Consider the following 57671-nt stretch of genomic DNA (forward strand, 5'->3'; position numbering starts at 1 on the left):
GACAATTGCAGCATCGGTTGGTATTCGTAATTTACAGGATGCAGTAGGTCGGTCTGATTTATTAGAACAAATGAAGGGTCAAGGTCAGCTTAGCCTCTCCTATTTGTTAAAGCCATTAGAAATTAGCCAATTTGCAATCACAAATGCCTCGAAATCAATTGAAGAAGTTCAAATGCAGGTTGCCGTGGGCGCAGAGTATCTTGATGGCAGTGTCGATCAATTACACTCTTCCCGTGAATTCGCAAGTGTCACATCGGAACAGCGTGTATTAGGCAGCCGTGTTTCCTGTCACCGTGTTCGCGGAAGACTTGATGGTTCTTACAAGCAGCTTCCAGCAGTGCAACTAAAATATAAGGGCGGTTCCATTCCCGGAAATGGTTTGGGTGCTTATAATAGTGAAGGAATTGACATCACTGTAAATGGCGGCGGTCAAGACGGAGTAGGTAAAACATCTTTTGGTGGAAATATCTATATCCTAAAATCAAAAGGTAAAGATGGTCAATTTTATAATGGTTCCGTCGGAAAAGGGTTCGGTTACGGTGCTCAAAAAGGGCTTCTTGTTGCACAAGGAAATGCAGATGCACGTGCAGGGATTAGACTTTCAGGTGCTGACTTAATCATCGGCGGAGCTGTGAAAAAGCCACTTCCAGAAAAAGAAGCAGGTAATATTGGTTCAAATGCTAATATTAAAGGCTTTGCCTTTGAATATATGACAAATGGCCGCGGCCTTGTACTGGGCGACCCGGGTCCATGGATTTGTGCAGGAATGACGGGCGGGGTTGTCTATATTCGCCAGCAACCTGATATGGGACTAACAAAAGATGCAATTCAAAGAAGAATTGCCAAAGGGGCAAAGGTTTCAGTTGTTGATTTAAACGAAAAAGGCAAACAAGATATTAACGAGCTATTAACCAAGTATACTGACTTGCTTGAACAGAATGGTCAGGCTGACGAAGCTAATCAACTTCGTGCCCTGCTAACAGATTTAGAAAAGCAATTTGTGCAGGTCCTGCCTGTCAAAGAACAAGCAGATCCGTCTGTATCAACGGAATGATTTAAAAATATTACTAGAAACGCCCGCTGCTCCCAGCGGGCGTTTTTTCACATTACATTATCCTTTCACAAATGAAATATAAATTCATATAATATCTCTTGATTCTCTTAGTTAATCCATGTATAGTAAAAATTTGCTTACAAGAAAACATTTTGAAAGGAAACCATTCTGAATGAAGTTAGGTGCCCGCATCTTAAAAACGGGAATTGCTATTGTATTATCCCTTTACTTAGGTCAATTATTACACTCGCCCTCACCTGTATTCGCTGGCATTGCTGCCATATTTGCCATTCAACCAACCATATATCGTTCCTATTTAACTATTATTGAACAGATACAAGGTAATATCATTGGTGCTTTACTTGCTGTTATTTTTGTTCTTCTGTTAGGAAATCATATTATCGTCATTGGCTTGGCAGCAATTATTGTGATAGGCATTAATTTAAAGCTTAAACTCGAGAACACGATTGGATTATCGCTTGTTACATTAATATCCATCATGGAAACACCAGGTGGCGATTTCATACCATTTGCCGGAATCCGTTTCTCCACTATTATGATCGGGGTATTTTCAGCATTTCTAGTCAATCTTGTCTTTATGCCACCCAAGTATGAAAATAAACTTTATTTTAGTGTAACAAACACAACGGAAGAAATTATTAGATGGATCCGTTTAAGCACCAGGCATGATTTCGATCATAATCTCCTTAAAACAGATATAGATAAATTAAAAGAGAATATTATCCAAATGAGTCAGTTTTATTCTATGTACAAAGAAGAACGCAGTTATTTTAAGAAAAATAGTTTGGAAAAATCACGTAAGCTTGTTATTTATCGACAAATGCATTCTGCGGCAAAAAAGGCGCTTGAAACGTTAAAAAAGCTCCATCGTTTTGAGAATGAGCTATTGCACCTGCCGGATAACTTCCAACTATCGATTCAGGAACAATTGGATTGTCTCATTTATCATCATGAACAACTCATGCTTAGATTTATTGGAAAAATTCCAAATCCTCCTGGCGATACAGAAAATTCAAATTGCCTGAACAATAAGGAATTATTCGATTTATTTCTACTTCACCAACAAGCATTTACCGATCATGATAATCCGCATCTTTATCATACTATGCAAATCGTCGCCTCAATTATTGATTACGGTGAACAGGTTGAACATCTCGATACATTGATTACAAGCTTTTATTCATATCATCATAATGAAGTATCAATCGAAAAAGAAAGTATATAAAAAGAAACCGAAGCAAATTAACTTGCCTCGGTTTCTTTATGTTCTAACTGCTGGACCTGAAAAAGTTTATAATAATTTCCTTGCTTCGCCATTAACTCCTCATGTGTCCCCACTTCTACGATTTGCCCATGTTCAATCAAGACAATTCGATTCGCATGTGTAATCGTCGATAAGCGGTGAGCAACAATAAACGTAGTTCTGTCCTTTGCTAGTTCCTCAAGTGACTCTTGTATCGCATGCTCACTCTCTAAATCTAGTGCAGATGTTGCCTCATCAAGAATTAAGATCGGTGGATTTTTCAAAAAGACACGGGCAATTGCCACACGTTGTTTCTGACCTCCTGAAAGCTTCACCCCACGCTCGCCGACCTTGGTGTTGTATCCTTCAGACAGATTCAAGATAAACTCGTCCGCATTTGCCGCTTTCGCTGCCAAGTATACCTCTTCTTTCGTGGCACCCGGCTTCCCTAACAAAATATTATCCATCACTGATTCACTAAATAAAATATTATCTTGAAAAACGACACCAATTTTGTCTCTTAAGGATTGAACCTTAAATTGGCGGATATCTACTCCATCTAAGGTAATATTTCCTTCGGTCACATCATAAAATCGGGGAATCAGACTGACAAGTGTAGATTTCCCACCACCGCTCATACCTACAAGAGCAATGGTTTCCCCCTTTTTTACATGTAAGGTAATCCCTTTCAAAACCATTTCCTCTTTTGATTCGTAAGAAAAAGATACATTATTAAACGAAATATCACCATGGACCTTGCTGCACACTTGTGCATTAGGCTCGTCAACGATATCATATTTTTCATCCAAAAATTCGAATACACGGTCCATGGATGCAAACGATTGAGTAATGGTTGTCGAGGAGTTCACCAATCTTCGCAGCGGACTGTATAGCTTGTCAATATAGGCAAAAAACGCAACCATCGTTCCAAGCGATAGTTGATGCAAAATGACAAGGTAAGCTGAATAGCCAATCACGATTAATGGAGCAATATCGGTAATGGTATTAACCGCGGAAAAGGCTTTTGCATTCCAGCTAGTATGCTGCAAAGCCTTTTCTAAAAAGTTTTTATTTTGTTTATCAAATTGACCTTGTTCATATTCTTCAATCGCAAAGCTTTTAATTACCGGCATCCCTTGGACACGCTCATGTAAATAGCTTTGAACCTCTGCTAGGGCTTGGGAACGCATGCGCGTCAGCCTCCGTAAATTTCCAAAGAAGTACCGGATCGAAAAGGCATAGAGCGGAAATAGTAAAATCGATACAAATGTCAGTTTAGCGCTCATAGAAAACATTAGAATAATTGCAATAATGATTGTGGCAATATCCAGCCAGAGATTCATTAATCCTGAAATGACAAATGTTTTTGTCTGTTCCACATCATTAATTACGCGTGAGATAATTTCTCCTGCACGTGTATTAGAAAAATACTTAAAGCTTAGCTTTTGAATGTGGGTATACATAGCATCACGAATATCATAAAGAATTTTACTTGATGTCCATTGGGCAAAGTATTGGCGGTAATATTCGATCGGCGGCCTCAAGACGACAAAAATAACAATCATTACACCCAGAACGAACATTAATTTATTAATTTTCTCATCACGGGCTAGACTGTGACTTCCAACAATGTCATCCACAACATACTTTATCAACATTGGGATCATAAGAGGAATAGAAAATTTTATGACTCCGATTATAATTGTCCCTATCACCTGCAGTCGATAGGGTTTTACAAATTGCAAGTACCTGCGAATACTGTTCAAGTTGTCCCTCCTTTCAGAATCTTCATTAATAAGCAAATAAAAACCTGTTGATTACATCAACAGGCGCTTATTCTTAGCTGCCATCCTAACGTCTGTAGGTTAAATAACGTTCATACCAGATATCGATAAAATCTGGAGCAAAAGGGCCATTCCGCTGCCGAATCCATTGAATCAGCTTTTCAACATTTCTTTTAAGAATTTGATCAATCGGAGCTGGGTAGTTCATTTCCCGACGATGGCGTTCATACTCGTCTTCGTCTAATAAATTAAAGGTCATATCAGGAAATACCTTGATATCGAGATCATAATCAATATACTTAAGTGCTTCGCCATCAAAAATAAATGGTGAACTGATATTACAGTAATAATAGATACCATCCTCACGAATCATTCCAATCACATTGAACCAATATTGTGAATGAAAATAACAAATAGCTGGTTCTCTTGTGATCCAGGTCCTCCCATCTGATTCTGTCACAAGCGTTCGGTCATTGCCTCCAATTACCAAATTCTGTGTCCCTTTTAAAACGGTTGTTTCTTCCCAGACGCGATGGATGTGCCCATTGTGCTTATAACTATGTATTTGCATTGGTTCACCTTCGATGGGTACGCCCATGTTTCTCCCCTACCTTCATTCCTGAACGCTTTGTAACCTATTCTTAACCAATATATAAATAAATAATGACAAAAGGTAACAAAGTACAATTCCTATTTCTTATTATTATAACGGTTGAGAGCACATTTTAAAACAAAAGAGCCATATTTCGATGGCTCTTTGTAAAAATTTGCGAATTTTTTTTGATATTTTTGCATTATTACCTAAAAAGATGATGATAAATTCATTTCCCGATAGGAATTAATTACCTCTTCTGTCTGCTTTTCAAAAATGGTCTGGATCTCTTTCAACTCTTTTTTCATCAGTTGAATATCAGATTGAACACTTTCAAGATCCGTAGCTTTTTGCAATGTCTGTAGTTCTTCTTCGATTTGTTGACAACGTTCAAGTTCTCCTTGAAGATATAGCAATTTGTCCATCGTCACCAATTGATCGGAAACTAATCGGTTAAAATGATCCATTTCCCTCACCGCCTTATTATTAGTACCTAATATGTATTCTCGAATAAGTTTTATTCTCCTTTGACAACATATGTAGACTTTAGAGAAGTTTTGTCGAATAAGAACTTGAACCAACAGAAGAAGACACTCTAAACGATTCTAGAGTGCCTTCTGGGTAACTTATTATTAGCTTTGACCAAATTGGCCATTGCCTTGGTTTTTACGTGCTTGTGACTGTTGGTTTTGTTGTCTTACTTCTTGAGCATCAGTTTGGCTCGCAAATTCAGTTCCAAACTGGCCTGAAGATCCTTGGGAACCTTGAGCTGAGGCTGCATTTTGTTTTCTTACTTCAGCAGCATTTGTCTCACTCGCAAATTCAGTTCCAAATGAGCCTTGCGATCCGGATTGAGATTGAGCGTTTTGTTGTCTAACTTCCTGGATGTTAGTTCCAGCTGAAGTTTTGTTTGGCTGTTGATTGAATTTTGCCATTGATATCACCTCCACGAATATAATGTAACCATGCTTCGAGGAGATTATCCGCAAAAAGTATTATTTAGAAATAATTAAACAAGTAATGAAATTCCACCATCAATAATAATGGTTTGTCCCCTGATCATGCTTGATTCTTCTGATAAAAGGAACATCACACAGTTAACCATGTCATCTATCTCGACCATTCTTCCAGCAGGAGTTTTATCCTTTGCTTCTTGAAGAAGTTCTTCCCGATTGGGAAAATGTTTTAATGCTTCCGTATCAATAGCGCCGCCTGAGACGGCATTAACCACGATATTCTTCGATGCCAGTTCAACTGCCAAATATCTTGTTAGTGCCTCTAAAGCTGCTTTAGAAACCCCTACAACGGTATAATTTTCTAAATAACGGATGGAACCAAGTGAACTGATGCTGACAATTTTTCCGCCGCCATTTCTTTCCATCAATTTTGCTGCTTCCTGTGCACAGAATAACAAGGCTTTGCTATTTATGTTCATAGTCCAATCCCAGTGGGATTCTTCTAACTCCATTACTGGACGCTGAACTCCTGATGCGGCATTATTGACAAATACATCCAAGCGGCCAAATTCCGCTTCGATTTGTGTGAACATATCTTTTATTTTTTCAACATCACCCACATTGGCTTTTACCACTAGCACTTTTCTTCCTAATGCTTCTATTTGTTCAGCTGTTTCAAGAGCACCTTTTTTACTTCTTGCATAATTTATAACGATATCATATCCAGCTGCAGCTAAGCGTAGTGCAGTCGCCTTGCCGATTCCCCTGCTGCTTCCTGTAATAAGTGCTACTTTTTGAGTCATCTAACTATTCCCTTCTATATTCAAGTATTGTTATCATTTTAACTTTTCCGGGAATAGAAGACAATTATTATAAAACACTAAAGAGTATATAACCCTTGAAAGGAAGATGCAGAGATGTATGTTGGACGAGATATGACTGAACTTTCAATGATGGCGAAATCCGACTGGAAGACGAGTGAACTTGCTTTTTTCCATCACTCCTTACAGCAAATTACTCCCTATTTAAATAGTGAGGGACAAACGATCCATCGCGAAATTATTAAAGAAATTGAAAATCGCGGCGGAATCAACCGTCACGAAGCAGATTATACCCATGGAACGAAAACAGTATATGATTGAAAAAACGCCGCTCATGCGGCGTTCATTCTATTTGATATTCGTGATAAAGCTTGAGCATTTTTTGTGAAGATACTGGGAAAGCGAACTCTTCCATTTCTTCGAATGAAACAAGCTTCCATTCTTCACTTTCCTGAAAGGCAGAAATTACCGTCCCTGAATACACTTTAATATTCCAGACTAAGTGCAAAAGGTATGTTGAATTTGTCCAATAATTCTCTCGAGTTTTACATTTACATCAAGCGAACTCTGGAACAATTCAACAATTTGCTCCCGCTCCTTTTGTAAGGGATGATGGATTTCTACATTAGGGAATTCCCATAAGTTCGCAAGTAGACCTGTTGATGGACGCTTGTGAATTAACACCTTTTTATTTTCATCCATTAATATCGCTGCAGCAAGTTGAACGTCTCGTGTCTTGGCTTTTTTTGTCTTTATCGGCAGTTCATTTTGAACTCCCTCATCAAAAGCTTGGCAATGGTCTCGTACTGGACATAATAAGCATGAAGGAGAGGTTGGCGTACAAATTAACGCCCCCAACTCCATTAATGCCTGGTTGAATGAAGATGGGTCTTCATGTGAAATTAACTGTCGCACTGCTTTTTCAAAAATCTTGCGCGAAGATGATTTGGCAATATCATCCCAGATGGAAAGGACTCTTGAAATTACCCTCATTACGTTTCCATCGACAGCAGGCTCAGGAATTCCGTAGGCAATACTTAATATGGCACCTGCCGTATACGGTCCAACCCCTTTTAGTCTGGCAATCTCTTCCGGGGTGTTTGGCACTTCACCGTTATATTTCTCGCTTACTTCCTGCACAGCCGATTGTAAATTGCGAACCCTTGAATAATATCCCAGTCCTTCCCAGGCCTTTAGCACCTTATCTTCCTCTGCCTTGGCAAGGTCTTCAATCGTGGGAAACCATTCGATAAAGCGATTAAAATAAGGAATGACCGTATCGACTCTTGTTTGTTGGAGCATAATTTCTGAGACCCATATTTTGTATGGGTCTTGGTCCTTTCGCCAGGGCAAGTCCCGTTGTTCCTGTTTAAACCAGGAAATCAAATCATTTTGAAAAGCATATATATTGATTTTTTCTAAATTTTTTAGTTCAATAATCATAACTTTTATTCCTCTCAGGTGTAGTTAAACTATATGAAAAAAGGCAATATAATAAATAATGTATTTCGTTTTACGATAATTCAAATTGTTTCGTTTGACAAGAACTATATTAAAGGAGGATTTCCTTTTGGATACAGGAACTCATGTTGTCATGGGTATTGCTCTTGGTGGTCTCGCTACACTCGATCCCGTAGTATTTAGCAGTCATGCAACCACGACGAGTGTCTTAATTGCAACCATTGCCGGGTCGCAAATACCTGATATTGATACGGTTTTGAAGCTAAGGAATAATGCCATATACATTCGCAATCATCGAGGGATTACCCACTCCATCCCTGCTGTAATCTTGTGGCCACTCGTCCTGTTAGCCGTTATCTATCCATTTTTCCCTGATGCCAATCTTTTTCATTTATGGGCTTGGACCTTTGCAGCAGTTTTTATCCATGTATTTGTTGATATATTTAACGCATACGGTACGCAGGCTCTAAGACCATTTTCTACAAAATGGGTGGCCCTGGGTGTAATAAATACGTTTGACCCGATTATCTTTGGGATTCATATCCTTGGAATAGCTATTTGGTTGTTAGGAGCCGATCCGGGTTATACTTTTTTGATCATGTATGCAGTTATTGTAGCTTACTATCTCGCTCGTTTTAGAGCAAAAAATAGGGTTTTGGGTGAGGTAAGAAGAATTATTCCCAATGCAACAGAAATAATTATTGCACCCACGATGAGGTTTCATCAATGGAGAATTGCTGCCATGAACAAGGAACAATTTTTTGTTGGAAAAGCAATTAATAACCAAGTGGAAATTTTAGATCATTTTAACCGCATTCCTGTACCAAAAACACCCGTAATCGAGGCGGCCAAAAAGGATAAAAACCTTTCTGCATTTTTATCCTTTTCACCAGTCTACCGGTGGGAAGTCGATGAATACATTGATTTTTACGAAGTGCGATTTATTGACTTACGCTATCGGAGCAATGGACACTATCCGTTTGTGGCCGTCGTTCAATTAGATTGTAACTTGAAGCCAATTAGCTCTTATACGGGGTGGGTGTTTAGTGAGAAAAAATTACGAAAAAAATTAAGCATCATTCCAAGTTAAAAAGCGGTGACTTTGTCACTCGCTTTTTTAGTTGAAGCTATTTTTATCTTGTTTTAAATAATCCTTATATTTAGGGTTTGTTGCTGCAAATTCATGCAGTTTATCCCCGTAGTTTTCAATCCATTGCCTTACAATTCTTTCAGCCATTTCACTGCCCATATATTCCCTGCCTGCCTTTGCATGGGTCGTTTCAAAATCTTCCCAAAGAAGCTCGACCCAGGTTCGTGCTTGGTTATAAGAGAGTTGCTTGTTTTTATCTAATAGCATTTTTGTTAATCGTTCATGATAATCATTCATGTCTTCACCTCATTGCCAATTTCTTTTAACATAACCTATTTTAAAAAAGCAGATACTATCTTTACGTGGTAAGCATTGAGAATGCTTTGCTTTTCACGTGTTCTCATTCCCTTGATGGAGGTACAGCATGAGAAATAAAGCAACGAATTTCCCAAATCAAAATAATAACAAGCTCGAGGGAGAGCCAAGAGCAAAAGCAGAATATGCTTCAAAAAGAGCAGACGGCACGATAAATACCCATCCACAAGAGCGGATGCGTGCATCAGGTGAACGCGATGATGAGTCACCACAAGTTTATAAATAATCGATTTTAGGTAAACACAAGACAAGCCAGAGGGGTTTACTCTCTGGTTTGTCCTATGATTACTTTTGCTTATTCAACAGTGAAATGGGTAAAGCCTCTTCTTTTCCATTCCCTGAAAGTCGGTACCCCCAAGCGAATACACCATTCATATAATCAATTTTAAAATATTGTCCCGGGTCCCCTTCAATTTCATAAATTTCCCCAGCTTTAAACAAGTTAGGGTCAATAAGGTACGCTCTCGCCATTTGAACTTTTCTTTCAAGCACGGCAAACTCATTCACCATACCCATTTGTTCGGCCTTTCTTGCTTGCTCTTGAAGCGTGCCAATTTCCTGTCTTAACTCATGTTCCGTCATCGTACTATATCGTTTCTCTTGTTGCATATTATCTCACTCCCCTTATACCTCTATTTTAGTATATTATAATAGTATTAATAAAGGCAGAACTTTTGTACAAAGGAGATTACTTATGAAGACGATCATTATTACAGGCGCAGGCTCAGGCTTAGGAAAAGAAATAGCGCATCTCTTATCGCAACAAGATTATCACCTACTGTTAACAGGTCGGGCACTTGAAAAATTAATCACAACAAAAGAAGAAATTATCGCGTTGGGAGGAAGAGCTGATATTCTCCAACTAGATATAGGAAAAGCTGAAGATATTTCGCAAAAAGTGGAAGAAATAAGCCACACATATACTAATATATACGGTTTAGTTAATAATGCAGGTGTGGGTCATTTTGGTTCATTTGTGGAAATGGATGAACATCATATAACTGAAATGATTAATACAAATATTTTAGGGACATTGTTAATGACTAGAGCAATTTTACCTCTGTTACTTAAGGGATCTGAGGGACGAATCATGAATATCATTTCCACAGCCGGTTTGCGTGGAAAAGTGAATGAGGCAGTATATGCTGCCAGTAAATTTGCAGTACGAGGCTTTACAGAGAGTCTACAGAAAGAGTACGAAGGTAGTGGGATTAAATTTAATGCGGTCTATATGGGTGGAATGGACACACCATTTTGGGATAATAATGACCACGTTAAGGATACCTCCCGTTTCCGTTCACCAAGGGAAGTTGCTGAAATTATTATCGAGCAAATGGACCAAGACGAAATTCTAATCGAAAGTAAAAAATCATGACGCTTTTGTCATGATTTTTTACTTTCAGATAAGTAGGTTTCAATGAGCTCAATCGGGAAGCCTTTTCGATATAAAGCCTGCTTCATCTTTTGTTCGTATTCAAAGCCATTGTATTTATTAAACTTTCGATGGGCCTTCTCAGCCTGAAATCGGATCGCTTCTATTTCCTCATCCGCTTCGTTATTTATCCAAGTTTCATTAACTGCAATATTTATGATTTCAAAAGAATACCCTTTTCTAAGGAGCAAATTCTCAAGCTTTTGTTTTTGAATCTTTAGTGAGTCCTTTGCTTCCTTATCAAAAAACTTAACACTTATTTTTGTTGCCTTCTCGATTTGCTGCTCCAAAGGAAATTCTTTTAATGACTGATTGAGAATACCTTCAGCAATTCCTTTTTCCTTCAGCTCCATTTTGATTACACTTGGACCTTTATCCGTGGTATTGGCTTGAGTTCGTACATAAGCTAAGGCGAACTCTTCGTCATTTATGTATTTCAGTGAAATTAATTTATGAAGAATTTCAGTGATGACAGGTTCATCTATTTCTTTTGTCAAAAGATAATCCTTTATTTCCTTTTCCGATCTCATTCTTCTAGCCAAATAATGAATAGCCTTGTTGTATGCTTTGCGAATGTCGTCTTGATATTGAATTTCCACAAAAGAAAAATCATCAAGCTCCATTCCCTTTTTTAATTGAAATTTTATTAGCACATCACTGTCAACACTAAAGGCAAATTCCTCACCCTTACCCTTGCCGTAATCCATAAAGATATTGAAGCGGTCCGTATTTTTCTGCTGTGTGGTGATCTTTGTAATAATAGCCACGTTATTCACCTCAATAATACTTTACCATATTCCACTTTATATATTGTAAGATTAACGTGATAAGGAGGCGAAAAAATGAAAATTACGATAGCTGGCGGAACAGGCTTTGTAGGCAAAGCTCTAACAGACCAATTGTTGAAAGACAATCATGAAGTAATGATTCTATCAAGACAAACCAAAGACACAAGTCCTGCCGATGGAATTCGATACGTTCCATGGCTTAATGATAGTTCAAGCTCTATTCAAGAACTCGAAGGTACTGATATTTTTATCAACCTGGCAGGCGAATCGATTAATAGTGGACGTTGGACAACACAAAGAAAAGAAGAGATCTTAAACAGCCGTTTAGCCTCTGTTCAAGCACTGTTAGGTATCATGAATAAATTAGACAGAAAACCACAAGCCCTCATTAATGCAAGCGCCATTGGGGTTTATGGAACATCTGAAGAAAAAACTTTCATTGAAAAAGATAACCATGGATTCGGCAATGATTTCTTATCTCAAACTGTAAGCCAATGGGAAAACGAGGCAAACAAGGCTGCCCAATTAGGGATACGTACGGTCTTATGCAGGTTTGGAATTATCCTGGATAAACAGCAAGGAGCCTTGCCAAAAATAGCTTTCCCTTATCAATCATTTATTGGTGGTCCGATTGGTAATGGACATCAGTGGATGTCTTGGATTCATATCGAGGATGTGATTCACGCGATATCTTTTATAATTGAAAATGAACAAATACAGGGACCCATCAATTTCACGGCACCGAACCCCGTAACAATGAGTGAATTTGGAAAAACATTGGCACAGGTATTACACCGGCCCTATTGGCTCCCCGTCCCAAGGTTTGCATTAAAACTACTCTTAGGTGAAATGAGCACATTAGTTGTGGAGGGTCAGAAAGTTTTACCAGAGATGCTTTTAGAAAATGGTTATCAATTTATGTATCCAGATTTAAAAATGGCTTTGAAAAATATATTTTCTTAAAAAAAGTATCATTCCTTTCTCCAAAGGTAAAAATGGAAATAAGTACATAATGTGCTTTTATTTTTTACCACATAGCTTGATGACGATTAACGAAAAAAATGTTGAAAGGAATGAGCAAAATGGCGGAAAAAAGAAAAAAGATAAGGATCGCGGCAAATACTCCCTAACGAGTATGCAGGAGGTCTCTTATCAAAGAGAATTTAAAATGGCAGACCGCGCAGGCGGATATCACGACAAGAAAACAAGACTTTAGAAAGAAAAGCGCAAGCGCCTTGCTGAAGTTTTTTCCATTCATGGTTAGCTTCCTAATTGTAAATGATAGTAAAGGGAGCAATCCAGCTCCTCTAAGTTAACCATGGAAGGGGTTTTTAGAAATGGGACGTATGCATAATAGTGGAACTGGTAATAGTAACAAAAGTTCACTTCCACAAACACCTAAGAACCTAAAAACGGATGGAAAAGACGTAGAATACTCGGCAGAATTTGCGGATCATGCTGACTTAGAGGCACTTGCTCGTGCCAACGCTGCAAATCAACGTGTAAAAACAAGAAAATAATTTAAGCAAAAAAGAAGAAGCAGGATCTCCTGCTTCTTTTAATATAATAAAGGGGGAAAACTAAAATTAGCGAGTTCAAAGAGAGGCATTATAATTGTTGAACTCGTTTAAAAACAAACCTGTTAAGCGAAAATATGTGAATTGCTTCACTATATTCTCTACTTTTTTAATATACTCTACTCATTATAAATTGCCAATGACTTTCACAGTTTTTTAACATATTAATGTTAGAAATTTGAATAGAATGTGAACTAAACAAGTTGATCGTATTAGTAATGCAATAATCCTACCAAGAACAAATAGTTGATAAAACATGTGAGGTATTGTGGGTAATGTGTATAAGTCTGTGGAAGGCTTATATTATAGGAATTTAGATGTGGATAAAAAGGTGGATAACTAAGTGAACAGTACTTCTAATCAATTGGGGCTATTTTTTGAAACTAGAGGTTTGTAATCATCTGTATAGGTGATTGTTTCTCCCCATTCCATAAGATCATTATCGGCAATCTTCCAGGTATGGTTTTCGGCATCATTCCTAATAACCGCGAAATGATAGCGATCCGTTGAATAGACAGAAAACCCCTTTTCTTTACATTCTTTAATGAAAAAATAATCCTCTGCCCGATTGACTTTTTCAAATTGAACCTGTTGAAATACCTCTTTTCTAAACATTAATGTTGCTCCAGCAACGGTGTCAGTGACTGCATTCTCATTACCTGAAACATGGATCAAGGCCTTCTTATTTTTAAAATAAATATAAACTGAGCTTTTTCCGATAATAGAAATATCTTTATTATTAAAGGCACCCATCGAACTTTTAATGTAGTCAGAGCCGTAATAGTCGTCATCATCAAATTTTGCAATAATATCATAATTTGATTTCATTATCCCAAAATTTAAGCAGTCGCCTAAGGCTGCTCTTTCATGTAGTTGATAAATCTGGACATTACGATATTTTTTTGCCTTTTTAATCCATCGATCAATATCCATGGAATCCTTATTTAGGATGATGATAAGCTCCTTATCCTTCCAGGATTGCCGTTTATAATTTCTGAAAACATTATTGATATTTTCCTCTCTTATGGTACAAGTAATAATGGAAACCACACGCTCACTCCTTCAACTAGCTAGGGGATTTTTTGATTAAGAGTTCATGACCTTTTCCAAAAGGTAAGTTAAATTTGTAAAGTTTTTCATTCCCTTGATAGAATTAATATCCACTTGAAGCTCCTTTCTATCGACTGAGCTAAAGCCAGCAGCCCCCAAGATATTTATGTGGCGGATGTCGACTTGTAGTATAAGGATGATTGTTTCAAGAATATGAATGAATTTTTCTTGGAATTTTTGAAACCGCTCAGGATCGGATTGAAGGAGCAGTTTATACTCCCCTAATACCTTATTCATCGTTAATAAATCTGCAAGTCCGCAAATTTCTAATCCAAGAATAAGAATATCGATCTCATGATGCTTTTTAATAAAAAGTCCTAAGTTGTTAATCGCCTCTTCCCATTTACTTTCACCTACAGGATGTTCTTGATGGTACGTTTTCAAATCTTCTCTAATAATAAAGTTAGCACCCATTTTATATAAACGATATCCTAATTCCCAATCTTCATATCCGTACTGGACAAAATCTTCATCCAATAACCCTGCCTGAATAATCAGCTCTTTACGAATGGAAACATTCCCTGTAAGAAATGCCATCCAAGGAAATTCAAAACCTTCTAAGTCAGCAGCAAAGTTGCGTGTTATTGATTGGAACCAAGGGTAGGCTTTAACACCTAAATCCTTGAAAACCTGCTTTTCAATATCACTTTTTTTTAACAACGGGTACGGCTCTTTACATGGGTACTTTAAGTTTTTTAACCTTGAATAAATCTCTTTATTTCTTTTGGTTAATGACGTAATTTGGTTGATATTCTCTTTGGTGAATTCAGGAAAGATACTAGAGTAAATAACTTTTGAATGCATTGCTCCTGATAAAATTAGATTAGTTTTTGACTGGTGGAGCCTATAATGGTTTTCAACAAACTCAGGTTCTGTTATCATTTCAGCATCAAGAAAGATCAAAAGGCTCCCTCTTGCTGAACGAATACCTAAATTTCGAACCTTCGCTCTTCCTAGATTCTTTTTACTACGAATATACTTAAAATGGTATGGAGGAGTGTATCCACGTAGTTTTTCTTCCGTTTGGTCTGTTGAAGCATCATCAATAAAGATTACTTCCATTTTTGAAAGATTGAAGGTCTGCTGTTCTAGTGAAAAGAGAGTAAAAAGATTTAGTGGATATTTATTTAGAGAAGGAATAATAATACTGACTTCAATACCGTGGTTATTCTTTTCTTGGATGTTTTTATTTTGACTCTCCTTCGGGCTTGGGTCCGTTTTATTTTGGGAGTTTTTGTTTGGTGTATTTGTCCTTTGTGTATCAAGTTCATTAACAGGTGGGACCGGACAAATACCGTATAGTCCTGCTTCGCTTCCAGTAAGCTTTTTATTCAAATAGTCATTAAGATTATGTTCTGTTCTGCAATGATCCCAAAGTACAATCTCTTTGATATCTCCATTAAAGAATAGACCAGGCTGCCCACCTATCAGCCCAGCAGGGTAGACAAGAGTTTGAGGACTTTGTTCACCTTTTTTAACAAACTTACCATTGACGTATAGCTGCGGCTCTCGATTATCATAGACCACAGCAATATGAACGAGGTCATTAATTCTTCCTTCATAAACTAACACTGCGTAGATATCTTCCGAAGTATGTTCATAGACCGTTATGCCATTTAGTCCAACAGAAACACTAATCCCCGCATCATTTTCAGATAGCCCTTGTCCTGGCCCAATGATATAGTTTTTACCATTTACCCCTGCTGGCTTCTCGCGTGTTTGCTTATCGATGCGATGAACACTCTCAGGTAATACCCAAAATTCATAGGTGAATGTGTTTTTTAGATTTGTTAATAAACGTCCATTTAAGTTATTCCCTAACATGACGCACCTCTTCAATTTACTTTTTATGAATAACTAGTCCATTTGGTCGAGCTTTTACACAATATGAATACCATTTGATTTTGACTAGACTTCTCCCCAGATTTAAAATGATTTGTTCACTTTTTTTGAAGAAATGACATGCAAACAAAAAAAAGAGCGCCTTTCGGCTTCTCCTTTTCCAGGAATAACTGCTATTATGGTGATATTAAACTAGAGGGCTGCTAGTGTTATTTCTTCATATTTCCTTTCTATTTTATAGCCATCTATTATTTGAAAGTAGTACGCTTCCTCCTGCTGATTCATTACCTTTTCAACTTCTTCCCTAGCTGCCTTAATAATCGCGATCTCGTCGGTAGCTTGAGCCACCCATGTGATTAAAGGGTTTTTATTATTCTTAGGTAGACCTTTAATTAACCATAATTCTTTTACCTGTCCTATTTCCTCTCCATAATTTCCTGCTGTTGTTTTTGTAAAATTCTTATTTGACGGTTGATGTTGACAGACATAGACTAAATCCTCGATAACTGCACTTGCCGTTGGAAACATTCCCGCTCCAGGTCCTTGTAACGTAATGCTGCCTACAATATCGGATTGAACATTCACAGCATTTTCTACCCCTTCAATATGATAAAAAGGATGTGTTTTCCCAACTAGGACTGGTTTAACCGTTGCACGTATTTGATTACCTGCTTTAGTAATACTCGCGACATGTTTAAACCTTAAACCAAATTTTTCAGCGGCATCAATTAAATTACTTGTAATCGTTGTAATCCCTTCACGTTCAACATCCTGCCAATTTGGCTCTTCTCCAAAAGCAATTCTGCTGAGAATCATTGTTTTAAAAAAGGCATCAAAGCCCTCCACATCATTGGTTGGGTCTGCTTCAGCATACCCTTTCTTTTGCGCTAAACTTAGGGCATCAGCAAATGACTGCTTTCTCTTGCGCATTTCTGTTAGGATAAAATTCGATGTCCCATTTAGTATTCCTTGTATGAGAGAAACGCGGTTAACATTTAATAACTGCCTTAAGGTTTGAATAACAGGGATTCCACCCGCAACAGTCGCTTCATAACCTACTGAAACGTTATGACTGTCTGCTAACTCAAGTAGCTCTTTACCATGGTGAGCAAACATCTCTTTATTTGCTGTGATAATGTGGCAGCCTCTTTGAATCGCTTGTTTTAAAAATGTATAGGGTGGTTCCTTGTCGACGATTGCCTCGATCACAACATCCAACTGGGGGAGGTGTAAAATTTCATTGAAATCTGAAGTAATTAGAACCTCTTCATCAATATTTCTCTTTTTCTGCTTATTTCTAATTAGAACAGCAGCAACTTCAACCTTACTCCCTAACACTCTCTCGAGCTCTTCCCCATGTGATTGAATCGTTTGATAAACCCCTTCCCCGACTGTTCCAAAACCTAGAATTGCCACTTTAATTACAGACATGTTGATATCCACCCTTCAATTAAATTAGACACGACCAATAGTTATTTATTTTAATATCATATAAATAGGAAAAACCCTCTTCATAAGAAGAGGGTAGATTTCCTCCTCTTATCTATCAGGTTAAAAATAACCTGCAGGAATTAGCACCTTTTCAAGAAATATCTTGATGGTTGCCGGGCTTCATAGGGCCTAGTCCCTCCGCCGCTCTGGATAAGAGTTTTATTTAATTTTTCATTAAATTTCCAAGTTATAAAGAGTATTTTAGTTGAAACTAAAGTCATTGTCAATATTATTTGAAATTTCTTTTTATTATTACGGATTTATCAAACTCAAAAAATAAACCCACCAAATGGCGGGCTTGGTAAATTCATAATTATCGCTGTAGTTTTCCCTCAGCTAGCTTAATTTGCTTTTCGACTTGCGCTGGCGCTGTTCCCCCAAAGCTATTTCGAACACCCACAACATGTTCTGGAGCCAATACTACATATATATCTTCCTCAAATAGTGGACTAAAGCCTTGATATTCTTCAAAACTTAAATCTAGTAAAAATTTATTCGACTGGATCGCATATAAAACTATTTTCCCAATAACTTCATGAGCATCACGGAATGGCAAACCTTTTCTCACCAAGTAATCAGCAATATCTGTGGCATTAGAAAAGTCATTATTAATCGCCTTACGCATTACGTCTTTATTCACTGTCATTGTCTCAATCATTGGAGCTAGTAGCATTAATGATCCTTCAAGTGTTTCAACCGTATCAAACATGCCTTCCTTGTCCTCTTGTAGGTCCTTGTTATAAGCGAGCGGCAATCCCTTCATGACTGTTAGCAAACCAATTAAATTACCATAGGTCCGTCCTGTTTTTCCACGCAGCAACTCTGGTACATCGGGATTTTTCTTTTGCGGCATTATACTTGAACCCGTACAAAACGAATCGTCCAACTCTATGAACTGAAACTCCTGGCTAGACCAAATGACCAGCTCTTCAGATAATCTGGAAATATGGGTCATGATAATTGAACCGATTGATAAAAATTCAAGAATAAAGTCACGATCACTAACTGCATCCATACTATTAGGATAAACCGTTTCAAAGCCCAAAAGTTCAGCGACACGTTCACGATTGATTGGAAAAGTAGTTCCTGCCAATGCACCAGAACCAAGCGGAAGCCAATTGATACGCTTCAAACTATCCATCAATCTTTCCTTATCACGCTCAAACATCCAAAAGTAAGCCATTAAATGATGAGCAAAGGATACAGGCTGAGCGCGCTGCAAATGCGTATACCCTGGAATTAACGTTTGGATATTCTCCTTCGCTTGCTCTATTAATGCCTGCTGGACATCTTCTACTAATTTAATAAGCTCTGTCGTTTTTGTTCTTAAATACAGATGCATATCGGTGGCTACCTGATCATTACGGCTTCGCCCGGTATGGAGCTTACCACCCACGGGACCAATCTTTTCAATTAATAACTTTTCAATATTCATATGAATATCTTCATCTTCAACTAGGAACTCAGCCGTGTGGTCGTCAACCATTTTCTTAATAGAAAGTAGTCCGTCCTTAATTTTATTAGCATCCTCCATTGGAATAATACCGCACTCACCAAGCATTTGCACATGGGCAAGACTTCCGGCGATGTCTTCCTTAGCCAATTTTTGGTCAAAAGAAATTGATGCTGTAAATTTCTCAACTAGTTTATTGGTTTCTTTTGTAAAACGGCCGCCCCATAACTTCGACATGTAATTTCCTCCTTAGCCTTAGCCTAACAAGACAGCCCTCGAAAAGGATTCGAGGGCAATCCGACTTATTTTAAAATGGATTCCTTTTTATTCACTTCTGCATTGACCTTTGTTGGCAGACCCCAAATCTTGATAAATCCAACCGCTGCATTATGATCAAACGCATCACCTTTTGAATAGGTTGCAAGTTCCTCATTATATAGGCTATACGGCGACTTTCTTCCAACAACCGTATGATTACCTTTATGAAGCTTGACACGAATCGTTCCGGTCACTGTCTTTTGCGTTTCATTAATAAATGCATCCAGTGCAGGTTTAATTGGAGAATACCAAAGACCTTCGTAAATAATCTTAGACATCTGCTGTTCAACCTGTGTCTTAAATTGGCTGACTTCACGAGTTAATGTTAAAAATTCTAGTTCTTTATGGGCATTGATTAAAATAAGTGCAGCAGGATTTTCGTATACTTCACGAGATTTAATTCCTACTAATCTATTTTCAATATGATCGATACGGCCCACACCGTGCTTGCCGCCAAGAGCATTTAGAGTTTCGATTAATTGGACAAGTGGAAGTTTTTCGCCGTTAAGGGCAACTGGTACACCCTGTTCAAATTCGATTTCCACATATTCAGCGGAATCAGGAGTTAGCTCAATCGGATTCGTCCAATCGAAGGCAGCTTCAGGTGCTTCAGCCCATGGATCTTCCAGAACTCCGGCCTCGCAAGCACGGCCCCAGATATTTGCATCAATGGAAAATGGATTATCTAAATCGACTGGAATTGGAATTCCGTTCTCTTCGGCATATTTGATTTCTTCGTCACGAGTCATTCCCCATTCACGAACAGGAGCAACCACTTTTAAACTTGGGTTCAAAGCTTGGATGGAAACTTCAAAACGGACCTGATCGTTTCCTTTTCCTGTACAGCCATGAGCAACAGCAGTGGCACCTTCTTTTTCAGCTACTTCCACCAATAATTTTGAAATAAGCGGTCTTGATAATGCTGAGGATAATGGATATTTCCCTTCATACAAGCAATTCGCTTTTAACGCTGGTAAAATATATTCTTTTGCTAGTAATTCTTTTGCATCGATCATATAGGCTTTAATAGCTCCGACATTCAAAGCTTTATTTTTGATTGCTTCTAAGTCTTTTCCTTCGCCGACGTCAAGACCTAAGGCAATCACATCGTAGCCATATTTTTCTTGAATCCACTTTACTGATACTGATGTATCTAAACCGCCTGAGTAGGCTAGAATAATTTTTTCTTTTGTCATGATTATAATTCTCCTCTTACCGTTTGTGTATTTTTATTCAACTGATAGAATTATTATACAACAAGTCTCATAGAAAAGGAAACTATTTTGCTAGTAAAAGTTTTAAAATTGCTTTCTGGGCATGAAGGCGATTCTCAGCTTCATCAAAAACGACTGAATGAGATCCATCGATGACTTCTGCTGTTACTTCTTCGCCACGATGGGCTGGCAAACAATGCAAAAAGATAAAATCCTCCTTCGCCAATTTGCACAGTTCATCATTTACTTGGAATCCTTGAAATGCCTTCAATCTTTTTTCCGTTTCTTCTTCCTGTCCCATACTGGTCCAAACATCTGTCACGATGACATCTGCGCCTTTAACAGCTTCTAGCGGATCATTTGTAATCAGGAGTGAACATCCCGTTTGTTTTCCAACTTTAATAGCTTTTTCAGTAATATTACCATTTGGCAAATATCCCGGTGGACTCGCAATGCTGATATCCATTCCCACTTTCATTGCGCCCTCCATTAATGAATGGGTCATATTGTTATTGCCATCGCCAATATAACACATCTTTAAGCCAGACAGTTTTCCTTTATGCTCGAGTATCGTTAAAAGGTCTGCTAACACTTGGGTTGGATGCTGCAGATCTGTTAAACCGTTAATGACTGGTACTGTTGCATGTTCAGCTAATTCTTCCACTGAATCATGCGAAAAAGTTCTAATCATCAAACCATCCACATAACGGGACAGCACTTTTGCGGTATCGGAAATACTTTCTCCTCTTCCAAGCTGAATATCCTTTGAACTTAAGAAGATTGCGTGTCCTCCAAGCTGGAGCATCCCTACCTCAAAGGATACTCTTGTACGGGTGGAGGATTTTTCAAAAATCATCCCTAAAACTTTTCCGCTTAAATACGGATGCGGTTTGCCTTGTTTTTGGAGTTTCTTCATCTCTATCGCTTCGTTTAGAAGATAGAGAATTTCATCTGCACTGAAATCAGACAGCTGTATAAAATCTTTTCCTTTAAACTTCGGCTTGTGAATATTACTTATCTCATTTATTTTAATCGCCTCACCCATGTACAGCACCTCTTTCTTCCAACTTATAATATTCATTCACAGATCGAACCTCAAAATCAGATGGAGACCCTTTTTCCAGACCGATTATCGCTTCAATTGTATCTAAGTGTGTAAATACCGGTATCTTGTAGCGAACGGCATGTTCGCGAATTTGGTAACCAAATTTAATTTTATTACGCCCCTGATTCGGTATATTAATAACTGCCTTCATGAGCTGATTTCGGAAAAGTTCAATGACCTCATCTTCATTCTTGATCACTTTTTCAACCTGAATTCCAGCACTTTGAAAATATGCAGCGGTCCCTGCTGTGGCCGCAATCTTGTATCGTTTTTTTACAAGGTCCTGGATAATTGAGAGAGATGCTTGCTTATCTCGATCAGAGATGGAACAGAAAAGATAATTTTCCTCGGTTTGCCCGCCGAGTGATGGAATAGATTTTTCAAGTGCCTCTTGATAGGTTGCTCCCATGCCAAGCGCTTCACCTGTTGATTTCATTTCAGGTCCGAGCACATGGTCGACACCTTTAAGCTTACTTGATGAAAATACTGGTGTTTTCACTGAATAATAATCAGGTTCATCCAATAGTCCCTTTGTTGAACATAGGTCAGTGAGCATTTCTCCTAATTGAACACGCGTCGCCCATTCAATCATCGGGATTCCTGTGACCTTGCTCATGATTGGTACCGTTCTGGAAGACCTAGGATTAACTTCAAGTACATTAACCAGATCTTCGTAGATAACAAATTGAATGTTCATGATTCCAATCACCGGTGCAGAGTTAGCGATTTTCCCAGCGTAGTCAATTAATGTTTCTTTCATATTTTCGGACAGTGAAACGGGCGGGAACACCGAAATACTGTCTCCAGAGTGGACCCCGGCTTTTTCGATATGTTCAAAGATTCCCGGTACGACGATATCTTTCCCATCACAAATGACATCAATCTCGCACTCTAGTCCAGGTAAATATTTATCTACTAATAATGGCCACATCGTTGTCTGCGAATTTTTTTCAAGCTGTATTATATACTGGCTCAATTCCTCTTCTGAAAAAATAGTAAACATGGATTGTCCGCCAATGACATAGGATGGACGCACCAGGACTGGATAACCCAGTTTTGTAGCTGCTTCTATGAGTTCATCTGGATGAGTAACGGTTTGACCCACTATATGCGGTATGTCAAGGTCTTCAAGCAACTGATAAAATTCTTTTCGATCTTCTAAGCGATCGACATTTTTTACAGAGGTGCCTAATATTTTGATCCCTTCTTCTTCTAAATCATGTGCTAAATTAATGGCCGTTTGCCCGCCAAACTGAATCAACACACCTTCAACCTGTTCTTTTTCGATGACATGAAGTACATCCTCAGCTGCTAGGGGCTCAAAATACAGACGATCCGCAACAGAATAATCGGTACTAACTGTCTCAGGGTTATTATTTATCACCACTGCCTCGTAGCCCTTTTTCTTGATTGCTTTTGCCGCATGTACCGAACAGTAATCAAATTCAATCCCTTGCCCAATTCGAATCGGGCCTGAGCCAATGACAAGAATCTTTTTCTTACCTGTAACCTCAACCTCGTCAAACCCGTGCCAGGTTGAATAATAGTAAGGTGTAACCGCATCAAATTCAGCTGAACAAGTATCAACCATTTTATAGCCTGGTTTCCAGTCCAGTTCCTTCCACTTGTCTCTTACTTGTTTTTCTGGAATTGCATATATTTGCGATAGTAGCTTATCAGCAATATTATTTTGCTTCGCCTGCTTGAGTAAGGAAACGGGAACCTCGCTCCAATTATAGGAGGTTAATAAAGTTTCTAGCGTTACGATTGAGCTAATTTTGTGTAAAAACCATGGATCAATCTCGGTCAACTGTTGCACTTTTTCAAGTGTGATACCTCTTCTAAGCGATTCAGCAATGATGAATAAACGCTGGTCATTTGCCTGTTTAAGTAGTTCATTCAATTCCAGTTCAGCAATCAATTTATTTTTCTCGAGGCAAAGTCCATAAACATTCATTTCCATTGAGCGAATGGCTTTATTTAAGGCACCTTCAAAGGTCCGATCAATCGCCATAACTTCCCCGGTTGCCTTCATTTGCGTTCCTAAGGTCCGGTCCGCCTCAGGGAATTTATCAAAAGGGAAGCGAGGCAGTTTTACCACAATATAATCAATCGCTGGCTCAAAGGATGCAAAAGTATTCCCTGTTATTGGATTCACAATCTCATCCAAATGATACCCAACCGCACACTTCGCTGCCATCCGGGCGATTGGATAACCAGTTGCTTTCGATGCAAGCGCCGATGAACGACTCACCCGTGGATTTACTTCGATAATATAATACTGATTTGACTCCGGATGTAGAGCAAACTGGATGTTACAACCACCGATAATCTTAAGTTCTTTAATTACTTTAATAGAAGAATCACGAAGCATTTGATATTGAACATCTGTAAGGGTTTGCGACGGGGCTACGACAATCGAATCTCCCGTATGAACACCCACCGGGTCCATATTTTCCATATTGCAAACAATGATGCATGTATCATTTGCGTCTCTCATGACTTCATACTCAATTTCTTTCCAGCCTTTGATACTTCTTTCAACTAATACCTGCTGAATGGGACTCGCTGCTAAACCTTTCTTAAGAACCGTTTCTAGTTCCTCATCAGTATAAGCAAAGCCGCCCCCATCCCCTCCAAGTGTATACGCAGGGCGAATAATAACTGGGAATCCAATTTCTTTTACGAAGGCTATGCCCTCCTCAAAGCTGTGAATGATAGCCGATTCAGGAATTGGTTCGCCAATTTGAAGCATCAAATTACGGAACTTTTCTCTGTCCTCCCCATTTTGGATAGACTCAACAGATGTTCCTAATAATTCAACATTGTATTTTTCTAAAATATTTTGTTCATAAAGTTGCACGGTTAAATTTAATCCAGTTTGGCCGCCTAGTGTACCAATAATTCCATCAGGTTTTTCTTTCTTGATGATCTTTTCAATGGTTTCAACGTTAAGCGGTTCTATATAGACCTTGTCAGCTACGGCTTCATCGGTCATGATGGTCGCTGGGTTATTATTAATTAAAACAACTTCGATTCCTTCTTCTTTCAAGGCTATACATGCCTGCGTGCCTGCATAATCAAATTCTGCCGCTTGCCCAATGACAATTGGACCTGAACCAATCACTAGTACTTTTTTTAAGCTTTTATTTAATGGCATAAACAGTCTCTCCCATAGAAGCTATCTGAGTTACAAAATCTTTTAAGATATATTCGGTATCGCTTGGCCCTGGATGGGCTTCTGGATGAAATTGTACCGTTTGAATTGGGTAATTCTTATGCATTAACCCCTCAATCGAACGATCATTTACATTTCGATAGCTAATATCAAATACTTTGGTGTCAATACTATCATCAACAACAACATAGCCATGGTTCTGAGCGGTGATTTTCACTTTTCCTGTCATTATTTCCTTAACTGGATGATTGCCACCGCGATGTCCATAGGCTAATTTGGTTGTTTTAGCCCCGTATGCAAGAGCAATTAATTGATGCCCTAGACAAATTCCAAGTGTAGGATAATTTTGGGTGATCTTTTTTATTTCCGGAAACCATTTTTTTAATTCCATTGGGTCCCCTGGGCCGTTACTGAACAGAACTCCATCTGGATTCAGTACTTTTATTTTTTCATAAGATGTGTTGTAAGGAACAATTGTGACCGCACAATTTTCATCTAGCAGAGCGTTAAGAATCGACTTTTTAAAACCATAATCCATGAGCACCACATGCGGTCCATTGTTCTTGAAATATTGAATCTTCTTCGTTGATACTTTATCCACCCAAAATGATCGATTATCTGATTCTACATTTTCATTATTCTTTTTCTTGCTTAAATAGCCTTTTACCGTCCCACGGCTGCGAATAGTTTTTACTAAGAGACGCGTATCAATTCCTGCAATCCCTGGTACTCCTGCGTCTTTAAGTTTCTCAGAAAATTTATTAACAGATTGATAATGGCTCGGTGTTTCACATAAATCCCCGATTACTACTCCTGATAATGCAGGGGTGATACTTTCATTATCGAGCGTATTAATTCCATAACTTCCGATTATTGGGTAACAAAAGGTAATGATTTGTCCAGCGTAAGATGGATCGGTGATGATCTCTTGATACCCAGTCATGCTAGTATTAAAAACTACTTCTCCGAGAGAATCTTTATCGGCTCCAATTAATACTCCTTCAAAGACCTCTCCCGTTTCCAAAGTAAGGTATCCATTCTGCAAAATATTCACTCGCCTTTCTCTATACTCTGGAAAGTTTTTTCCAATGCTTTAATAAATTCATGAATTTCTTCTTTTGTTACTGTTAATGGAGGTAAAATCCTCACTACATTCGGGCCGGCTGTTAAAATAAGAAGCTGGTTTGCAATGGCTTTTTGAACAATTTCTAAAGCACTCGTTTCAACTACTATTCCCTTGAGAAGGCCGAGCCCACGGATATCTTTGATAAAAGAGTACTTTTCCTTCAGGCCTTGCAATTTTTTATCTAAGTACGATGAAATTTCGTTTGATTGATTTAAAATATTAGTGGCAACCATATGCTGAATCGTTGCGAGTCCGGCAGCGGTTGCTAATGGATTTCCTCCAAAGGTACTGCCGTGGCTACCTGGATCAAAACCTTTAGCCGCTTCTTCCTTAGCGATAATTGCTCCAATCGGGAATCCTGAGCCAAGGCCCTTTGCAATGCTAATGACATCAGGCTCTATACCGTATTGTTCATAGGCAAACAGTGTTCCCGTTCGGCCAATCCCTGTTTGAATTTCGTCAACCATGAGAAGAATTTCTCTATCCTGACAAATTTTTGCGAGTTTACTAACCCACTCTTGTTTCGCAGGTATGACTCCACCTTCACCCTGAACGAGTTCGAGAAGGACGGCAGCAGGCTCAATGGTATATAGTAGTTCAAGTGCTTCTTCATCATTAAATGGCAGATAACTAAACCCGGATACTAACGGGGCAAATCCTTGCTGAATCTTTTCTTGGCCAGTTGCCGATAAAGTGGCTAGTGTTCTCCCATGAAAGGATTGCTGAAAGGTGACAATTTCAGGTGATTCGTTACCCTTCACTTTGTTTGCATATCTCCGTGCCAGCTTAATCGCAGCCTCATTTGCCTCCGCTCCACTGTTGCAAAAGAAAACTTGGTCCGCGCAACTATTGGCTGTAAGAAGGGCTGCCAGCTGCTGCTGATTCGGGATGTTATAGAGGTTTGAACAGTGCCAAAGATTCTGTAATTGCTCCTCAAGTGCTTCTTTTACGACATCTGGAACATGCCCTAGGTTACAGGTCGCTATTCCGGAAGTGAAATCTAGATATTGAGTACCCTGATCATCCCAAACATAGCTGCCTTTCCCTTTAATGACTGTGACAGGGAAGCGAGTATATGTTGCCATGACTGGTGATGTTAGGGAGATGGAATTATTTGTTGCCATTACGCGATCCCCTCTTCTAGGACAATTTTTGTGCCGACTTTTTTGCCATCCATATAATCTATCAAGCTATTTTTCTCAAATCCATTGATAATACCAACCTCTGGGATGTTATGAACAAGTCCGTCTATCGCGGCTTTTACCTTCGGAAGCATACCACCATATATTGTTTTATTTTCGATTAACGTTTCAATTATCGATTTGGAAGCTTTATCAAGCTTCGTCTTAATTCCGTTTTTTTCGATTAAAATCCCTGGAATATCACTGATAAAACAAAGGTTTGCTTTCAATGATTTGGCAATCGCACTTGCTGCTATATCTCCATTAATGTTGTACCTCTGCCCGCTATTATCTATTCCGATGGGGGATATGACTGGAATGTATCCTTGTTCAATGATTGTATTTATTACATTGTGGTTTACTTCAATAACGTCTCCTACAAAACCTAAATTCTTTGAATCAGAAGTTGGCTCCGCTTTTAACAAACTCCCATCAACACCGCTTATACCTAGGGCTTCCCCGCCAACTTCTACAATGTTTCTAACAACTTGTTTGTTAACTGAACCGCTTAATACCATTTCCACTATATCTAATACTTCATGATTGGTTACTCTAAGACCATTCACAAAAGTGGTTTCAACATTTAGATTTTTTAATAACGACGTGATTAGTGGACCGCCGCCATGAACGATGATGGGTATACACTCGCCCGCTTTATGCATTTTTACGACATCTTCATAAAAGGATCTTGGAAGATTATCTAACACACTTCCTCCGCACTTAATGACTATATATTTCATATTTAGGTCCTCTCTTACGTGCGGTAGGATGCGTTTATTTTCACATAATCATAAGTTAGGTCGCATCCCCAGGCTGTTGCGCTATATTCACCTTGGTTTAATTCAACACTTAATTTTACATTTTCTGATTCTAAATATCCCTTTACTTCTTCCTCTACAAAGTTACTTGGAAGACCATTTTCAAATACCGTAAAAGGCCCGATCGACACCTTAATTGCATTAGGTTCAACTGGTACACCGCTGTATCCAATTGCAGTAACAATTCTTCCCCAGTTAGGGTCTGTTCCATAAATCGCTGTTTTTACAAGATTAGAAGAAATAATCGCTTTTCCGACTGCACTTGCCGCGTTTTGGCTGTAACCGCCATTTACTTGAACTTCTACTAGTTTTGTAGCACCCTCACCGTCTCTTGCAATTTTTTTAGCTAGGGATTCGCAAACGATTTTCAACCCCTGTTTAAAAGTATTCCATTCAGGGTGTTCTTTTGTTAGTTGATTATTCTCAGCTAATCCATTGGCCATGACTAAAACCATGTCGTTCGTACTTGTATCCCCATCAACTGTTATCATGTTGAAGGTTTGATTCGTTACCTCACGAAGTGCTTCAAGTAGGTCTTCTTGTTCAATATTTGCATCTGTTGTTACAAATCCAAGCATAGTGGCCATGTTCGGATGGACCATCCCAGACCCTTTTGAGGCACCGCCAATGGAAACTGTTACTCCATCGATTTTCATTTGCACTGCTGTATGTTTGATACAAGTGTCAGTTGTTAGGATAGCATCCATAAAGTTATTTTCATTTTCATACTCTTTATTTAGTATTTGCTTGATTCCATTTATCACTTTATCCATCTGAAGTAATTCCCCAATAACTCCAGTTGAAGTAACCGCAACAAGATGTTTTTGTATTCCTAATTCGTTCGCAAAGCCCTGTTGCATAGCGAATGCATCCTGTAGCCCTTGCTCCCCAGTACAAGCATTAGCGTTGCCTGAATTCACGATAATTGCTTGAATCTTTTTTTCCTGTGCGATACTTTCTTGGGTAACTAATAATGGAGCTGCCTGAAAGAGGTTGGTTGTATACACTCCTGCAGCAGTTGCCGGAACCTCTGAAATAACGTATCCGAGATCAAGTCGTTTTCTTTTCAGTCCACAGTGCATACCGCCAGCTTTGTACCCCTTCGGTAAAGTTACACTACCTTCTTCTATAATAATGATTTCATTAGATGATATAGCCTGCATCAATTTAATTTCCCCCTTCAAATCCCATTTTGATCTACACCTAAAAGGTAGTTATACTCATGGATACATTGGAATGTCTGTTAGCCCCGTTCGCTCTTCCCAGCCATTCATCAAATTCACATTTTGGATAGCCTGCCCTGCAGCACCTTTGACTAAATTATCGATCACTGAAACGATTGTCAGCCGATTGGTTCGCTCGTCAACATGTAGCCCAATATCACAATAATTTGAACCTAGAACCTCTTTTGTTGAAGGTATATTCCCCTCAGGCCGTACTCTTATAAAATGAGATTCTTGATAAAATTGTTTATATAAATCTATAACTCTTTTTGTAGAAATTTCATCTTTAAGGTTCACATAGATCGTGCACATAATTCCCTTTGTCATCGGAACAAGATGGGTTGTAAATGTAATCGTTATTGGATTTCCGCTCTCGTCAGAAAGTACCTGCTCAATTTCTGGAATATGCTGATGTGCTCCTAGTTTATAAGCTTTTAAGTTTTCATTGATTTCTGCGTAATGGGCTGTTAATGAAAGTCCTCTTCCAGCACCAGAGACACCCGATTTTGCATCAATGATAATCGACTTTTCATCAGCTAAATTTGTTTTTACTATCGGAATAAGACCGAGTGTAGTCGCAGTCGGATAACAACCTGGATTGGCTATTAAATTGGATGACTTTATTGAGTCGGGATATATTTCGCTTAAACCATAGGTTGCTTGTTTTAAATAATCCTCATCAGCTGGTTTATGTTTATACCAAGATTCATATTCTTCCATAGACCTTAGCCTGAAGTCCCCTGATAAATCTATACATTTAATCCCGCTCTTCAAAAGTGGTGGAACTAGCTTACTGCTAACACCTGACGGGGTTGCCAAAAATACGATATCGTTTTTTTCACTTAATGTATCTGCATCAAATTTCTCTAGTGGTTGATCAACTATTTCAGAAAGATGTGGATAAATCCCACTAAAGCTGGACCCTGATTGTGAGTTAGAAACAACTGAACCAATCTCCAAAAAAGGGTGTTTATTGATTAACCTGACTAACTCAATTGATCCATAACCAGTACCACCGATAATTGCAGCCCTCAATTTCTCCAACTCCTAAATTGCTTTAATAATGAATTATTATACACAACAATATATATTTATTCAATCAGAAAGTGGCTTAATTTTCTGTTTTTATTAAAAATAATCACCATTATTTTTGAAAACGCTTACATTATTGAATGTAAGATTATACAATTTTTATGCATATTTAAATATATAAAAAGACAGTGAATACAGTTACATTCACCATCTTAGAAACTTAATATAGAAATTTGCATTTACAAAGCTTGCGATTTCAAGTCCAAATCCCCAATCAGATTCAATGCTTGGATTGTTAATAAGAGTTGGTAACCTGTAATCGGGTCCCGAATATCTTTTTGGAGCAACTCTTCTATTTTAGAAATCCTATAACGTAGACCGCCGACTGAAAGTGATAAATCATTAGCTGTTCTTTCTAAACTCCCACCGGTTAATAGAAAGGCATAAAGTGTTTTAATTAACTCAATACTTCTAGGATTAGTTCCTTTTAAATTCCCCAGCACATTTACTGCCCATTTTCTAACTTCCTCTATATTATTTTCATTTACTAAAATCCCGATAAGCCCTAAGCTTTCAAATCCGATGATTGGATTACTTTTTGAAACCATTTTGCTTGCTGTAATTGCCTCTTGATATGCAATTGAAGCTTCCTTAATTGATTCTGACCTTTTACTCAGACCCATATAAAAATCACCATTTGGATACTTAGTCCGGAGAAACTGATATAAATCCCCAAAAATGAAGTTTTTTTCTTTTTTCTTTTTCTGTTTATCTGTTACTAGTAAAATAAACTGTTTTGCACTTTGACTAATTAAAAAATCACGCCTTTGGTTGGTGCAATAATCAGATATACAGTCCATTAGTTCTTTATGAATTTCTAATTGATTCATAAAGTCAGTATGTGGGATAGAATAGTCGATCACACCTACCCAATAAGGCATGGATAAATCCAGCTGGATTAAACTCGCCTTCGCAATGATTTCTTCATTCGAAGTGAAATGACCCCCAAGTATTTCATCAAAGAAGAAGCCTTTCATCCGTTCAAAAGAATCTATTTTAGTCTTTTCAAAAAATAAACAAAGCGAGATCACTGAAGTAACCTTTTCGATGAGCATATTAGATAAATGCGGTTGGTAATCTTCAAACTTATTAAAAATAAATACACAAACCGTTCCTAAAAATATTGACATTTGTGGATATTACTATCTATATGTTCTATATGAAATATATCTATTCCATTTAGCACGCAAAACGAACAGAGCTTTTTGCGAATGACGTTAGGGAATCACACCCTAATTCTAGAATGGAAACATCCGTCTTTAAAAGTTTTTCAACCCAACCAAACTTCAACGCTTCCGTCACAATGCCATGTCTTCCATCCATCAAATGAAATCCACGCCATAGGATACCCTTCGATACTCTAGACTGGCTGTTAGCCACGCTCTTTCTTACTAAAATAATCTTAAATTGGAGTACGTGGTCCTATTCTTCCTTCCAGGTAAATAAGAAGCGTTGCTCCAATCTCTCAATGAATTTTGTTAAATATCTGCTTTTAATAGTTCAATCTTATCTTGAAAGGTATATTCCTTCTTTAAATGTTTGGTGATTGTTCTCCAATTACTAGTATTGGATTTTTCCTTATCAAATTTCTTAGGAAGCGAAAGCACGGTATCATATTTTGGTGTTTCCATCCTAAAATAATATCCTCTTCTCGCAATCATACAGGCTGCCGAACCATGGGAACTTAGTCCGTATCTCGCCATAAATTTCATCTGCCCAATTTGACTCGTAAAAGCTGGGTTGATCTTTCGGATTCTGACTCCCTCTTTTTTTCCTTTGGATTCCATTAATTGATTAAAAGAAGAATAAGCAAATCCCGAAAGCATTCGTGCATATTTTCGACCCGATTCTCTTAATTGGATTTTCTTCTTGGAGAAGTCTAACTTTTCGATGACCACATCTTTTTGTACGAAAACGGCATAACCAAGAATCCGTTTAATCGCATCACTTAAAGAAGCTTTTACCTGTTCTGCTCGCCGATTGTACATGGGAACATTGATACGCCAACTTTTAATCGGGTTGCCGAATCGGTCAATTTCACACATCGATAAAAAACCGGCATTCACATCGATTCCAATTAGTCCATTTAAGTTAGATTTTCCTACTTTTGGAATGTTTCTCTCTACGGTTGCGTTTAGATACCATCCTTTTTTCTGTTTTAAGAAACGATAGGTGATGGCGGTGTAATATTTTTGGGGTTTGCCTGCTCGGGTAACCCCCATATAAGACACTTTTGCCTGATCCATCATTTCCTGCCCGTAGGGGAATTTCACTTCTGGAAAGGTGATATATTTCCCGTATTTTGGTATAAAATGATCCGCAACACGCAGTCGTAAGCTGTTTTGTAAATTGTAAGTGGCTGTTTGGTTCCCAAACGTTTCATCCATTGAACCAATGACTAAAAACTGGGAGCTTCGTGCAGCAATCCAATCCTCCCGCCATTGTCTGTGGTCGGTATATTTATTCTCTTCTAAATGAAATTGTTTATGGAATAGCTGTTTCGAACCAAAACAGAGAGGAATTCTTTTATTCGCTTCATTAAATTTCAGCTTATCTAATTTTTGTAGTAAGTTTCTTAGACGCCGCTTTTTCTGATGAAGATATAATTTGAGATTCTGATAGTTCTTCCTTTGTTTGAGAAAAATGGTGCTCGTTTGAGAGATCTGTAGGAGTTTTTTGTGCAGAAGTTCTTTCTGAGAGGTTTTCTTTCCGATGATATTTTGTAAGTAAGTCGTTTTAGCTTTAAGTTCTTGAATTTCAAGTTTTCTTTTCTCGAATATAGAAGAGACCTTTCCGTCCAATTGCATCCTTATGGAATTAAATTGCCGTGCCGTTATGCCATACCTCTTAGAAAAAGTCTTTTTTAGACTAGATGAAGGAATTCCTTGGATATGAGTTTGAACAAATAATTTCCTCTCTAACGTACCAAAAAACTTCCCATACTCTTCAAGATACATATCCGTAGTCCATTCTGTATTAAGAAAAATATTGCTTAGTTTCGTTTGGTAAGTTTGTAACATCTCCTTACCCCTTTCAATTTTTATAAAAATAGGAAATAAGCAAATCCATCCAAATAAGATGGAATCCCTTTTGCCCATCTTGAAAACCATCCCCTGTCTTAGTAACGAATTCGTACCCTAGCTTTATTAGAACTTTTCATGAAGAAAACGCGATAATTACAAACATACGTTCCCTTACTGAATATATTACTACAAAATTACCAGTTTGTCCATGAATAGACAATTATTTGGAAACTAATAGAAACCCCTAAATTGTATCCGTTTTCATTTCCTTTTTCCCAATGAAAACAATTACCTTTTTCTCTGGTATTTTTGAAAATAAGCATCACTTCCCTTATCTAAAAATACACATCTAATTAAATAGTAGTGGCTGAGATATCATTAAACAACGACACCAACTGTATGAAAATGTTCTCAAATTCAGCATGAGATGCTAGTTTTATAAACTCATGGTGAATAATATTATCGAAAAAAAATATTCACGGTTTCTTCTTTGAATCCATATCATCAATCGACTTCTCCAATGGAAAAAAGCTCCTGCCTTTGGCAAGAACTTAGATTTCTTCATATTTAATTGAGATATTAAATCCTCTTTGATATTTATCGGACCGATCGTCTATATTTATATTGTTTCCATTGGAAATGGATGAAACAACCAATACAAAAACCTAAAATGGCTACAAAAGCTGCGACAGCAACAAGAGCAGTGAAAATATACCCAACTGTGTTCCAACCAAGAATAAAGCTAAGGATGCCTATTCCAAGACATGAAACTGCAAGCTTCTGATTAAATTGCTGCTGCTCCCAATCTTCAGGAATATAGGACTTTGGGTCTTTTCTTAAAAATTGTTTTCGAATCTCCATAATTGGATTATAACCAAAGATAATCCCCATAAGCCCCGCAATAAACGGAATGAATAAAAACCACTCTTGCCCTGACATCCATGTCAACACCACACTAAGAACTATAATGGATTGATTTGTTCTAACTAGAGGCCGTGGAATCGAAAGAATCTTATCTGCCAACAGAATCCCCACCTTTCTTATTGGAATTGTATGCTTAAAGTCATTTTAACTTGAATGATTTAGATTGTATAGTTATTTGTTTTTTGGTAAATCTGCTGATTTTACTTAGAAGCCACTAGTAACCGTTGGGAGCTTATTCATGCCCGCCTCCCTACAAAAGAACTGCAGACGGGAACGATTGGCAATTATTCGTGCCCGCCACCCTATAAAATAGCAAAAGCACTCATTTTGAGTGCTTTTGCTATTTTTATAGACTTTCATGTAACAGATTTAAAACACTTCGCAATTCCTTCACATTTACCTGTCCGGGGGCTGAGGCTTTTTTTGCTGCCCCAAACGTAACTGCAGACCCGAATACTTCGCCTGCCAATCGACTTATGACCCCTCTACCTGCCATAGACATGGTAATAAACGGCCGGTCCGCATACTGTTCCTTCATTGTATTAGTTGCATCTAAGAGGGTTAGCACATCGGCTGCACTAGTTGGCATTACTGCAATTTTTGGAATATCTCCACCTAACGCTTGTGCTTTCCTTAACCGCGAGATAATTTCCTCTTTTGTAGGCGTCTTCTCAAAATCATGGTTTGAAATAATGACAAAGACATTTTTTGCATGCGCCTTTTCTATTATTGCTAGGACTTCCTGTTCATCATTGAATAGCTCGACATCAATAATATCCACCATGCCAGTTTCAGCGGCCGTCTTATTTAATTGAAAATAAAAGGAAGTGGATATTTCCTTATTGCCGCCTTCTTTATGACTTCGAAAAGTAAAGATGAGTGGTGTATTAGGCAGGAGCGTGCGAATTTCAACAAGAGCCTTTTTCACCTGCTCAATCTCTTCTACCTTGTCAAAAAAGTCGACCCGCCACTCTACCAAATCTAAGTCAATTGTTTTTAGAAATTCGGCTTCTTCCTTTATTTGTGCAAGTGTTTCTCCCACCAAGGGGACACAGATTTTTGGCGTGTCTTCCCCAATGACGATATCTCTAACCGTTACAGTTTTAGTCATTTGTTCCCACTCCTTGTCCCATCCTCCATAAGCTTTGCTGCCGATTTTCACCTAAATTGAATGTAATTCGACAATAATTTGGTCAGCAATTTCATTTGCATCCTTGCTATCCGTTGAAATCTTCAAATGATGGTTAATATAAATATCCTGTCTTTTGTAAAATAGCTCTTCCATTTCCTCAACTGACTTTCCTTTTAAAACGGGGCGGCTGTCGATAATCAATCCTAATCGATCCTTCCAGGCTTCCAAAGACAGTTCGATAAAAATAACAATACAAGATTCTAAACATATCTCTCTAATCTCTTCTTGAAGGAAGGCTCCGCCGCCGACAGAAATAACCTTTTGTGGCTGCTTTGCTAGATTTGCAATTAAACTTTTTTCTCTATCTCTAAATTCAGTCTCACCAAATTCAGTAAATATTTTGGACACTGGCATGTGGTATTCTTTTTCAATTACTTCATCAATATCTATAAAATCGCGATTTAGTTTACTCGCAACTAGCTTACCAATCGTAGTTTTTCCAACACCCATAAAACCGATAAAAACAATGCTCTTATCCCTGTTCTCCAAAATACTCCAAACCCCCATTAAAATAAAACAAATTATTAGTCATAATTATAATGCTATTTTCAGATATTAGACAATTATTAATTATTAAAGTTATCGGTGCCTGACACCAAAAGAAAAAGAAAGAGACCCACATAGGAGTCTCAATATCTATTGCTTCATTTTCGGATCAAGGATGTCCCTCAGTCCATCTCCCATTAAGTTGAATCCAAGTACGGTCAGCATAATGGCAACCCCGGGAAAGAAAAGCGTCCAGGGTGCTTGGGTGATATAATTTTTGGAATCGGCTAGCATTTTCCCCCACTCAGGTGTCGGTGCTTGTGCCCCCATTCCAAGGAAACCTAGAGCCGCTGCCTCAATAATGGCTGTCGCAATTGCTAATGTCGCTTGGACGATGACCGGTGATATACTATTAGGTAAAATATGGCGAAGTAGAATTCGTGTGTCTTTCATTCCGACGGCACGTGCCGCCATAATATATTCTTCTTGTTTCACACTTAATACTTTTGAGCGAACAAGTCGACCGAAGTTCGGGATATTAATCACCGCAATTGCAATCAATGCGTTTTGGAGTGATGGTCCTAAAATAGATACAACAGCAATCGCTAATAAAATACTTGGAAAGGCAAGCATAATATCAAAAATACGTGAGATAATTGCATCAACCCAGCGGCCGTAATATCCAGCGACAATTCCAAGTAATGTCCCTGCTACAACTGAACCTAAGACTGAGAAAAAGCCAACCCACAAGGATATTCTTGCACCATAGACAATACGAGAAAAAATATCGCGGCCAAAATCGTCTGTCCCAAACCAATGCTTACTTGAGGGCGGGAGCATTCGGTCAGCCAGCACTTGGTCTTTAAAACTATATGGAGCAATAATAGGAGCGATAATAGCAATTATGATAAAAAAGACAACAATTCCTAGACCTGCTAGTGCTAATCTATTTTTATAAAATGAAATCCATGCTTCCTTCCAGGGAGGTGTCAGCTTTTCTTCAACAATTATCGTTGCAATATTTGCCGGTCTTTTTGCAAGTTCCGCCACTTTCAAATCCCCCTCCTCTACTTGGTATATTTAATTCGTGGATCAACAAACACATATAATAGATCCACAACTAAATTAATGAGTACAAAAATTGCCGCAATGATTAATATCCCTGACTGGATCACTGGATAATCACGATAGCCGATTGCATCATATAGATATCTCCCGATTCCCGGCCAGCCAAAGATGGTTTCCGTTAATATGGCTCCTCCGAGTAAAAGACCAGTTTGCAATCCGATGATCGTAAGCACTGGGATAACAGCATTTTTTAAGGAATGCTTATACACTACCCAGAACATACTCAGTCCCTTTGCTCTTGCTGTACGGACATAATCTGACTTCATTACTTCCAGCATGGTTGCGCGGGTCATTCTGGCAATAATCGCCATTGGAATGGTCGCTAGTGCAATGCTAGGTAGGACTAAATGTTTTAATACCGTTATAAACTGATCAGGTCTTCCTTGTATAAGCGTATCAATTAAATAAAAATGAGTAATTGCTGCAACGGGGTCTCGAACATTCTCTCTCCCTGTCGTTGGAAGCCAGCCTAATTCAATGGAAAATACCCATTGCTCCATTAAACCAAGCCAAAAAATAGGCAGTGATACCCCAATAAGGGCAAGGACCATGGCAATATAATCAAACCATGATTTAGAGAACCATGCACTGACAATGCCAGCATTTACCCCAACAATAATGGCAATTAACATGGCTACTACTGTTAATTCTGCAGTGGCAGCTAAGTAGGACCAAATTTCTTCGTTAATTGGACCCCTTGTCCGTAATGAAACTCCTAAATCCCCATGAAGTAAAGAATTAATATAATCTGCGTATTGTATGTACCAAGGCCTGTTCAACCCTAATTCTTTTGTTAACGTGGCAATAGATTCTGCGGTTGCTCTTTGCCCCAGAATTACCTGCGCAGGATTCCCTGGTATAGCATGGATGATTGCAAATACCACCAGAGTCATCCCGATTAAAACGGGTATTAAAGAAAACACACGGCGGACTGTATAAGTAAACAAATTTTTCACCTCACTGAAAAGCGTTAGCACCTGAAAAGATGCTTCGGCTAAACAATTTTTTTACGAAAAAGACTGGATGGTCTAGTTAACAAAAGGGGAGGCTAAGCTCCCTCCCCTTTCAGCCATTATTATTTAAATTCAACTTTTGTCAGTGCTTCTGATCCAGTTGGGTGTGGTAAGTAATTTGTCACGTCTTTCCCTGCTGCTAACAGCGGAGTTGAGTGAACAAGTGGAACCCAAGGAGCATCGTCATGGATGATTACTTGTGCTTCTTCATATAGTGCATTACGCTTTGCTTGATCGATTTCTGTTTGTGCCTTAATTAGGACGTCATGTAATTTGTCATTGCTGTACTGGGAGTAGTTATTACTTCCAATGCTGTCCTTATCAAGCAATGTGTATAAGAAGTTATCAGGGTCACCATTATCCCCTGTCCAACCAAGCATGAACATGTCAAATTCGCCTTTTGCTGCTTTGTCTAAGTAAGTAGCCCAGTCCACAGATTGGATTTTGGCTTTAACATTGATTTTGCTTAAGCTCTCTTGAATAACTTCGGCAACTTTTTGTGCTTCAGGCATATAAGGACGAGCTACAGGCATTGCCCATAGGTCAATTGCAAATCCTTTTTCATACCCAGCTTCTTTTAACAATGCTTTAGCTTTTTCTAAATCATATGGATACGGCTCAACTGCCTTATTATAGCCTTCGATGGAAGGCGGCATTGGATTGACAGCAGGAAGTGCTTTTCCACCATAAAATGCATCAATGATTGATTTTTTATCGACAGCATAGTTAATCGCTTGACGAACGAGTTTATTATCAAATGGTTTACGAGTGGTTGTTAAACCGATGTAGCCAACGTTCATTGATGGACGTTCAATCACTTGGAGGTTAGCATTTGATTTAACAGTCGCCTCATCTGAATTATTTAATCCATCCATGACGTCAATCTCGCCGTTAGCAAGAGCGTTTAAACGTGCAGTATTTTCAGGAATTACACGGAAAATAACTTTATTTAACTTAGGTAAGCCTTTTTGCCAGTAGTCAGGGTTCTTTTCAAGCGTAATTGTATCGTTCTCTTTCCACTCAACAAATTTAAATGGACCTGTTCCAACTGGATTTTGTCTAAACTTGTCACCGTATTTTTTAACAGCCTCAGGGCTTGCAATACCAAACGGAGACATAGCCAGGTTCTTAAGGAACGGTGCCTGTGGACGTTTTAGCACAAATTGAACGGTATTTGCATCTACTGCTTTAACTTCTTTAATTACGTGACCCTCATCCTTTTTATATCCACCAAACATAGTGTAATAAGGGAAGCTATCGGCATTACCATTCATCCAGCGGTCAAAGTTAAATACAACCGCATCAGCGTTAAAATCAGTACCATCATGGAATTTAACTCCTTGACGCAGGTGGAATGTGTAGGTTAAACCATCTGGAGTAACTTCCCACTTCTCAGCAAGTCCCGGATTAATAGTGGTATCCTGATCACCATATTGAAGCAATGTTTCATAAATGTTTTCTGTTACTTTGAATGCTTCACCTTCAGTTGTTGTGATAGGATCTAAAGATGTAGAGTCTCCACCACGACCATATACGAGTGTATCTTTTTTTGATTCACTTCCAGCAGCAGGATCCTTCTTGCCTCCTGCTTCTTCATTCGTTTTACTGCTGCAGCCAACTAAAAACATACTGATGGCTAATAAAGCTATTAACAGCAGTTTAAAAGATCTCTTCTTCATCAATTTTTTGCCCCCTTATATTTTTGTTTTTTTATCATAGATGCTGCAAATCACTTGTTATATAAGTGACATGCGACAAAATGACCGTTAAGATCTTGCTCCACTGGTCTAGTTTTTTTACAAATGTCCATCACTTGTGAGCAGCGTGTATGGAAGGCACAGCCAGAAGGAGGATTAGCAGGACTTGGAAGTTCCCCTTCTATTAAAATCGTTTCCCTCTTTATATCAGGATCTGGTATGGGTACAGCCGAAAGCAGCGCTTTTGTATATGGATGTTTCGGATTTTCATATAGATCTTCACTTTCTGCTAACTCTATTAATCTTCCTAAATACATCACACCCACACGATCACTAATATGGCGGACTACACCTAAATCATGCGCGATAAATATGTATGTAAGTTGGAATTCCTTTTGAATATCCTTCATCAGGTTAAGAACCTGTGCCTGGATGGATACGTCCAGTGCTGACACAGGCTCGTCAGCAATGATTAATTTTGGCTTGGTCATTAACGCTTTCGCAATCCCAATCCGTTGACGCTGACCACCGCTAAATTGGTGCGGATATCGTTTGGCATGGTAACTGCTTAAGCCAACCACTTCCAGCATTTCTCTCACTTGCTTTTGGCGTTCCTCTTTTGTCCCAATTCCATGAACAATCAGTGGCTCTTCAAGAATCTGTTCGATAGAATGCCTTGGATTAAGCGATGCATAGGGGTCTTGGAATACCATCTGAATATCTCGGCGCGTTTTTCTTAATTCAGATTTTGACATACTAGTAATCTCTTGATCTTCAAAAACAATCCTGCCCTCACTTGCCTCAATCAATCGCATCAGGAGTCGGCCAGTGGTAGATTTACCGCAGCCGCTTTCACCAACTATGCCCAATGTTTCTCCTTTTCTAACATAAAAAGATACATCATCCACAGCTTTGACTTCGCCTTGTTTCCTTCCAAAAAGGCCGCCTGTAATCGGAAAGTACTTTTTTAACCCATTAACTTCAAGAAGTAACTCCGACATGGCTGGCACTTCCCTTCTTCAATGTATGTAGGAAACAACGCACTTCATGTCCGTCTTTTTCCATTTTAAATAAATCTGGTGTTTCTTCCTGGCACTCCGCGAAGACCTCTGTGCACCTGGCGGCGAATCGGCAGCCCTTATGAATCGACCCTGGAGTTGGAACTGTGCCTGGAATACTATAAAGCCGGTCTTTTTTCCCTCTTAAATCAGGAACGGATTTTAATAGGCCCTTTGTATAGGGATGCTGAGGATTTTTGAGTATCGTTCTTACATCACCCTGCTCTACGATTTGCCCCGAATACATGACGATTACACGTTCACATATTTCCGCGACAACTCCTAAATCATGGGTAATGAGAATGATCGTTGTATTTGTCTTTTTATTTAAATCCTTCATTAAGGCAAGAATTTGTGCTTGGATGGTAACGTCAAGTGCGGTTGTTGGCTCGTCTGCAATCAGCACCCTAGGATTGCACGCCATTGCCATGGCAATCATTACCCGTTGTCTCATACCGCCAGAAAGCTGGTGTGGATTTTCTTTTAGGATTCCTTCTGCTCTTGGAATCCCAACCAGTTTTAATAATTCGATACTGCGTACAATTGCCTCTCGCTTTGAAAGGTCTGTATGTAGTCGGATTGCTTCCATTAACTGATTTCCAATCGTAAACAGTGGATTCAATGATGTCATTGGCTCTTGAAATATCATTGAAATTTGATTACCTCGGATTTTCCGCCACTCTTTTTCAGAAAGATTTTTCAGGTCTTTTCCCTCAAAAATAATTTCGCCATTCTCAATTTTTCCTGGTGGAGAAGGAATCAGCCCCATGGTCGCTAACGAGGTGACGCTTTTACCACTCCCCGATTCACCGACAATCCCTAGAATCTCTCCGTCCTTTAATTCGAAACTGATGCCATCAACTGCAGGTACAAGTTTTTTCCCTGTTTGAAATGATACCTTTAAGTCTTTTATGCGAAGAATAGGATTCTTTTCCACACTTACACCTACCTGTACACGGATTAATTTATGTATTCCCTTTAATCAGAAATATAATAATATAGTAAATTTTAAAATTATTATGACATATATTACTTTAGTGGTATCACCCAAATTTGTCAATTACGTGAAAAAAGTTCAAAATTTCCCAGTAGTACTTAGCCGCGTTAATGTAATAAGGTGTTTTTTATAATGAGTAAAGCAACTTTATTCTTTAAATATTAAAATAATAAAACAATATAAAAAAACCTGTAAGACTATCGCAGCCTTACAGGGAATCTCAATATTTATATGTTTTTTTATATTCATTTTTGCACTCATAGATTTATCTCTAGTTCCTATTAAAAAAATTAATTCTTCATCCCAGTATAAATTTGAATGGCATCCCTTAAAAACGCAGCAGTACCAGGCTGTTCCTTGTCATAATAAGCAGTAAATCGTTCATCATCCACATACATTTGCGCAAGACCTGCATGTGCTTCCTTACTATATTCATTCCAATAATAGCTTAACCATCGCTTATGGAGGTCCGCAGCCTTTTGTGCTAAATCCCCTGCTGGGTCCCCAGTTTTATAGGCCTCCGCCAAAGTTTCTATGACCTGTTCGGCTAGCTTAGTAACCTCGTCATATTGCGCTTGTGTCATATTTTGTAGTTTGGCATTTGACTTGTTAACTGTTTCTTCCCCGTACTTTTCCCGAATTTCTTTTCCGTATTTCTTCTCATTCTCATCAATCATTTTCTTCTTAAAGCCCTCGAACTTTTCTTTGTTTGACATTTTCATTCTCCCTTCTGTTACTGCGATTGATTTATCCACATTCGCTATTAACATTTCTAATTGTTCCTTTTTCTCGAGAAGTTTTTCACGATGATCTCTAAGTGCAGCAGCCCCATCAAAAGAAGGTGCTGTAACAATTTCTTTTATACTTTCTAAACTAATCCCTAATTCCCTGTAGAATAAAATTTGCTGAAGTCGGTCCACTTCCGCTTGACCATAGATTCGGTATCCTGACGAATTAATTCTGGCCGGCTTAAGAATTCCAATCCCATCATAATACCGAAGTGTTCTAGTACTTACACCCGCTAGACTTCCTAATTTCTGCACCGTATACTCCATTCGCTAACCCCCTCATAAGCAACGATACACCTTTACGCAACGTCAATGTCAATTCGTATTATGCCTATTTTTGAAAAAAAATGCCTGACACCACAGATGGACATTTGTTCATCTGTGGTGTCAGGCACTCATATTAATTTAACTCTCCTTTCCCCCTCTGTTAATGATCATATTTCTATTATTCTATTATAACGAAAGTTCACTTTAGTCAGAAATCATTTACTATTTCAAAAAAACTTTCTTTTAAAAAAACAACTGCCTGAAATTCAGTAATAGCAATGTTTATAACCTTTTATAACTTATTTTCCAAAAAAAGTTTTTGACAATTCAAAACTCTAGAAAGTATTATAGTATAATAAAAGGGAGGTAATAACATGTCAAACATTAATAGACAGAAAATTGTGGATAGTGTCCCTCAAACAGGATTTTTCGGACATCCTAAAGGACTATCTACACTTTTCTTTACCGAATTCTGGGAGCGTTTCTCTTACTATGGTATGAGGGCCATCCTTGTATTCTATATGTACTATGAAGTTTCAAAAGGCGGCTTGGGCATTGATAAGAATCTTGCACTTTCAATCATGTCCATATACGGATCACTTGTTTATATGTCCGGTATAATTGGCGGCTGGATGGCTGACCGAATCTTCGGTTCTTCAAAAGCTGTATTTTACGGTGGAATCTTAATTATGTTTGGACATATTGCACTTGCTGTTCCGGGCAGTGTTTCTATGTTCTTTGTTTCCATGGTATTGATTGTCCTTGGTACTGGGATGCTTAAACCAAATGTTTCTTCCGCTGTAGGTGAATTGTACAGTGAAAAGGACGAACGCCGTGATGCAGGTTTCACAATTTACTATATGAGTATTAACTTGGGAGCATTCTTATCCCCATTAATCGTTGGGTCTATAGCCAACTTCCACATTGGATTTGCGATTGCAGCTGTAGGGATGTTCTTTGGATTAATCGTCTTCGGTCTAACAAAGAAAAAAAATCTAGGTCTAGCAGGAACGATGATCTCCAATCCACTATCACCTGCAGAAAAGAAAAAGACCTTCACTATTTTTGGACTAGCTGTCATTATTATTGCTGCTTTATGTGCAGTATTAATTCCAAAAGGACTTTTAACTTTTGCTAGCTTTATTAATATCGTTACTTTCCTAGGTATTTTAATTCCAACAATTTACTTTGTAGTGATGTATCGCAGTCCAAAAACAACTGCGGTTGAACGTTCAAGGATCATTGCTTATATTCCGATATTTATTGCTGCCGTAATGTTCTGGTCCATTCAAGAGCAAGGCTCAACCATCCTTGCAAGCTATGCAGATACACGTACGCAATTACATTTTGCTGGTATCGAAATTAAACCTGCATGGTTCCAATCTTTAAATCCGTTATTTATTATCATATTCGCTCCTGTATTTGCTTGGTTATGGGTTAAATTAGGAAAGCGTCAGCCATCAATACCTCAAAAGTTCTCATTATCATTATTATTTGCTGGTTTGTCATTCCTAGTGATTCTTATCCCAGCCTATTTTGGCGGTTCGGATTCATTGGTAAACCCAATGTGGCTTGTTCTTAGCTATTTAATTGTTGTATTTGGTGAATTGTGTATGTCACCTGTCGGATTATCAGCCACAACAAAATTAGCACCTGCAGCCTTCTCAGCACAAACGATGAGCCTATGGTTCTTAGCAAGTGCTGCTGCACAAGCACTAAATGCACAAGTAGTTAAATTCTACACACCTGAAACAGAAATGACCTACTTTGGTGTAATCGGCGGAGCATCAATCGTCCTAGGAATTATCCTTTTAGTGTTGGCACCTAAGATTCAAGGCTACATGAAAGGTATCCGATAATATAAGAAAAGTGTCCATTTTCTCATCTTTGTTAACAGATGAAGAAGGTAGGGCATCTTTTTTTTTGATAAAATATTAGGAGAATGGAGGATTTCATATGGAACTTAAAGAGAAAGTAAAAAATCTCCCCTCTTCCCCGGGAGTGTATCTTATGAAGGACTCCAGAGCACAGATTATATATGTAGGGAAAGCAAAGAATCTTAAAAATCGTGTGCGGTCCTACTTCCAAAATTCCCAAGCTCACTCTAAAAAAATCATTAAGCTTAAAGCAAGTCTAAAGGATTTTGATTATATTCTCACAGATACAGAATTTGAAGCCTTCATGCTTGAATGTCAATTAATCAGGGAAATAAAGCCTATTTTTAATCGGATGATGAAAAGTCCTCAAGCCTATATCTACATCGGGATTCAAATGGATGACGGTTATCAAAAAATTGAAATTTGCAGTAACCCTGATAAGCCAAATAGTCTCTACTTTGGGCCTTATACAAGTAAACATACAGTGGAAAGGGCACTTCAAGCGATAAAGGACTTCTATAAGATAAGCTGCAGCACTCCTTCAAACAAGAATACTCCATGTTTAAACTACTCCTTAGGGTTGTGCATCGGTATGTGTTTGGGAGGGGCAGCGCTCGACCAGTACAATGACAGCATAAACAAAATCATCGGATTACTTGAAGGCAAGGATACGAGCCTATTGGAAGTATTTGAGCGAAGAATGATAGAGGCCTCAGAAACATTCGAATTTGAAGAAGCTGTAAAATACAGGGACATATTAGAGACCATTCACTCGCTACTCAATAAAGAAAAAGTGATTGAATTTACGGAAAGCGATAAGAATATGGTCGTTATCGAATCCTTAACAGATAAGACTTTTAAGCTATTCCTGATCAAGAAAAACAAGATACTCTTTCGTGAAAAATATCAATGGTCTGAGCTGGAAACTTTGCGTGAAGCCATCAAGACCACTATATTAACTACTTTTAAAACTAATAAAGAAATATCAGCAAAAAAAATCAACAAGGATGAGATAGATGCAGCGCAGATTATCTATAGCTATTTAAAAGGAAGTAACAGTCGTTATCTCATCATTTCTGTACAAATGCTTGATTTAGTATACACAAATGATTTAGATGCGGAATTAATGAAATTCCTAACTTATCGTGAAACTGTTAACTGATAAATTAAAAATCTTTCATTAGAATTATGCTCATAAAAGTAAGGAAGCGTAATTTCCTTTTTCAAATCAAAAGAGGTATCATTTTCTAAATAATAAATATAATCTTCTGAAGGGTAGTATAAAATCAGTTCAATATTTCTTTGGAATTTTTCAACCGATAGTAATATATTATTAATGGTTTTCATAAAAATTTGAATGGAAAATGGATTAAAAAAGTAAAATCGATTGTCCAATTGATCAACCTGATAATCTTCGGCAAGACAGCAATAAAAATGAATAGGGCTATCAATTGTTTTAGTCTTCTTTAAATAACTATTTTGGTTTTCGATTGCTTCCTGATAGAATTCTTCATTCATTTCAATGCCAACAACCGTTGAACGAAAGTGATAATGAATAAAAAAGTTAAGTCGCCCTTTACCACACCCAAAATCAACAATTCGGTCGCTGCTAGTCAATTGATAGTTGTTAAATAATTCTTCTAGCGCACTATAGGGTGTGGGTTCATAACGATGGTAGTGAAAAGACTTATTAAATCCATTTTGGTCCCCTCCCGTTTTAATCCCCAATAATTTATCATAATAATATTCTTTCATCGTAAACTCCATTTCGAACGAATTCATCCCCCACTTGACGTGAGGGATTTCTTTTCAAGCAACCTTAATTGCTTTACCAAAAGGAACCCTTGGTAAGATAGCACCAGGTACAAGCCAAATCATTTCAAAACTAACCGAGTCAATTTCTTCCGCAATAAAACCTGTTACATCGGTAATGTAAAACAGCGTATCGATATTTTCTTCCTTTGCCCACTCAAGCACCAAAGTATATGAAGACTTCCCATGTGTATAGTATTTAATTGTATCACTTTTGACTGTTGAAGTACTCCTAATTTTAAAGTCAGCTTGCACCAGAATGGTATCTGGCTTTAGTTGCTCAAACAGTTTTACTATGTTATTGATTAAAATGCTTGGGGCCTCATTCGTGGAAGTGTCAACAGCTAACGCAACCTTTTTATCTTGGCGCTGTTGAATCATTGAAAGCATCGTTTTGTGCCATTTCAACACAACCAACTCCTTTGGAATGAATAAGTGAACCATCTTATTTTGGTATATAAAGAGAAGGTTTATGTTTGGATAATAGCGGTAATCAGAGCAACGATAAAAATGAATAAGGCTCATCCTAGTCTACCATCAGATGAGCACATTATTTTCCTATTCTTTAATATCATTCAATTCATCAATCAGCTGTTTGGTTCGTTTCGCATTTCCTTCGGCAAAGTTTTCGAGGCGTTCTTTTAGTTCATCATCATCATGAATTCGCTCTGCTGTTATAAGATATTCCCGCATTAGACTTTCTTCTGTTGCGATGGAATCCTCAAGAACGTCTTTTAGAATTTTCTTTTCTTCATCATTTTTATTATTAAATAAATTTAAATCCATCTGCAAAACCTCCTTTTCACCTTTATCGTTCTCTTTTATATTTTCAGCTATCCATCTTGTTATTAATATATTCAACTTGCCACTTTTAATTAAATCGTGTAAGATTAAATCGTAGACGATTAAATTAAATAAAACCTTTTGATAATCCAAGGAGGATGCTTAAATGACAACAATATATGATTTTAGTGTAAAGATGACTAATGGCGAGGAAAAATCTTTAATGGATTATGAGGGTAAACCATTATTAATTGTCAATACTGCTAGTAAATGCGGGTTGACACCTCAATTCAAAGGACTTCAAGAATTATATGAAAAATACCATGAGCTTGGCTTAGAGATTTTAGGTTTCCCATGTGACCAATTTGCCAATCAAGAATTTTCTAATATTGATGAGACGACTCAGTTTTGCCAATTAAACTATGGGGTAACCTTCCCGATTTTTGCAAAAATTGATGTAAATGGCACGAATACTGATCCGCTTTTTACTCATTTAAAAAACAAGAAACCAGGAGCCCTATCCAAAAATATCAAATGGAATTTCACAAAGTTTCTTGTCGACCCTAATGGTCAGGTGATTGAACGTTATGCACCAACGACGGAGCCAAGCCGAATTGAGAAGGATATAAAAAAGTTATTGTCATAATTAGTTAAAGTAAGGTGATCATCGTGGAAAACTTCATGTCGTTAAAAAACCAACTATGCTTTGCGGTTTACGAAACAGCAAGTGAATTCAATAAATTATATTCTAATGCACTTCAGCCCTTTGGGTTAACCTATCCTCAATACTTAGTGCAATTAGCATTATGGGAAAAAGATGGTGTAACGGTAAAAGAAATAGGAGAAATATTAAGTTTAGGGACGGGAACATTAACCCCGATGCTTACAAGGATGGAAGCAAACGGATGGATTAGAAAGGAACGTTCAAAAGCAGATGAACGAAGGGTCTATATCTATTTACAAAAGAAAGCACAAGATGAAAAGCAGGCGATTATAAAAACAATCAGTAACAAAATACAATCTTGTAATATTGAACTCGAGGAATACACACAATTAATGGAGCGTTTGAATCAATTGCATAGGAAGCTGAAAGAACGGGAACGTTAATTTCAAATAAAAAAACAACACTTTTTGCCCAAGTGTTGTTTTTTATTTGAAATATGCTCTGATATAAAAAGGGATTCTACTTATTCGGAAAAGAGACCCATATATTTTCTAGCCAATGATCAAAATCAGAACCCTTATTTCCTTCGTAGGTATCATACACATCAAGTCTCATCTTCTTTACTTTCTCTTTAAATTCTTCAAAGCTATGACCTTCAGGAAGACTTTTCTTAATTCTTAACAAAATTTTATTTATATCTTTAATAAATTCGCCTTTTTTCTTTTGCGGTAATTGTACATCTTCTCCTAAGTTTTTCAACTTTCGGAATGCCGCATCTTGAACTTTAAAGACTGTATCATTATTCATGATTCGTATGAGTATATCGATAACATGTTTGTTCTTCCAATTTCCTAACTCTTCAACCGCATCTAAACGCTCTCTCCAATTAGATGTTCGACTGGCTTGTTTCTTTAATTCCTCATAATTTTCCGGTAACGTACTTTTTTCTTCAGTTTTTTTCAAATAATCCAATCTCCTTCAGTCCATATAATATTTCGATCTACCTCTCCAAGATTTGAGTGTAATATTTCTAATCATTGATGTCAATTTTCCACTGTTTTTCTAATAGAAAAAAGCAAGTAAACTTGTCCAACTTGGACTTTATTTACTTGCACATGCCTCTATGACCCTATTAATCTATTTTTAATTAGCTAAAAATATTAAGCCAAAACGATTTTTGATTTGTTTTTAGCAATTTCTGCTGCTACTTCAACGATCATATCCTCTTGACCGCCAACTACTTTCCGCTTGCCCAATTCAATTAAGATATCACGTGAATCTACACCGAATTTTGCAGCCGCACGTTTTGCATGAAGCGCAAAGCTTGAATAAACACCGGCATATCCAAGTGTAAGGCTATCTTTGGTAATTTCTTGTGGTACTTGTAAAAGTGGTGCGACAATATCCTCAGATAAATCCATCATTTTATATAAATCTACCCCTGTTTTAATTCCCATCCGTTCACAAACTGCAACAAGTACTTCAGTTTGTGTATTACCGGCACCGGCACCAAGGCAACGAACGCTGCCATCAATACGAGTAGCTCCTTCTTCGATGGCGGCAAGTGTATTTGCCATGGCAAGCGATAGATTGTTATGGCCATGGAATCCAACATTAACGCCAATCGATTGTTTTAGGGCACGAATACGTTCGCGAACCTGATCAGGAAGTAAGTATCCTGCAGAGTCAACCACATAGACAGTGTCCGCTCCATAGCTTTCCATTAGTTTTGCCTGCTCAACTAACTTATTAACAGGTGCCATATGGTTCATCATTAAGAAACCTACAGTTTCCATCCCAAGTTCTTTTGCGTAAGCAATATGCTGTGGTGCCACGTCTGCTTCTGTGACATGTGTCGCAATACGAGCCATTTTTGCCCCTAAATTAGCTGCTTCTTTTAATTCATGCAATGTACCGATACCCGGTAATAATAGAACAGCAATTTTAGATTTATCGGCAACAGAAACAGCTGCTTCAATTAATTCCATTTCATTTGTACGTGAAAGTCCATACTGTAAGGAAGAACCTGCTAATCCGTCCCCATGTGAAACCTCAATATATGGAACATTTGCATCGTTTAATGCCTTTGTCACTTTAAGTACTTGCTCCACTGTATATTGATGATTGATGGCATGGCTTCCATCGCGTAAGGCTACCTCAGTGATAAGAATATCTCTTTCATTTGTCATTTTTATTTACCCCTTTCTACAGCTTAAACTGTTGCTTTCAATAATAGTTTTTTTGCAAACGCTTCGGCAATTTTAACACCAGCAGATGTCATGATATCTAGGTTTCCTGCGTATTTAGGTAAGTAATCTCCAGCACCTTCTACTTCAAGGAAGATGGTTACTTTATTCCCTTCGAAAATAGGTTCGGTCCGTAGTCGATAGCCGGGTACATAGGATTGAACAACTTCAGCCATTTCATCAATGGATTTTCTTATTGCTGCTTCGTCCATTTTTCCTTCTTCAACAAGTGTATAAACGGTATCACGCATCATAATTGGCGGTTCTGCAGGGTTTAAAATCATAATTGCTTTTCCTTTTTTAGCACCGCCAACCTTTGAAATAGCCAGTGATGTGGTTTCAGTAAATTCATCGATATTTGCACGTGTTCCAGGACCAGCACTAAGGCTGGCAATCGTCGCAACGATTTCTGCATATTCTACTGGAGCGACACGGTTAACTGCATGGACCATTGGTATGGTTGCTTGACCGCCACAGGTAATTAAATTGATATTATCTTTATCTAAATGTTCGTCAATATTTACGGCAGCACATACATATGGACCAACAGCGGCAGGAGTCATATCAATTACTTTAATTCCAGCTTCTTTTAATACTTTTGCATTATAAAGATGAGCCTTGGCCGAAGTTGCATCAAATACGATGTCAGCTTCTAATGTTTGGTCTGCAAGAAAACCATCAATCCCTGTAGCAACCCCTGCATAACCTAATTCTCTGGCACGACGTAATCCATCTGATTGCGGGTCAATTCCAATTACAGCTGTTAACTCTAATAATTCTGAACGTCCAAGTTTGACCATTAAATCTGTTCCAATGTTCCCTGAGCCAAGAACGGCAACTTTTACTTTTGACAAAATAATTCTCCTCCTAAAAATTAATGTATTTACTTTTTCCATCTAGTTCTTCTATATGTTGTTTTTACTTTGATAACCTAAACTTCTTGATATATCCGCTGCTGCTTTTTTAATCCCCGCTATGACCTTTGGAAGCCTAATTTCATCAAGCCTCATTTTTGGTGCAGCACAGCTGATTGAAGCGACTACATTTCCTTGATGATTAAAGATAGGAGCAGCTACACATTTCAGCCCTAACTCAATTTCCTCATCATCAACCGCATAGCCTTGCTCACGGATGGTATGGAATAACTCTTTAATCTTCTCAATATTTGTGATTGTGTGTTCTGTAAACGAATCCAAATTGATAGAAGATAAGATTCTATTTGCATCACTTTCATTTAAATGGGCAAGTACTGCTTTTCCCACGCCTGTACTATGAAAAGGAGCCCTTTTTCCAATATGTGAATAGATTGTAAGGGTACTATGGCCTTCTACCTTTTCAATGTAAATAATTTCATCACGTTGTAAAGTAACTAAGTGAACGGTTTCATTTAGTTCATCGACTAGGTCTCTTATAATTGGTCTGGCAACCTGCCCAATATCGAGATGTTTTCCGACAAAATTACCAAGTTCAAAAAGTTTTATCCCGGGCTTATACTTTAAATCTTCAGGATTTTGTTGAAGATACCCTCTATGTTCTAAGGTTTTGATGATCCCGTGGACGGTGCTTTTTGATAAGTTTAAATTCTCACTAATCTCCTTGATACTTAGTTCTGGTTTCGTCACCAAAAATAGTTCAAGGATATCAGCGGCTCTTTCAACAGACTGAATTAATCGTTCTGACACAACCATCCTCCTCTTGTTCGACAATGTCGAATGCCATTCGTAAATATTAAGGGCAATTTAATAGTACATCCTCGTTCATTATTCTGTCAATATTATAATGATTTATTTTGCTTCAAAAAAGAGCCTGATTTCCACTGGAAATCAGACTCTTTTTATATAATCTCAAATTGCTTAAAACCTGTTGTATCCGGGATAAAATCTAATGTTTTATTATTAAAGTAATGGCACTCCCCATTGTCAATAATAAAATGCAGCTCCTCTTTAGTAATTTCCGCATCATTTGGGCGAATTATTTCTTCTAAGGTTAATTTCACCTTCATAAAACAACTCTTTCGCATTTGTAAGCGAATAAATGGTTTTGTATCCGCTAATTTCATCCTATTTTTCAGTTCTGTTTTGGCATTCTCAGTTAAAATAAACACGTGTCTCCCCTCCCTGTATTCCTCGCTTCCCAACCTTTTTCTATGGGTTATAATTTTGTGAACCTCATGTCCCACAAAAGGTCCGGTAAGGCTGGGCAGTTTGGGCAGGCAGTGTCGAGTACTCAGATTGTTCCTCGGAGTGCGCGTATGGTGTTGATAATATGTCAAGCAGCCGTTTCAGCACACTGTAGTCTTCTTGTTTCACTGCGGCTTCTAATGCTTCTTCTACCCGGTGGTTCCGAGGGATGATCGCCGGATTGCTGTTTCGCATCAATTGTTTAGAAGAATCCCTCGAATCCTGCTGTCTATCAAGTCTCTCCTGCCATTGCTTATACCAATTTTTAAACTCCGGGGCATCCTTGAAGACCGTATCCTTCGGCTTTTCAAAAGTTAATGCCCGGAAGGTATTCGTATAGTCGGCCTTATACATCTGCATCATTTTAAGGAGGTCTTCAACTAAAGATTCATCCTGTTTCTCTTCGTTAAATAGTCCGAGCTTGGCTCTCATTCCAGTTAGCCAATTGCTTTGATATAACTCGATAAAATTTGAAATTTCATCCTGAGCCAGTTGGACAGCCTGTTCCTGATTGTCATGAATGAGCGGCAATAGGGTTTCAGCAAATCGTGCCAGATTCCAACCAGCAATATAGGGTTGATTGCCAAAAGCATAGCGTCCTTGCGTATCTATGGAACTATAGACAGTTTCCGGGTCATAGGTATCCATAAAGGCACACGGACCATAGTCGATTGTTTCTCCGCTAATCGTCATGTTGTCGGTGTTCATCACCCCGTGGATAAATCCAGCCAACTGCCATTTAGCAATGAGCGAAGCTTGCCGTTTGATCACTTCCTGGAGTAATGAAAGATAACGCCGCTCATCAAGGGCAACCTTCGGGTAATGGCGTTCTAGTGTATAGTCAGCAAGAACCCGAAGTTCCTCAACTGTGCCCCATTTAGCAACGTATTGAAAGGTGCCCACGCGCAGATGACTAGAAGCGACACGAGTTAGAATTGCACCAGGCAGGGCGGTTTCGCGGAGGACTGCCTCACCGGTTGTCACAACTGCCAGACTTCGGGTAGTTGGGATCCCAAGTGCATACATCGCTTCGCTAATGATGTATTCACGCAGCATCGGGCCAAGAGATGCTCGACCATCGCCTCCGCGTGAGTAGGGGGTTCTCCCCGGACCCTTGAGTTGAATATCAAACCGTTCACCTTTAGGGGTAATCTGCTCGCCAAGCAGAATAGCCCGTCCATCCCCTAACTTAGTAAAATGCCCAAATTGATGGCCGGCATATGCTTGGGCGAGCGGCTTAGCACCTTCAGGTAACTGGTTCCCCGCAAACACGGCTAGGCCATTTATATTTTCAAGCTCTTGTGGATTCAAGCCTAGGGAAGCAGCCAGTTGATTATTAAGAATAATTAACTGTGGTAAGCGGACAGGCGTTGGGTTGATGCTGGTAAAAAACATTTCTGGCAGACGAGCATAACTGTTGTCGAAGTTCCATCCTGGTTCTTTTATTTCTTCAGACATTTTATCCCCTTTTCTTTGTTTGTCATATTTTACTTAGTGGAAATTTCAGTGCATCCTATAATAATTTCCCCATATATTAAGCAAAATTCAAATCCTGTCCAGAAATTTTTCCAGCCTAGTCCCTATATTTTAGTGCTAATCCTTTTAAGAAATTTCGGGCGTATTTATCCCCGCATTCTTTATAATTCTTATGTCCCTTCTTTCGTAATAGTGCGCTTAGTTCTCCTTTTGTTATCTGGACACCTGCTTCATTTAATATTTCAATTATATCCTCACTAGTTAATGTCAGTGCGATTTTCAATTTTTTTAAAAGAATATTATTTACACTCTCATTTACAGGCTGCGCCGGTCTTTCAGGTTCTCCCGGGTTTGAATCTTGTTTTCCTCTTTTAAAAATAATAAAGCCGTTTAAAAAGGAATCTAGCATCTTATTATTACATTTTATGTGCGCTTCATCCTCAGCAAACTCACTTCCATTATCATCTTCATCATAATTGTCGGGTGATTTTGTAAGAATCTTAAGTACCTCTTCCTTGGTTACATCAATACCGCCCTGTTTAAATATCTCGACCATTTCTGTGTTTTTTATATCCAATGCATATCTTAATCTAATTAATATATCGTTATTCTCCATCTAAAAACCTCCTACGAAATAATTTACTAAGTTAGACAGTCATTTTCCAGCTTGATAATGCTAACCAGTTTTCCATTTGCACATAATCGGGGATTATTTTTCCAACAAGTCGCCAAAAAGATCGATCATGATTCAGATGAACCATATGGCACATTTCATGAACGACTACATAATCTATCACCTTTAATGGTGCCATCGCTAGCTTCCAATTGAATGTTAACTGCTGCCTGAAATCACAAGTTCCCCAGTTCTTGTTATTATCTGTAATACGAATAGACCTTGGTTTTGTTTTAAAGTTGCTTTGATAGGAACGAATACTTCTCTCTACTAATGTTTTACATTGCTGATAATAAAACCGTTTTAATGCTTGTTTTATTTTCTCATCTTCAAGTTGTTTCACATATATATTTAACTTATCCCCGTCAAACACTACATAGTCTTGCTTGATATCTATTTCTTGAGAGACCTGAATGGGATATTCGTTTCCTAAATAAAGAAAACTCTGACCTAAATAATTATGTATCATTAAATAAATCACCTACATTTATGACAATGGATAAAAAAGCGTTAAACCCTCAATATTCAAGGTTTAACGCTTTTGAGTTGACGATATTATACCATACCTTTCGAGCGATAGATGATGATTTTGAATATACAGTTAATCAATACCTATTATTAAAATGTTAGTCCATGACCAAGTTGATAGATATTACCATCGCTATCTTTATATGCATAGGTAAGTCCTTCAGGCATATATTTGTCCTTGTCATAGCCTGGTACATCATTTCTTGACACGCAATCTCCATTTTCATCAACCGCAATGACTGCTTCACTCGCTGGTAATGTTAACGGTAAAACACCTACCGGACGGCTATTGCCTGCAATTACCTCATAATGTGCCTTGTAGTAAGTATCGTATCCTGCGATTAAGACATCTGCAAGAGGTTCAACATTACCAAGGATCCAAGGTAGAATGACATTCACGCTTATGATTACTTTTCCACCACGAATATGGATACTGTCCGCTACTTCCTTTAAATGGTTCATACCAGTCAAAGTCGTTTCTTGATAGGTAGTACCATCCAAAGCGGATACCGTTTTATCTTCACAGATTTCAAGTTCTAATAGTCCTGGTGTCGCATTGAAATAAGCTCCGGATTTTGGACTTAAAAACAAGAAAGCTATGTCAGCTTCTTTATGGTTATCGGTCAAAGTAAATTGACCAAGCTCTTGACATTCCTGTCTTGCTTTTTCTGTATAAGAAGTGGCCCGCTCCGGTTCCTTATGGAACACCTCTACATAAACCTTCTTACCCTCAAGCTTTTCACCTGTTAATGGTAAGGTTTGATTGTGATTTTTAAGCACGGTTACTGATTTTTTATGCGCTTCATATGCCGCTTCCCAGTTAGCTGGGTTTTTCACTGCTTCAGCAGCCTGGTCGGGTGAAACATAGGTACGATCATCAAATAATCCTAAAGCAAACATTTCTGTAAGGAGACGTACATTTGCTTCATTAATACGCTCTTCACTAATCCAACCATTTTCGATCGCTGTTTTAAGGTTTTCAATATCATTCGTGTCAGAAATAAGATCTGTCCCCGCATTAATCGCTTTAGCAAAGCGTTCCGCCTCGCTTAAGGTTTCAACCCCCCAGCTCATTTTACTTGTGACGCCGCTATCGCTATTTATATAGCCTTTAAACCCTAATTTTTCTCTTAGGATCTTATTTAAGAAATATTCATTAAAAGTAAAACCAACCTCTTCGAAAGGAATGACTTCCCCTTCGAATTCTTGTTCTACACTTTTCCTAATACTAGGAATCGAATAATATGGCATCATGGAAGAAGTCCCGTGTTCGACTGCTGCCCGAAATGAAGGCAGGTGATACTTTTCTAGGCTTCCTGGAGTTGGGTATAGGTTCCATTTCCCCTCTTCATAATGGGGATCAAATCCATTTTCCCTTGGTCCACCGCCTGGAAAATGCTTGGTCGTCATTGAAATACTATGATTTCCAAGGGTCTTCCCTTGAAAGCCGTCAATGATACGGCCAATTGCATCAGTTATAAATTCTGGGTCTTCACCGAATGTACCATATATCCGCTGCCATCTCGGGTCCGTAACAGTATCCGCCATATACATATATCCTTTTCTTAAACCCACAGCATCCCATTCATCATGAGCAATTTGGGCGAATTGGCTAATAAGGGAGGCATCACCGCCATTTTTGATATCGCCCTTTGCCGCTGCAGCAAGTCCTAGCGTTCCAGGCCATGTGGAAAAAATCCCAGCCGCATCATTCATCCCAAAAATGAATTCTGTATTTTCGTTTCTTGAATTTGATGCGATTAAACACGGAATACCAAGACGTGACCCCTCACATACTTCATTCATGGTATTCACCCATTCTGCCATTTCAGATGGGCTCCAATTGTCTCTTAGAATAAAGTGGCGTAAATGCATGTTTTCAATCGTATGCGTTGTACCATATACTTTTGCCAAAGCAAAAATTGTCTCGCCCTTTTCGACAATCCCTTCATCCAACAAACCATCATGGCTTGTCTTACTCTTATCTTTTTGAGAAAGACCCATTTGGCGAGTATTAATAAGCATCATCCCGACTTTTTCATCAATATTCATCAATGAGACAAGGTTCTCTGCGCGTTCTCCCGGACTTAAACGCCAGTCCTTATAAGGTTCTAATTTCCCACTGTTATTTAAATCTTTAAATTTTAATCCATCCACTTCAATGATGTTCTTGACTCTGACTTCTAAGTTCGGTTGTTTATGCTTCTGTTCCAAATTAATGCCTCCTAAACTTTTTCGACCAGGGTATTAAAAGATTGATTTTTTAAAAAATTATTTCGGGAAAAGATCTATCTTGATTACTCATCGTTTTATTTTAGCAATAGGGATTCATTTTTACACATATTATTGCTTACAAGTTTTAAAACCTTTTTATAGGTATCGGAAATTCTTTAAAATAAAAGACCGCAAAAAAATAGAAAGGCAGATGATTCTACCTTTCTCTTGCGATTATGTACTACCTATTTTGCATTCGCATCAGGTTGATGAATTCCAATAATATTGCCTTCTGTATCA

General features: G+C 38.2%; 58 protein-coding genes, 1 pseudogene and 1 riboswitch (2 of these 60 running past the window's edge). Of the genes and pseudogenes, 13 read left to right on the plus strand and 46 right to left on the minus strand.

Going from position 1 to position 57671, the window contains the following annotated elements; genetic code table 11:
- On the plus strand, positions 1–1054 hold the 3' end of the coding sequence (locus RCG22_RS10640) for a glutamate synthase-related protein (RefSeq protein WP_308106783.1). 3416 nt of this gene lie to the left of the window's left edge; only the last 1054 of its 4470 coding nucleotides appear in the window; its start codon lies off the left edge, out of view; its stop codon occupies positions 1052–1054.
- Between the two features lie 172 nt (positions 1055–1226).
- On the plus strand, positions 1227–2300 hold the full coding sequence (locus tag RCG22_RS10645) for an FUSC family protein (protein WP_308106784.1): 1074 nt from the start codon (positions 1227–1229) through the stop codon (positions 2298–2300).
- 17 nt (positions 2301–2317) lie between these two features.
- Here RCG22_RS10645 and RCG22_RS10650 read toward each other — a convergent pair whose 3' ends face one another.
- From RCG22_RS10650 to fabL, 5 genes are all read right to left on the minus strand, one after another.
- Complete coding sequence (locus tag RCG22_RS10650) at positions 2318–4084, minus strand: ABC transporter ATP-binding protein (RefSeq protein WP_308106785.1); 1767 nt, start codon at positions 4082–4084, stop codon at positions 2318–2320.
- 85 nt (positions 4085–4169) lie between these two features.
- Positions 4170–4700 carry a nucleoside tri-diphosphate phosphatase gene (gene ntdP / locus RCG22_RS10655; protein WP_066251596.1) on the minus strand — a complete coding sequence of 177 codons (531 nt, stop codon included), beginning with the start codon at positions 4698–4700 and terminating at the stop codon, positions 4170–4172.
- A 203-nt stretch (positions 4701–4903) separates the two neighbouring features.
- Positions 4904–5161, minus strand: coding sequence for a YgaB family protein (locus RCG22_RS10660; RefSeq protein WP_098263469.1), 258 nt, complete (start codon positions 5159–5161; stop codon positions 4904–4906).
- Positions 5162–5326: 165 nt separating this feature from the next.
- Positions 5327–5629 (minus strand): gamma-type small acid-soluble spore protein, encoded by a 303-nt coding sequence (locus RCG22_RS10665; protein ID WP_098263470.1) that lies wholly within the window; start codon positions 5627–5629, stop codon positions 5327–5329.
- Between the two features lie 74 nt (positions 5630–5703).
- Positions 5704–6453 carry an enoyl-[acyl-carrier-protein] reductase FabL gene (gene fabL / locus RCG22_RS10670; RefSeq protein WP_098263471.1) on the minus strand — a complete coding sequence of 250 codons (750 nt, stop codon included), beginning with the start codon at positions 6451–6453 and terminating at the stop codon, positions 5704–5706.
- A 114-nt stretch (positions 6454–6567) separates the two neighbouring features.
- On the opposite strand from fabL, the gene RCG22_RS10675 reads away from it, so the two are divergent.
- Positions 6568–6792 (plus strand): hypothetical protein, encoded by a 225-nt coding sequence (locus tag RCG22_RS10675; RefSeq protein ID WP_308106786.1) that lies wholly within the window; start codon positions 6568–6570, stop codon positions 6790–6792.
- Between the two features lie 177 nt (positions 6793–6969).
- Here the strand turns inward: RCG22_RS10675 and mutY are convergent, their stop codons facing one another.
- Positions 6970–7914 (minus strand): A/G-specific adenine glycosylase, encoded by a 945-nt coding sequence (gene mutY, locus RCG22_RS10680; RefSeq protein ID WP_374049440.1) that lies wholly within the window; start codon positions 7912–7914, stop codon positions 6970–6972.
- A gap of 127 nt (positions 7915–8041) precedes the next feature.
- Here mutY and RCG22_RS10685 point away from each other — a divergent pair, with 127 nt between their 5' ends.
- Positions 8042–9022, plus strand: a complete 981-nt coding sequence (locus tag RCG22_RS10685) for a metal-dependent hydrolase (protein ID WP_098263474.1) — start codon at positions 8042–8044, stop codon at positions 9020–9022.
- 27 nt (positions 9023–9049) lie between these two features.
- Here the strand turns inward: RCG22_RS10685 and RCG22_RS10690 are convergent, their stop codons facing one another.
- The gene (locus RCG22_RS10690) at positions 9050–9319 is read right to left on the minus strand and encodes a YfhJ family protein (RefSeq protein WP_308106787.1); all 270 of its coding nucleotides are present in this window, start codon (positions 9317–9319) and stop codon (positions 9050–9052) included.
- Positions 9320–9446: 127 nt separating this feature from the next.
- On the opposite strand from RCG22_RS10690, the gene RCG22_RS10695 reads away from it, so the two are divergent.
- Positions 9447–9623 carry a small, acid-soluble spore protein K gene (locus RCG22_RS10695; RefSeq protein WP_066251576.1) on the plus strand — a complete coding sequence of 59 codons (177 nt, stop codon included), beginning with the start codon at positions 9447–9449 and terminating at the stop codon, positions 9621–9623.
- Positions 9624–9682: 59 nt separating this feature from the next.
- On the opposite strand, the gene RCG22_RS10700 is transcribed toward RCG22_RS10695, so the two are convergent.
- On the minus strand, positions 9683–10006 hold the full coding sequence (locus RCG22_RS10700) for a YfhH family protein (RefSeq protein WP_098263476.1): 324 nt from the start codon (positions 10004–10006) through the stop codon (positions 9683–9685).
- An 85-nt stretch (positions 10007–10091) separates the two neighbouring features.
- Here RCG22_RS10700 and RCG22_RS10705 point away from each other — a divergent pair, with 85 nt between their 5' ends.
- Positions 10092–10772 carry an SDR family NAD(P)-dependent oxidoreductase gene (locus tag RCG22_RS10705; RefSeq protein ID WP_308106788.1) on the plus strand — a complete coding sequence of 227 codons (681 nt, stop codon included), beginning with the start codon at positions 10092–10094 and terminating at the stop codon, positions 10770–10772.
- Between the two features lie 8 nt (positions 10773–10780).
- Here RCG22_RS10705 and recX read toward each other — a convergent pair whose 3' ends face one another.
- Positions 10781–11596, minus strand: coding sequence for a recombination regulator RecX (gene recX, locus RCG22_RS10710; RefSeq protein ID WP_308106789.1), 816 nt, complete (start codon positions 11594–11596; stop codon positions 10781–10783).
- 75 nt (positions 11597–11671) lie between these two features.
- Here recX and RCG22_RS10715 point away from each other — a divergent pair, with 75 nt between their 5' ends.
- The 3 genes from RCG22_RS10715 (at position 11672) to RCG22_RS10725 (ending at position 13137) form a co-directional block, all read left to right on the plus strand.
- Positions 11672–12580, plus strand: a complete 909-nt coding sequence (locus RCG22_RS10715) for a TIGR01777 family oxidoreductase (protein ID WP_308106790.1) — start codon at positions 11672–11674, stop codon at positions 12578–12580.
- 79 nt (positions 12581–12659) lie between these two features.
- The gene (locus RCG22_RS10720) at positions 12660–12833 is read left to right on the plus strand and encodes a YfhE family protein (RefSeq protein WP_374049441.1); all 174 of its coding nucleotides are present in this window, start codon (positions 12660–12662) and stop codon (positions 12831–12833) included.
- A gap of 121 nt (positions 12834–12954) precedes the next feature.
- The gene (locus tag RCG22_RS10725; RefSeq protein ID WP_098263480.1) at positions 12955–13137 is read left to right on the plus strand and encodes a YfhD family protein; all 183 of its coding nucleotides are present in this window, start codon (positions 12955–12957) and stop codon (positions 13135–13137) included.
- 417 nt (positions 13138–13554) lie between these two features.
- Here RCG22_RS10725 and RCG22_RS10730 read toward each other — a convergent pair whose 3' ends face one another.
- From RCG22_RS10730 to RCG22_RS10845, 24 genes are all read right to left on the minus strand, one after another.
- A complete protein-coding gene (locus RCG22_RS10730) occupies positions 13555–14244 on the minus strand; it encodes a glycosyltransferase family 2 protein (RefSeq protein ID WP_308106791.1) in 690 nt (229 codons plus the stop codon).
- Positions 14245–14280: 36 nt separating this feature from the next.
- Positions 14281–16128, minus strand: a complete 1848-nt coding sequence (locus RCG22_RS10735; RefSeq protein ID WP_308106792.1) for a glycosyltransferase — start codon at positions 16126–16128, stop codon at positions 14281–14283.
- A gap of 210 nt (positions 16129–16338) precedes the next feature.
- Positions 16339–17577 carry a homoserine dehydrogenase gene (locus RCG22_RS10740; protein ID WP_308106793.1) on the minus strand — a complete coding sequence of 413 codons (1239 nt, stop codon included), beginning with the start codon at positions 17575–17577 and terminating at the stop codon, positions 16339–16341.
- Between the two features lie 105 nt (positions 17578–17682).
- Positions 17683–17794: riboswitch (SAM riboswitch) on the minus strand.
- A 156-nt stretch (positions 17795–17950) separates the two neighbouring features.
- Entirely contained in the window at positions 17951–19327 is a 1377-nt protein-coding gene (gene argH / locus RCG22_RS10745; RefSeq protein ID WP_308106794.1) for an argininosuccinate lyase, read from the minus strand.
- A 65-nt stretch (positions 19328–19392) separates the two neighbouring features.
- The gene (locus RCG22_RS10750; protein WP_308106795.1) at positions 19393–20604 is read right to left on the minus strand and encodes an argininosuccinate synthase; all 1212 of its coding nucleotides are present in this window, start codon (positions 20602–20604) and stop codon (positions 19393–19395) included.
- An 82-nt stretch (positions 20605–20686) separates the two neighbouring features.
- Positions 20687–21667, minus strand: coding sequence for an ornithine carbamoyltransferase (gene argF / locus RCG22_RS10755; protein WP_308106796.1), 981 nt, complete (start codon positions 21665–21667; stop codon positions 20687–20689).
- On the minus strand, positions 21660–24887 hold the full coding sequence (gene carB, locus RCG22_RS10760; protein ID WP_308106797.1) for a carbamoyl-phosphate synthase (glutamine-hydrolyzing) large subunit: 3228 nt from the start codon (positions 24885–24887) through the stop codon (positions 21660–21662). Before carB ends, argF begins: the two co-directional genes overlap by 8 nt.
- Complete coding sequence (locus RCG22_RS10765; RefSeq protein ID WP_308107129.1) at positions 24874–25950, minus strand: carbamoyl phosphate synthase small subunit; 1077 nt, start codon at positions 25948–25950, stop codon at positions 24874–24876. The genes carB and RCG22_RS10765 overlap by 14 nt, the downstream gene beginning before the upstream one ends.
- Before the next feature lie 5 nt (positions 25951–25955).
- Positions 25956–27155 carry an acetylornithine transaminase gene (gene argD / locus RCG22_RS10770; protein WP_308106798.1) on the minus strand — a complete coding sequence of 400 codons (1200 nt, stop codon included), beginning with the start codon at positions 27153–27155 and terminating at the stop codon, positions 25956–25958.
- Entirely contained in the window at positions 27155–27952 is a 798-nt protein-coding gene (gene argB / locus RCG22_RS10775; protein ID WP_098263489.1) for an acetylglutamate kinase, read from the minus strand. Before argB ends, argD begins: the two co-directional genes overlap by 1 nt.
- Before the next feature lie 14 nt (positions 27953–27966).
- Positions 27967–29193 (minus strand): bifunctional ornithine acetyltransferase/N-acetylglutamate synthase, encoded by a 1227-nt coding sequence (gene argJ, locus RCG22_RS10780; protein ID WP_308107130.1) that lies wholly within the window; start codon positions 29191–29193, stop codon positions 27967–27969.
- 57 nt (positions 29194–29250) lie between these two features.
- On the minus strand, positions 29251–30288 hold the full coding sequence (gene argC, locus RCG22_RS10785) for an N-acetyl-gamma-glutamyl-phosphate reductase (RefSeq protein ID WP_308106799.1): 1038 nt from the start codon (positions 30286–30288) through the stop codon (positions 29251–29253).
- A gap of 236 nt (positions 30289–30524) precedes the next feature.
- Positions 30525–31475, minus strand: coding sequence for a PucR family transcriptional regulator (locus tag RCG22_RS10790; RefSeq protein WP_308106800.1), 951 nt, complete (start codon positions 31473–31475; stop codon positions 30525–30527).
- Positions 31476–31524: 49 nt separating this feature from the next.
- Positions 31525–31668, minus strand: coding sequence for a hypothetical protein (locus tag RCG22_RS10795; protein WP_308106801.1), 144 nt, complete (start codon positions 31666–31668; stop codon positions 31525–31527).
- A gap of 155 nt (positions 31669–31823) precedes the next feature.
- Positions 31824–33365: a hypothetical protein gene (locus tag RCG22_RS10800; RefSeq protein WP_308106802.1), complete on the minus strand. Its 1542-nt coding sequence runs from the start codon at positions 33363–33365 to the stop codon at positions 31824–31826.
- A gap of 600 nt (positions 33366–33965) precedes the next feature.
- Entirely contained in the window at positions 33966–34391 is a 426-nt protein-coding gene (locus RCG22_RS10805; RefSeq protein WP_308106803.1) for a DUF4395 domain-containing protein, read from the minus strand.
- A gap of 247 nt (positions 34392–34638) precedes the next feature.
- Positions 34639–35403 carry a type I 3-dehydroquinate dehydratase gene (gene aroD / locus RCG22_RS10810; protein WP_308106804.1) on the minus strand — a complete coding sequence of 255 codons (765 nt, stop codon included), beginning with the start codon at positions 35401–35403 and terminating at the stop codon, positions 34639–34641.
- Between the two features lie 51 nt (positions 35404–35454).
- Positions 35455–35991, minus strand: a complete 537-nt coding sequence (locus RCG22_RS10815; protein WP_308106805.1) for a shikimate kinase — start codon at positions 35989–35991, stop codon at positions 35455–35457.
- 129 nt (positions 35992–36120) lie between these two features.
- The gene (gene nikC, locus RCG22_RS10820) at positions 36121–37020 is read right to left on the minus strand and encodes a nickel transporter permease (protein ID WP_308106806.1); all 900 of its coding nucleotides are present in this window, start codon (positions 37018–37020) and stop codon (positions 36121–36123) included.
- Between the two features lie 17 nt (positions 37021–37037).
- The gene (locus RCG22_RS10825; RefSeq protein ID WP_098263501.1) at positions 37038–38045 is read right to left on the minus strand and encodes an ABC transporter permease; all 1008 of its coding nucleotides are present in this window, start codon (positions 38043–38045) and stop codon (positions 37038–37040) included.
- A gap of 128 nt (positions 38046–38173) precedes the next feature.
- The gene (locus RCG22_RS10830; protein ID WP_308107131.1) at positions 38174–39790 is read right to left on the minus strand and encodes an ABC transporter substrate-binding protein; all 1617 of its coding nucleotides are present in this window, start codon (positions 39788–39790) and stop codon (positions 38174–38176) included.
- A 50-nt stretch (positions 39791–39840) separates the two neighbouring features.
- Positions 39841–40809: an ABC transporter ATP-binding protein gene (locus tag RCG22_RS10835; RefSeq protein ID WP_308106807.1), complete on the minus strand. Its 969-nt coding sequence runs from the start codon at positions 40807–40809 to the stop codon at positions 39841–39843.
- Complete coding sequence (locus RCG22_RS10840) at positions 40790–41803, minus strand: ABC transporter ATP-binding protein (protein ID WP_098263504.1); 1014 nt, start codon at positions 41801–41803, stop codon at positions 40790–40792. The genes RCG22_RS10835 and RCG22_RS10840 overlap by 20 nt, the downstream gene beginning before the upstream one ends.
- A gap of 350 nt (positions 41804–42153) precedes the next feature.
- Complete coding sequence (locus RCG22_RS10845; RefSeq protein ID WP_308106808.1) at positions 42154–42918, minus strand: MerR family transcriptional regulator; 765 nt, start codon at positions 42916–42918, stop codon at positions 42154–42156.
- Between the two features lie 374 nt (positions 42919–43292).
- Here RCG22_RS10845 and RCG22_RS10850 point away from each other — a divergent pair, with 374 nt between their 5' ends.
- Entirely contained in the window at positions 43293–44777 is a 1485-nt protein-coding gene (locus tag RCG22_RS10850; RefSeq protein ID WP_308106809.1) for a peptide MFS transporter, read from the plus strand.
- Positions 44778–44874: 97 nt separating this feature from the next.
- The gene (locus RCG22_RS10855) at positions 44875–45957 is read left to right on the plus strand and encodes a GIY-YIG nuclease family protein (protein WP_308106810.1); all 1083 of its coding nucleotides are present in this window, start codon (positions 44875–44877) and stop codon (positions 45955–45957) included.
- Here RCG22_RS10855 and RCG22_RS10860 read toward each other — a convergent pair.
- From RCG22_RS10860 to RCG22_RS10870, 3 genes are all read right to left on the minus strand, one after another.
- Positions 45936–46550: a methyltransferase gene (locus RCG22_RS10860; RefSeq protein ID WP_308107132.1), complete on the minus strand. Its 615-nt coding sequence runs from the start codon at positions 46548–46550 to the stop codon at positions 45936–45938. The genes RCG22_RS10855 and RCG22_RS10860 overlap by 22 nt on opposite strands.
- A gap of 54 nt (positions 46551–46604) precedes the next feature.
- Positions 46605–47015 (minus strand): VWA-like domain-containing protein, encoded by a 411-nt coding sequence (locus tag RCG22_RS10865; RefSeq protein WP_308106811.1) that lies wholly within the window; start codon positions 47013–47015, stop codon positions 46605–46607.
- Positions 47016–47165: 150 nt separating this feature from the next.
- Positions 47166–47393 (minus strand): hypothetical protein, encoded by a 228-nt coding sequence (locus RCG22_RS10870; protein WP_166254376.1) that lies wholly within the window; start codon positions 47391–47393, stop codon positions 47166–47168.
- A 163-nt stretch (positions 47394–47556) separates the two neighbouring features.
- On the opposite strand from RCG22_RS10870, the gene RCG22_RS10875 reads away from it, so the two are divergent.
- Both RCG22_RS10875 and RCG22_RS10880 read left to right on the plus strand, forming a co-directional pair.
- Positions 47557–48036, plus strand: coding sequence for a glutathione peroxidase (locus tag RCG22_RS10875; RefSeq protein WP_098263510.1), 480 nt, complete (start codon positions 47557–47559; stop codon positions 48034–48036).
- Positions 48037–48050: 14 nt separating this feature from the next.
- The gene (locus RCG22_RS10880) at positions 48051–48497 is read left to right on the plus strand and encodes a MarR family winged helix-turn-helix transcriptional regulator (RefSeq protein ID WP_308106812.1); all 447 of its coding nucleotides are present in this window, start codon (positions 48051–48053) and stop codon (positions 48495–48497) included.
- A gap of 76 nt (positions 48498–48573) precedes the next feature.
- On the opposite strand, the gene RCG22_RS10885 is transcribed toward RCG22_RS10880, so the two are convergent.
- The 10 genes and pseudogenes from RCG22_RS10885 to RCG22_RS10930 all read right to left on the minus strand — a co-directional run.
- The gene (locus tag RCG22_RS10885; RefSeq protein ID WP_308106813.1) at positions 48574–49017 is read right to left on the minus strand and encodes a HEAT repeat domain-containing protein; all 444 of its coding nucleotides are present in this window, start codon (positions 49015–49017) and stop codon (positions 48574–48576) included.
- A 197-nt stretch (positions 49018–49214) separates the two neighbouring features.
- A complete protein-coding gene (dmpG, locus tag RCG22_RS10890) occupies positions 49215–50243 on the minus strand; it encodes a 4-hydroxy-2-oxovalerate aldolase (RefSeq protein ID WP_098263513.1) in 1029 nt (342 codons plus the stop codon).
- Positions 50244–50266: 23 nt separating this feature from the next.
- Positions 50267–51154 (minus strand): acetaldehyde dehydrogenase (acetylating), encoded by an 888-nt coding sequence (locus RCG22_RS10895; protein ID WP_308106814.1) that lies wholly within the window; start codon positions 51152–51154, stop codon positions 50267–50269.
- Between the two features lie 51 nt (positions 51155–51205).
- Entirely contained in the window at positions 51206–51982 is a 777-nt protein-coding gene (locus RCG22_RS10900) for an IclR family transcriptional regulator (protein ID WP_374049442.1), read from the minus strand.
- 152 nt (positions 51983–52134) lie between these two features.
- Positions 52135–52404: an iron-sulfur cluster biosynthesis gene (locus RCG22_RS10905; RefSeq protein ID WP_098263516.1), complete on the minus strand. Its 270-nt coding sequence runs from the start codon at positions 52402–52404 to the stop codon at positions 52135–52137.
- 64 nt (positions 52405–52468) lie between these two features.
- Positions 52469–53938: a protein adenylyltransferase SelO gene (locus tag RCG22_RS10910; RefSeq protein WP_308106816.1), complete on the minus strand. Its 1470-nt coding sequence runs from the start codon at positions 53936–53938 to the stop codon at positions 52469–52471.
- A 115-nt stretch (positions 53939–54053) separates the two neighbouring features.
- A complete protein-coding gene (locus tag RCG22_RS10915) occupies positions 54054–54572 on the minus strand; it encodes a YehS family protein (protein WP_166254406.1) in 519 nt (172 codons plus the stop codon).
- A gap of 31 nt (positions 54573–54603) precedes the next feature.
- Positions 54604–55080 (minus strand): annotated as a pseudogene (locus RCG22_RS10920) (M48 family metallopeptidase); the annotation flags it as partial.
- A gap of 167 nt (positions 55081–55247) precedes the next feature.
- Complete coding sequence (locus RCG22_RS10925; protein ID WP_308106817.1) at positions 55248–57371, minus strand: glycoside hydrolase family 3 protein; 2124 nt, start codon at positions 57369–57371, stop codon at positions 55248–55250.
- Positions 57372–57616: 245 nt separating this feature from the next.
- A protein-coding gene (locus RCG22_RS10930; RefSeq protein ID WP_308106818.1) for a VOC family protein crosses the window boundary here: on the minus strand, positions 57617–57671 show its 3' end. 341 nt of this gene lie beyond the right edge of the window; 55 of the gene's 396 nt are visible here — the last part of the coding sequence; the start codon falls outside the window, past its right edge — the gene reads right to left on this strand; it ends in the stop codon at positions 57617–57619.

This window comes from Neobacillus nitrireducens, assembly GCF_030915405.1.
Lineage (GTDB): Bacteria > Bacillota > Bacilli > Bacillales > Cytobacillaceae > Neobacillus.

Coding starts and splice junctions, on each gene's coding strand:
- RCG22_RS10645 (WP_308106784.1), top strand. CDS start 1,227: ATGAAGTTAGGTGCCCGCATCTTAAAAACGGGAATTGCTATTGTATTA.
- ntdP (WP_066251596.1), bottom strand. CDS start 4,700: ATGGGCGTACCCATCGAAGGTGAACCAATGCAAATACATAGTTATAAG.
- RCG22_RS10660 (WP_098263469.1), bottom strand. CDS start 5,161: ATGGATCATTTTAACCGATTAGTTTCCGATCAATTGGTGACGATGGAC.
- RCG22_RS10665 (WP_098263470.1), bottom strand. CDS start 5,629: ATGGCAAAATTCAATCAACAGCCAAACAAAACTTCAGCTGGAACTAAC.
- fabL (WP_098263471.1), bottom strand. CDS start 6,453: ATGACTCAAAAAGTAGCACTTATTACAGGAAGCAGCAGGGGAATCGGC.
- RCG22_RS10675 (WP_308106786.1), top strand. CDS start 6,568: ATGTATGTTGGACGAGATATGACTGAACTTTCAATGATGGCGAAATCC.
- mutY (WP_374049440.1), bottom strand. CDS start 7,914: ATGATTATTGAACTAAAAAATTTAGAAAAAATCAATATATATGCTTTT.
- RCG22_RS10690 (WP_308106787.1), bottom strand. CDS start 9,319: ATGAATGATTATCATGAACGATTAACAAAAATGCTATTAGATAAAAAC.
- RCG22_RS10695 (WP_066251576.1), top strand. CDS start 9,447: ATGAGAAATAAAGCAACGAATTTCCCAAATCAAAATAATAACAAGCTC.
- RCG22_RS10700 (WP_098263476.1), bottom strand. CDS start 10,006: ATGCAACAAGAGAAACGATATAGTACGATGACGGAACATGAGTTAAGA.
- RCG22_RS10705 (WP_308106788.1), top strand. CDS start 10,092: ATGAAGACGATCATTATTACAGGCGCAGGCTCAGGCTTAGGAAAAGAA.
- RCG22_RS10715 (WP_308106790.1), top strand. CDS start 11,672: ATGAAAATTACGATAGCTGGCGGAACAGGCTTTGTAGGCAAAGCTCTA.
- RCG22_RS10720 (WP_374049441.1), top strand. CDS start 12,660: ATGACGATTAACGAAAAAAATGTTGAAAGGAATGAGCAAAATGGCGGA.
- RCG22_RS10725 (WP_098263480.1), top strand. CDS start 12,955: ATGGGACGTATGCATAATAGTGGAACTGGTAATAGTAACAAAAGTTCA.
- RCG22_RS10735 (WP_308106792.1), bottom strand. CDS start 16,128: ATGTTAGGGAATAACTTAAATGGACGTTTATTAACAAATCTAAAAAAC.
- RCG22_RS10740 (WP_308106793.1), bottom strand. CDS start 17,577: ATGTCTGTAATTAAAGTGGCAATTCTAGGTTTTGGAACAGTCGGGGAA.
- argH (WP_308106794.1), bottom strand. CDS start 19,327: ATGTCGAAGTTATGGGGCGGCCGTTTTACAAAAGAAACCAATAAACTA.
- RCG22_RS10750 (WP_308106795.1), bottom strand. CDS start 20,604: ATGACAAAAGAAAAAATTATTCTAGCCTACTCAGGCGGTTTAGATACA.
- argF (WP_308106796.1), bottom strand. CDS start 21,667: ATGGGTGAGGCGATTAAAATAAATGAGATAAGTAATATTCACAAGCCG.
- carB (WP_308106797.1), bottom strand. CDS start 24,887: ATGCCATTAAATAAAAGCTTAAAAAAAGTACTAGTGATTGGTTCAGGT.
- argD (WP_308106798.1), bottom strand. CDS start 27,155: ATGGCAACAAATAATTCCATCTCCCTAACATCACCAGTCATGGCAACA.
- argB (WP_098263489.1), bottom strand. CDS start 27,952: ATGAAATATATAGTCATTAAGTGCGGAGGAAGTGTGTTAGATAATCTT.
- argJ (WP_308107130.1), bottom strand. CDS start 29,193: ATGCAGGCTATATCATCTAATGAAATCATTATTATAGAAGAAGGTAGT.
- RCG22_RS10790 (WP_308106800.1), bottom strand. CDS start 31,475: ATGTCAATATTTTTAGGAACGGTTTGTGTATTTATTTTTAATAAGTTT.
- RCG22_RS10795 (WP_308106801.1), bottom strand. CDS start 31,668: ATGGATGGAAGACATGGCATTGTGACGGAAGCGTTGAAGTTTGGTTGG.
- RCG22_RS10800 (WP_308106802.1), bottom strand. CDS start 33,365: ATGTTACAAACTTACCAAACGAAACTAAGCAATATTTTTCTTAATACA.
- aroD (WP_308106804.1), bottom strand. CDS start 35,403: ATGACTAAAACTGTAACGGTTAGAGATATCGTCATTGGGGAAGACACG.
- RCG22_RS10815 (WP_308106805.1), bottom strand. CDS start 35,991: ATGGGGGTTTGGAGTATTTTGGAGAACAGGGATAAGAGCATTGTTTTT.
- RCG22_RS10830 (WP_308107131.1), bottom strand. CDS start 39,790: ATGAAGAAGAGATCTTTTAAACTGCTGTTAATAGCTTTATTAGCCATC.
- RCG22_RS10835 (WP_308106807.1), bottom strand. CDS start 40,809: ATGTCGGAGTTACTTCTTGAAGTTAATGGGTTAAAAAAGTACTTTCCG.
- RCG22_RS10845 (WP_308106808.1), bottom strand. CDS start 42,918: ATGGAGTATACGGTGCAGAAATTAGGAAGTCTAGCGGGTGTAAGTACT.
- RCG22_RS10850 (WP_308106809.1), top strand. CDS start 43,293: ATGTCAAACATTAATAGACAGAAAATTGTGGATAGTGTCCCTCAAACA.
- RCG22_RS10855 (WP_308106810.1), top strand. CDS start 44,875: ATGGAACTTAAAGAGAAAGTAAAAAATCTCCCCTCTTCCCCGGGAGTG.
- RCG22_RS10860 (WP_308107132.1), bottom strand. CDS start 46,550: ATGAAAGAATATTATTATGATAAATTATTGGGGATTAAAACGGGAGGG.
- RCG22_RS10870 (WP_166254376.1), bottom strand. CDS start 47,393: ATGGATTTAAATTTATTTAATAATAAAAATGATGAAGAAAAGAAAATT.
- RCG22_RS10875 (WP_098263510.1), top strand. CDS start 47,557: ATGACAACAATATATGATTTTAGTGTAAAGATGACTAATGGCGAGGAA.
- dmpG (WP_098263513.1), bottom strand. CDS start 50,243: ATGACAAATGAAAGAGATATTCTTATCACTGAGGTAGCCTTACGCGAT.
- RCG22_RS10910 (WP_308106816.1), bottom strand. CDS start 53,938: ATGTCTGAAGAAATAAAAGAACCAGGATGGAACTTCGACAACAGTTAT.
- RCG22_RS10915 (WP_166254406.1), bottom strand. CDS start 54,572: ATGGAGAATAACGATATATTAATTAGATTAAGATATGCATTGGATATA.